The 57,671-nt window shown below is 52.7% G+C and carries 49 protein-coding genes and 1 tRNA gene (2 of these 50 only partly in view); 26 read left to right on the top strand and 24 right to left on the bottom strand.

The features are described from left to right. The 4 genes from ACXAFI_RS18800 to ACXAFI_RS18785 form a co-directional block, all read right to left on the bottom strand. Positions 1 to 46, bottom strand: partial view of an acyl-CoA thioesterase gene (locus ACXAFI_RS18800; RefSeq protein ID WP_475110002.1) — the start only. Its footprint begins 407 nt before the window's first position; 46 of the gene's 453 nt are visible here — the first part of the coding sequence; it begins with the start codon at positions 44 to 46; its stop codon lies beyond the left edge, outside the window. Between the two features lie 120 nt (positions 47 to 166). Next, on the bottom strand, positions 167 to 661 hold the full coding sequence (secB, locus tag ACXAFI_RS18795; RefSeq protein WP_152455675.1) for a protein-export chaperone SecB: 495 nt from the start codon (positions 659 to 661) through the stop codon (positions 167 to 169). 158 nt (positions 662 to 819) lie between these two features. Then, positions 820 to 1,080: a glutaredoxin 3 gene (gene grxC, locus ACXAFI_RS18790; RefSeq protein WP_475110001.1), complete on the bottom strand. Its 261-nt coding sequence runs from the start codon at positions 1,078 to 1,080 to the stop codon at positions 820 to 822. Positions 1,081 to 1,119: 39 nt separating this feature from the next. Then, positions 1,120 to 1,536: a rhodanese-like domain-containing protein gene (locus ACXAFI_RS18785; protein WP_253868751.1), complete on the bottom strand. Its 417-nt coding sequence runs from the start codon at positions 1,534 to 1,536 to the stop codon at positions 1,120 to 1,122. Positions 1,537 to 1,763: 227 nt separating this feature from the next. Here ACXAFI_RS18785 and gpmI point away from each other — a divergent pair, with 227 nt between their 5' ends. The 3 genes from gpmI to ACXAFI_RS18770 all read left to right on the top strand — a co-directional run bounded on the left by gpmI (position 1,764) and on the right by ACXAFI_RS18770 (position 6,013). Then, on the top strand, positions 1,764 to 3,311 hold the full coding sequence (gpmI, locus tag ACXAFI_RS18780; protein WP_475110000.1) for a 2,3-bisphosphoglycerate-independent phosphoglycerate mutase: 1,548 nt from the start codon (positions 1,764 to 1,766) through the stop codon (positions 3,309 to 3,311). After that, a complete protein-coding gene (locus tag ACXAFI_RS18775; RefSeq protein ID WP_152455683.1) occupies positions 3,311 to 4,438 on the top strand; it encodes a murein hydrolase activator EnvC family protein in 1,128 nt (375 codons plus the stop codon). The genes gpmI and ACXAFI_RS18775 overlap by 1 nt, the downstream gene beginning before the upstream one ends. A 213-nt stretch (positions 4,439 to 4,651) precedes the next feature. Then, the gene (locus tag ACXAFI_RS18770; protein ID WP_475109999.1) at positions 4,652 to 6,013 is read left to right on the top strand and encodes a S41 family peptidase; all 1,362 of its coding nucleotides are present in this window, start codon (positions 4,652 to 4,654) and stop codon (positions 6,011 to 6,013) included. Positions 6,014 to 6,137: 124 nt separating this feature from the next. Here ACXAFI_RS18770 and hisF read toward each other — a convergent pair whose 3' ends face one another. Genes hisF through hisB form a run of 4 tightly spaced genes read right to left on the bottom strand, consistent with a single transcriptional unit; the run spans position 6,138 to position 8,920 of the window. Then, positions 6,138 to 6,899 carry an imidazole glycerol phosphate synthase subunit HisF gene (hisF, locus tag ACXAFI_RS18765; protein WP_152455687.1) on the bottom strand — a complete coding sequence of 254 codons (762 nt, stop codon included), beginning with the start codon at positions 6,897 to 6,899 and terminating at the stop codon, positions 6,138 to 6,140. Then, complete coding sequence (gene hisA, locus ACXAFI_RS18760; protein WP_475109998.1) at positions 6,899 to 7,630, bottom strand: 1-(5-phosphoribosyl)-5-[(5-phosphoribosylamino)methylideneamino]imidazole-4-carboxamide isomerase; 732 nt, start codon at positions 7,628 to 7,630, stop codon at positions 6,899 to 6,901. Before hisA ends, hisF begins: the two co-directional genes overlap by 1 nt. 52 nt (positions 7,631 to 7,682) lie before the next feature. Beyond that, positions 7,683 to 8,333 carry an imidazole glycerol phosphate synthase subunit HisH gene (hisH, locus tag ACXAFI_RS18755; protein WP_475109997.1) on the bottom strand — a complete coding sequence of 217 codons (651 nt, stop codon included), beginning with the start codon at positions 8,331 to 8,333 and terminating at the stop codon, positions 7,683 to 7,685. After that, positions 8,333 to 8,920 carry an imidazoleglycerol-phosphate dehydratase HisB gene (gene hisB / locus ACXAFI_RS18750; RefSeq protein ID WP_152455691.1) on the bottom strand — a complete coding sequence of 196 codons (588 nt, stop codon included), beginning with the start codon at positions 8,918 to 8,920 and terminating at the stop codon, positions 8,333 to 8,335. Before hisB ends, hisH begins: the two co-directional genes overlap by 1 nt. Before the next feature lie 116 nt (positions 8,921 to 9,036). Here hisB and ACXAFI_RS18745 point away from each other — a divergent pair, with 116 nt between their 5' ends. The 12 genes from ACXAFI_RS18745 (at position 9,037) to ACXAFI_RS18690 (ending at position 21,948) form a co-directional block, all read left to right on the top strand. Then, entirely contained in the window at positions 9,037 to 9,336 is a 300-nt protein-coding gene (locus ACXAFI_RS18745) for a hypothetical protein (RefSeq protein WP_475109996.1), read from the top strand. 88 nt (positions 9,337 to 9,424) lie between these two features. Next, entirely contained in the window at positions 9,425 to 11,569 is a 2,145-nt protein-coding gene (locus ACXAFI_RS18740) for a TonB-dependent receptor (protein ID WP_475109995.1), read from the top strand. 175 nt (positions 11,570 to 11,744) lie between these two features. Next, positions 11,745 to 13,910 (top strand): AsmA family protein, encoded by a 2,166-nt coding sequence (locus tag ACXAFI_RS18735; RefSeq protein WP_475109994.1) that lies wholly within the window; start codon positions 11,745 to 11,747, stop codon positions 13,908 to 13,910. A gap of 371 nt (positions 13,911 to 14,281) precedes the next feature. Next, positions 14,282 to 14,809 (top strand): hypothetical protein, encoded by a 528-nt coding sequence (locus ACXAFI_RS18730; RefSeq protein ID WP_444920430.1) that lies wholly within the window; start codon positions 14,282 to 14,284, stop codon positions 14,807 to 14,809. A 239-nt stretch (positions 14,810 to 15,048) separates the two neighbouring features. After that, on the top strand, positions 15,049 to 16,134 hold the full coding sequence (gene mutY / locus ACXAFI_RS18725; protein ID WP_475109993.1) for an A/G-specific adenine glycosylase: 1,086 nt from the start codon (positions 15,049 to 15,051) through the stop codon (positions 16,132 to 16,134). Between the two features lie 15 nt (positions 16,135 to 16,149). Then, positions 16,150 to 16,425, top strand: a complete 276-nt coding sequence (locus tag ACXAFI_RS18720; RefSeq protein ID WP_152455703.1) for an oxidative damage protection protein — start codon at positions 16,150 to 16,152, stop codon at positions 16,423 to 16,425. 125 nt (positions 16,426 to 16,550) lie between these two features. Continuing rightward, a tRNA-Phe gene (locus ACXAFI_RS18715) sits at positions 16,551 to 16,626 on the top strand. Positions 16,627 to 17,035: 409 nt separating this feature from the next. Beyond that, positions 17,036 to 17,404, top strand: coding sequence for a hypothetical protein (locus tag ACXAFI_RS18710; protein ID WP_475109992.1), 369 nt, complete (start codon positions 17,036 to 17,038; stop codon positions 17,402 to 17,404). 16 nt (positions 17,405 to 17,420) lie between these two features. After that, positions 17,421 to 18,461: a hypothetical protein gene (locus tag ACXAFI_RS18705; RefSeq protein WP_475109991.1), complete on the top strand. Its 1,041-nt coding sequence runs from the start codon at positions 17,421 to 17,423 to the stop codon at positions 18,459 to 18,461. Between the two features lie 1,195 nt (positions 18,462 to 19,656). Then, positions 19,657 to 20,172, top strand: coding sequence for a hypothetical protein (locus ACXAFI_RS18700; RefSeq protein WP_475109990.1), 516 nt, complete (start codon positions 19,657 to 19,659; stop codon positions 20,170 to 20,172). Positions 20,173 to 20,826: 654 nt separating this feature from the next. Next, positions 20,827 to 21,252: an acyl-CoA thioesterase gene (locus ACXAFI_RS18695; protein WP_475109989.1), complete on the top strand. Its 426-nt coding sequence runs from the start codon at positions 20,827 to 20,829 to the stop codon at positions 21,250 to 21,252. Between the two features lie 261 nt (positions 21,253 to 21,513). Next, a complete protein-coding gene (locus tag ACXAFI_RS18690; RefSeq protein WP_475109988.1) occupies positions 21,514 to 21,948 on the top strand; it encodes a DUF1810 domain-containing protein in 435 nt (144 codons plus the stop codon). A gap of 31 nt (positions 21,949 to 21,979) precedes the next feature. Here the strand turns inward: ACXAFI_RS18690 and ACXAFI_RS18685 are convergent, their stop codons facing one another. Next, complete coding sequence (locus ACXAFI_RS18685) at positions 21,980 to 23,374, bottom strand: dicarboxylate/amino acid:cation symporter (protein WP_475109987.1); 1,395 nt, start codon at positions 23,372 to 23,374, stop codon at positions 21,980 to 21,982. Between the two features lie 280 nt (positions 23,375 to 23,654). Next, a complete protein-coding gene (locus tag ACXAFI_RS18680; RefSeq protein ID WP_475109986.1) occupies positions 23,655 to 24,608 on the bottom strand; it encodes a LysR family transcriptional regulator in 954 nt (317 codons plus the stop codon). A 79-nt stretch (positions 24,609 to 24,687) separates the two neighbouring features. Between ACXAFI_RS18680 and ACXAFI_RS18675 the strand changes: the two genes are divergently transcribed. The 5 genes from ACXAFI_RS18675 to ACXAFI_RS18655 all read left to right on the top strand — a co-directional run bounded on the left by ACXAFI_RS18675 (position 24,688) and on the right by ACXAFI_RS18655 (position 30,382). Continuing rightward, positions 24,688 to 25,614: a CmcJ/NvfI family oxidoreductase gene (locus tag ACXAFI_RS18675; RefSeq protein WP_475109985.1), complete on the top strand. Its 927-nt coding sequence runs from the start codon at positions 24,688 to 24,690 to the stop codon at positions 25,612 to 25,614. Positions 25,615 to 25,641: 27 nt separating this feature from the next. Beyond that, positions 25,642 to 26,970, top strand: a complete 1,329-nt coding sequence (locus ACXAFI_RS18670) for an aldehyde dehydrogenase family protein (RefSeq protein ID WP_475109984.1) — start codon at positions 25,642 to 25,644, stop codon at positions 26,968 to 26,970. 39 nt (positions 26,971 to 27,009) lie between these two features. Then, a complete protein-coding gene (locus ACXAFI_RS18665; RefSeq protein WP_475109983.1) occupies positions 27,010 to 27,828 on the top strand; it encodes a prolyl hydroxylase family protein in 819 nt (272 codons plus the stop codon). Positions 27,829 to 28,061: 233 nt separating this feature from the next. Then, positions 28,062 to 28,694 (top strand): DUF6058 family natural product biosynthesis protein, encoded by a 633-nt coding sequence (locus tag ACXAFI_RS18660; RefSeq protein ID WP_475109982.1) that lies wholly within the window; start codon positions 28,062 to 28,064, stop codon positions 28,692 to 28,694. 185 nt (positions 28,695 to 28,879) lie between these two features. Beyond that, positions 28,880 to 30,382: a hypothetical protein gene (locus ACXAFI_RS18655; RefSeq protein ID WP_475109981.1), complete on the top strand. Its 1,503-nt coding sequence runs from the start codon at positions 28,880 to 28,882 to the stop codon at positions 30,380 to 30,382. 81 nt (positions 30,383 to 30,463) lie between these two features. Here the strand turns inward: ACXAFI_RS18655 and map are convergent, their stop codons facing one another. Beyond that, positions 30,464 to 31,240, bottom strand: coding sequence for a type I methionyl aminopeptidase (gene map / locus ACXAFI_RS18650; RefSeq protein WP_475109980.1), 777 nt, complete (start codon positions 31,238 to 31,240; stop codon positions 30,464 to 30,466). Beyond that, complete coding sequence (locus ACXAFI_RS18645) at positions 31,233 to 31,439, bottom strand: ParD-like family protein (protein ID WP_152455728.1); 207 nt, start codon at positions 31,437 to 31,439, stop codon at positions 31,233 to 31,235. The genes map and ACXAFI_RS18645 overlap by 8 nt, the downstream gene beginning before the upstream one ends. 154 nt (positions 31,440 to 31,593) lie before the next feature. Here ACXAFI_RS18645 and ACXAFI_RS18640 point away from each other — a divergent pair, with 154 nt between their 5' ends. Then, on the top strand, positions 31,594 to 33,297 hold the full coding sequence (locus tag ACXAFI_RS18640; protein ID WP_475109979.1) for a phytoene desaturase family protein: 1,704 nt from the start codon (positions 31,594 to 31,596) through the stop codon (positions 33,295 to 33,297). Between the two features lie 77 nt (positions 33,298 to 33,374). Here ACXAFI_RS18640 and ACXAFI_RS18635 read toward each other — a convergent pair whose 3' ends face one another. The 4 genes from ACXAFI_RS18635 to ACXAFI_RS18620 all read right to left on the bottom strand — a co-directional run bounded on the left by ACXAFI_RS18635 (position 33,375) and on the right by ACXAFI_RS18620 (position 35,866). Next, on the bottom strand, positions 33,375 to 33,968 hold the full coding sequence (locus ACXAFI_RS18635; RefSeq protein WP_152455732.1) for an OmpA family protein: 594 nt from the start codon (positions 33,966 to 33,968) through the stop codon (positions 33,375 to 33,377). A gap of 73 nt (positions 33,969 to 34,041) precedes the next feature. Further along, positions 34,042 to 34,689 carry an HAD family hydrolase gene (locus ACXAFI_RS18630; protein WP_475109978.1) on the bottom strand — a complete coding sequence of 216 codons (648 nt, stop codon included), beginning with the start codon at positions 34,687 to 34,689 and terminating at the stop codon, positions 34,042 to 34,044. A 14-nt stretch (positions 34,690 to 34,703) separates the two neighbouring features. Further along, a complete protein-coding gene (locus tag ACXAFI_RS18625) occupies positions 34,704 to 35,069 on the bottom strand; it encodes a hypothetical protein (protein WP_444920452.1) in 366 nt (121 codons plus the stop codon). A 50-nt stretch (positions 35,070 to 35,119) separates the two neighbouring features. Further along, positions 35,120 to 35,866, bottom strand: a complete 747-nt coding sequence (locus tag ACXAFI_RS18620) for a 16S rRNA (uracil(1498)-N(3))-methyltransferase (RefSeq protein WP_475109977.1) — start codon at positions 35,864 to 35,866, stop codon at positions 35,120 to 35,122. On the opposite strand from ACXAFI_RS18620, the gene ACXAFI_RS18615 reads away from it, so the two are divergent. Beyond that, entirely contained in the window at positions 35,865 to 35,987 is a 123-nt protein-coding gene (locus tag ACXAFI_RS18615; protein WP_475109976.1) for a hypothetical protein, read from the top strand. The genes ACXAFI_RS18620 and ACXAFI_RS18615 overlap by 2 nt on opposite strands. Before the next feature lie 14 nt (positions 35,988 to 36,001). Here the strand turns inward: ACXAFI_RS18615 and ACXAFI_RS18610 are convergent, their stop codons facing one another. Together ACXAFI_RS18610 and ACXAFI_RS18605 are read right to left on the bottom strand one after the other, a co-directional pair. Then, a complete protein-coding gene (locus tag ACXAFI_RS18610; protein WP_475109975.1) occupies positions 36,002 to 39,133 on the bottom strand; it encodes an efflux RND transporter permease subunit in 3,132 nt (1,043 codons plus the stop codon). After that, the gene (locus ACXAFI_RS18605) at positions 39,133 to 40,380 is read right to left on the bottom strand and encodes an efflux RND transporter periplasmic adaptor subunit (RefSeq protein ID WP_475109974.1); all 1,248 of its coding nucleotides are present in this window, start codon (positions 40,378 to 40,380) and stop codon (positions 39,133 to 39,135) included. The genes ACXAFI_RS18610 and ACXAFI_RS18605 overlap by 1 nt, the downstream gene beginning before the upstream one ends. Positions 40,381 to 40,669: 289 nt before the next feature. Here ACXAFI_RS18605 and ACXAFI_RS18600 point away from each other — a divergent pair, with 289 nt between their 5' ends. Continuing rightward, entirely contained in the window at positions 40,670 to 43,024 is a 2,355-nt protein-coding gene (locus ACXAFI_RS18600; protein ID WP_475109973.1) for a Tex family protein, read from the top strand. Positions 43,025 to 43,834: 810 nt separating this feature from the next. Next, positions 43,835 to 46,789: a TonB-dependent receptor domain-containing protein gene (locus tag ACXAFI_RS18595; protein WP_475109972.1), complete on the top strand. Its 2,955-nt coding sequence runs from the start codon at positions 43,835 to 43,837 to the stop codon at positions 46,787 to 46,789. A gap of 670 nt (positions 46,790 to 47,459) precedes the next feature. On the opposite strand, the gene ACXAFI_RS18590 is transcribed toward ACXAFI_RS18595, so the two are convergent. From ACXAFI_RS18590 to ACXAFI_RS18570, 5 genes are all read right to left on the bottom strand, one after another. Next, positions 47,460 to 48,125 (bottom strand): RluA family pseudouridine synthase, encoded by a 666-nt coding sequence (locus tag ACXAFI_RS18590; RefSeq protein WP_444923886.1) that lies wholly within the window; start codon positions 48,123 to 48,125, stop codon positions 47,460 to 47,462. A gap of 69 nt (positions 48,126 to 48,194) precedes the next feature. Next, positions 48,195 to 49,034, bottom strand: coding sequence for a methylenetetrahydrofolate reductase [NAD(P)H] (gene metF / locus ACXAFI_RS18585; protein WP_475109971.1), 840 nt, complete (start codon positions 49,032 to 49,034; stop codon positions 48,195 to 48,197). Between the two features lie 61 nt (positions 49,035 to 49,095). Continuing rightward, positions 49,096 to 50,481: an adenosylhomocysteinase gene (gene ahcY, locus ACXAFI_RS18580; protein ID WP_252083815.1), complete on the bottom strand. Its 1,386-nt coding sequence runs from the start codon at positions 50,479 to 50,481 to the stop codon at positions 49,096 to 49,098. Positions 50,482 to 50,576: 95 nt separating this feature from the next. Further along, positions 50,577 to 51,797 carry a methionine adenosyltransferase gene (metK, locus tag ACXAFI_RS18575; protein ID WP_445356468.1) on the bottom strand — a complete coding sequence of 407 codons (1,221 nt, stop codon included), beginning with the start codon at positions 51,795 to 51,797 and terminating at the stop codon, positions 50,577 to 50,579. A gap of 69 nt (positions 51,798 to 51,866) precedes the next feature. After that, positions 51,867 to 52,823 carry a metalloregulator ArsR/SmtB family transcription factor gene (locus ACXAFI_RS18570; protein ID WP_475109970.1) on the bottom strand — a complete coding sequence of 319 codons (957 nt, stop codon included), beginning with the start codon at positions 52,821 to 52,823 and terminating at the stop codon, positions 51,867 to 51,869. A 255-nt stretch (positions 52,824 to 53,078) separates the two neighbouring features. Here ACXAFI_RS18570 and tkt point away from each other — a divergent pair, with 255 nt between their 5' ends. After that, the gene (gene tkt / locus ACXAFI_RS18565; RefSeq protein WP_475109969.1) at positions 53,079 to 55,079 is read left to right on the top strand and encodes a transketolase; all 2,001 of its coding nucleotides are present in this window, start codon (positions 53,079 to 53,081) and stop codon (positions 55,077 to 55,079) included. Between the two features lie 89 nt (positions 55,080 to 55,168). Next, positions 55,169 to 56,200, top strand: a complete 1,032-nt coding sequence (gene gap / locus ACXAFI_RS18560) for a type I glyceraldehyde-3-phosphate dehydrogenase (RefSeq protein ID WP_475109968.1) — start codon at positions 55,169 to 55,171, stop codon at positions 56,198 to 56,200. 168 nt (positions 56,201 to 56,368) lie between these two features. Here the strand turns inward: gap and ACXAFI_RS18555 are convergent, their stop codons facing one another. Next, a protein-coding gene (locus ACXAFI_RS18555; RefSeq protein ID WP_475109967.1) for a hypothetical protein crosses the window boundary here: on the bottom strand, positions 56,369 to 57,671 show its 3' portion. It continues 704 nt past the right edge of the window; the window shows 1,303 of its 2,007 coding nt (coding positions 705-2,007); the start codon falls outside the window, past its right edge; the stop codon is at positions 56,369 to 56,371.

Below are 57,671 nucleotides of genomic sequence, written 5' to 3'. Positions count from 1 at the left end.
CCACCCTTACCTTGTGGATAAAAGGATTGGGTAAATCCCATTGCATAAGCAGCCCCCGGCTAAGTTTCGAAACCATCGGAATTTATTTCTACTGAGCCCCCAAGGTGCACAAATAACAGATATAAAAAAAGGCCCCTGATGGGACCTTTTTCACAAGCTGGCGGGATTATGCGTCCGCTTTAGCCTGGGCGCCTTCGGCTTGCTGCTGCGCCTGATTCAGGGCTTGGGCAAACAGGGCGTCGAAGTTGACCGGCGGCAGCATCAGAGCCGGGAAGGAACCTTTAACAACGGCATTGTCGATCACTTCGCGAGCATAGGGGAACAGAATCTGCGGGCAGGCAGTATTCAATGCCTGGGCCAGCTGCTGGCCTTCCAGACCCTTGATGCCGAACAGGCCGGCCTGCTTCACTTCCACCAGGAAAGCGGTGTCTTCTTCCAGCTTCACGGTGATGGTGAGCGTCAGCGCCACTTCGTACAGGTCTTCGTCAACCTTGGCGGTCTTGGTGTTCAGCTCCTGGTTTACCTGGGGCTTCCACTGTTTTTTGAAAACCTCGACACCCATGGGGGTTTCGAAGGAGAGGTCCTTCAGGTAGATACGCTGCATCGCGAATTGTACTTGTGGAGCCTCTGCATTTGCCGCGCCGTTTAATTCTTCAGCCATGTTACTGCCTGTTTTTATAAAAAGTTTATTGATGCCTTCCGTGAGAAAGACTCCTTGTATGAGCCTTCAGATGGGGGCCTGCAAATACCGTTTCAAGGCCCGGACCCGATTAATAGCAAATATCCAAAGCCGCGTGAGGCACGCGGCGTCAACCTTTATCAGCCAGCCGCTTTCAGCAATTTATCGAGCTTACCTGCACGCTCATGGGCCATCAGCTCATCACAGCCACCTACGTGGTACTCACCCACCCAGATCTGTGGCACCGTGCGGCGACCGGCTTTTTCCGCCATCTGCGCACGCAGTTCAGGATCGTTATCCACCGCGATCTCGCAATATTCCACACCCTTGTTATCGAGCAGCAACTTAGCGCGAATACAAAAGGGGCAAAAGCGCGTGGTATAGATGACTACTTCCTGCATTACAAAACTCCGCCTGAGGCCGTCAATTGAAAGGTTTAGCTAGCCCTTGCCCTTTACTAGAGGCAGGTTCTGGTTGCTCCACTCACTCATACCGCCCTGCAGGCGGCGCACCTGGAAGCCCTTCTGCTTGAGCAGGCGACCCGCAGGACCGGCGTGCTGCCCCATTTTATCGGCGACAATCACCACCTTATCTTTGAAAGGTTCCAGCTCGGCGATGCGCTCGGCCACTTCCCCGTGGGGAATATGTAAGGCATCGACGATATGCCCAGCGGTAAACTCGCTGCGGTCGCGCACATCCAATACCTTGGCCCCATCGCTGTTGATCAGCCGGGTCACTTCGTGCAGGGAAACCGGCACACCCGCCTTGTAGCGCTCGCTCAGAACCAGCGCATAAAGCAGTGCCACGAGCAGGCCGACCAGCAGCCACTGCTCACTCAAAAAGACGAAAAAATCCACTCCGCCCCCAAAATCCATAGTGGTTATCGTTACGGCGCAGCTGCGCCAAAGCTGGCGGGAGTATACACGATTGTGGCGAATTTCTAACCAGCAAAATCATACCCCGGCGGCACCCACACAGACGCTAATGGACTCACATAGCGCTATTCGACATGGTTAAACGATGGCCGAACGGGTTAAAATCCGCGTCCGCAATCCAAACCACCCGATAGAGGAAACCCGTCGCTATGGCCGCTTCGCAAGCCCCGCACAAACGCCCCTTGGTCCTGCTGATTCTGGACGGCTTCGGCCACAGCGACAATGCCGAGTACAACGCGATTCGCGCCGCAAAGTCTCCGGTGTGGGACAACATCTGGGCGACCCGCCCCAAGACCCTGATTCAGACCTCCGGCATGGCGGTGGGCCTGCCCGAAGGGCAAATGGGCAACTCCGAGGTGGGACACATGACCCTGGGAGCCGGGCGCGTGGTTTACCAGAATTTCACCCGTATCAATAAGGCTATTAAGGACGGCGACTTCTTCCGCAATCCCGCCTACACCGCTGCGGTGGATAAGGCCATTACCAAGAACGGTGCGGTTCATATTATGGGACTGCTGTCCGAGGGCGGAGTACACAGCCACGAAGATCATATCGTCGCCATGGTGACCCTGGCGGCACAGCGCGGAGCCCGCGCCATCTACGTACACGCCTTCCTGGATGGCCGAGACACACCCCCGCGCAGCGCCGAGCCCTCTATCGCGCGCCTGATGCAGGTCTGCGATTCCGTCGGCAATGCCCATATGGCCACTTTGGCTGGCCGCTACTTCGCCATGGACCGCGACCAGCGCTGGGATCGCACCGAATCTGTCTACGATATGCTGACCCTCGGAACCGCAGAGCATAAAGCCACTGACGCCCTGGCGGGATTAGCTGCCGCCTACGAGCGCGGAGAAAACGATGAATTTGTCGCGCCGACAGTGATCGGCGAACCCGCTCCCATCAAAGATGGCGATGCACTGATCTTTATGAACTTCCGCCCGGACCGCGCGCGCCAGCTGACCCGCGCCTTTACCGAAGCGGACTTCAGCGGCTTCGAGCGCAAGGCCCAGCCCAAGCTGGCAGACTTTGTCATGACTACCGAATACGCCGCCGATATCCACGCCAGTTGCGCCTTCCCCCCGGAAAACCTGGTGAATTCCCTCGGTGAATACCTTTCTGCCCAGGGTAAGACCCAGCTGCGCATCGCCGAAACCGAAAAATATGCCCATGTGACTTTCTTCTTCAGCGGCGGCCGCGAAGAGCCCTATCAAGGGGAAACCCGCGAGCTAATCAAATCCCCAGACGTAGCCACCTACGACCTGCAACCGGAAATGAACGCGCCGGAAGTGACCGACAAGCTGGTCGCAGCGATTGAGAGCGGCGAATACGACACCATTATTTGTAACTATGCCAACGGCGACATGGTCGGCCACACCGGTGTCTTCGAAGCCGCGGTAAAAGCCGTGGAAGCCCTGGACCAGTGTGTAGAGCGCGTCGTGGACGCAGCCCTGGCTGCCGGTGGCGAAGTGCTGATCACCGCCGACCACGGCAATGTGGAAGAGATGTTCGATACCAGTTCCGGCCAGGTCAGCACCCAGCACTCCACCCTGCCGGTACCTTTTGTGTACATCGGTGAGCGGAATGTGCAAATGTGTGACGGAGGCAGTCTGGCGGATGTGGCGCCAACCATGTTAGCGTTGATGAATCTGCCACAGCCGGCGGAAATGACCGGCCACAGCTTGGTAAAAATGGACTGATGAAAACGCTCGTACTCTTCCTGATCGCCCTGCTGTCACTGCCCGCCTGGAGTCAGGCGGAAGCGGACCAGCAGGCGCGCCTCACAGAAATCAAGCAACGCATTGAATCCCTGCAACAGGAACTCAATCAGGTGCGCGGCCAGCGCGACCAGCTGCTCAAGGATCTGGAAGAGAACGAGAAAGACATCTCCGGGTTGCACCGGCGCATAGACCAGATCAGACGGGATATGCGCAGCCGCACGGATAAACTGAGAGAACTGCAAGAGGAGCAGAAGCAGCTGCAAGAGGCGCGACGAAGTATGCAGCGGCGGGTCGAACAGGAGATCGCCGCCGCTTACCGACTGGGCCGACAAGAACAGATCAAGCTCCTTCTCAACCAACAAAATCCACAGAACATCGCCCGCCAACTTCGCTACCACGATTACTTCCTCCAAGAACGCAGCCGCGTTATCGACAACTACCTGCAAACCCTCGCCTCGCTGGAAACGGTTTCCACCTCAATCGAGCGCGAGCGCAACAGCCTGCAGGCGGAGCGGGCCCAGCTGCAGGAGCGCCAGGACAAACTGCGCAGCGCGCAGCAGGTGCGCAAGCGCACCCTGGAGAAACTGGCGGCGCGGCTCGCCAATGGCGGTGGCGAACTCAAACAGCTGCAGGGTGACCGCAAACGCCTGCAGACTCTGATTGATGAGGTGGGCCGGGCTATTGCCACACTGGTCAACCCGGACCAACACAAGCCCTTCGCGAAGCAGCGGGGCAGATTGCAGTGGCCTGTTCAGGGCCGCCGCGCCAATGCCTATGGGCAGCGCCGCGCCAATGGGATTACCTGGAAGGGAGTGACTATCCGCGCCAACGAGGGAGAGCCCGTGCGCGCGATACACCGCGGGCGCGTCGTTTTTTCCGATTACCTGCGCGGTCACGGCATGCTGGTGATTCTCGATCACGGCGACGGCTATATGAGCCTCTACGCCCACAACCAATCCCTCACACGGGATATCGGCGAATGGGTGGAGAGCGGCGATACCATCGCACGGGTCGGCAACAGCGGTGGCATCGCGCACAGCGGCCTCTATTTTGAAATACGCCACCGCGGCCAAGCCCAGGACCCCACCGCCTGGTGTCGTGGCTGACCGAACCCCGCCTTTTCCAACTGCTTTTTACCGGTTTTTCTAATCTGGCGCCGTACCCGTGCGCCAGTACTCAGAGCCGCTGTAAGGGAGTTCGGCTTTTCGCGACTAAGCCTCTGGCACAGTAGAATTTGGCGGCGCATTAGAATCCCTGCCAATCTCTGCGGTCTACACTTTCGCAAAGCAGCGAAGAAATAAGGCAGAGGTCACAACAATATGTCCATCTCTAAGGCGCTCACCACATTTCTCGGAGCCGCCGCCCTCACAACCCTGCCATTGATGGGTTTCAGCGAAGGTGGCCAGCAACCCGATACCGCCACCGTAAATAGCGGGCGCCTCCCCCTCGAAGATCTGCGTAGCTTCGCCAAAGTGTTCGAGCAGATTCGCCAGGGTTACGTGGAAGAAGTGGACGACCGCACCCTGCTGGAATACGCCATCAAAGGCATGCTGCAGGGCCTCGATCCCCACTCCTCCTACCTGGACCGCCGCTCCTTCGACGACCTGCAGGCCAACACCACCGGTGAGTTTGCCGGCCTCGGGATTGAGGTGGGCATCGAAGACAACCGCATCACCGTTATCACCCCCATGGATGACACCCCAGCCTCCCGCGCGGGCCTCAAGGCAGGCGATGTGATACTGCGGCTGTCGGGCAAATCAACGAGAGGGGTCGGCCTGGATGAGGCGGTGGAGTGGATGCGTGGGCCCAAGGGCAGCAGCGTCACCCTCACCATCGCCCGTAAAGGCCACAAGGCCCCCTTCGATGTCACCCTCAAGCGAGACACCGTGCGCGTGCGCAGTGTGCGCAGCAAAGTGCTCGACGAAGGCTACGGCTATCTGCGCATCAGCCAGTTTCAGTTGGATACCGGCGCCGATGTGGCGGAAGAGCTGATCAAACTTCAGAAGAAAGGCTCTCTCAAGGGTTTGATTATCGACCTGCGCAACAACCCCGGTGGTGTGCTGCAGTCCTCGGTAGAAGTGGCTGACGCCTTTCTTGAAGAAGGGTTGGTGGTCTACACCGAAGGCCGCAATGAGGCCGCCAATCTGAGCTATTCCGCCGAACCCGGCGACCTGACCGAGGGCGCCCCACTGGTGGTACTAATCAATGCCGGCTCCGCCTCGGCGGCGGAAATTGTCGCCGGCGCCCTGCAGGATCACCGCCGCGCCGTGGTGATGGGGACCGACAGTTTCGGCAAGGGCTCGGTACAGACGGTCATCCCCATCAATAACGAGCGCGCCATCAAGCTCACCACCGCACTCTACTTCACCCCCAATGGCCGCTCCATCCAGGCCCAGGGCATCACGCCAGACATCGTTGTGGAACGCGCCAAGGTCACCCGCCTGAAAGACATGCAGCGCCCCACCGAGGCAGACCTGGCCGGACATTTGAACAATGGTAACGGTGGTGCCGATCGCACCTCGGAAGACCGCGCGCGGGAGCGGGAAGAGGGGGAGCGCGACAACTGGATGGATCGCGACAACCAGATTTTCGAAGCACTCAATGTACTTAAAGGGCTGAATCTCTACGCTCACAGGGACCGGGGTCTGCACGAACGCTTTGCGCGCGCAGATGAACAGTAGTAACGGCGCGCGGCGGGCTCCGGCTCGCCGCCAGCGCAACCACTTGGACTGAGCAACCAGCCCGGCTGAAACGCCTTCGCCTTCCTATCCAGCCTCAATCCATTTCGAGCGTCAGTCCATGGGACTAGAGGCGCATCTCTATTCCCGCTTCCTGCATAAATGTCTTGGCTTCAGCGATGCTGTACTCGCCGAAGTGGAAGATACTGGCCGCCAGCACCGCATCGGCGCCCCCCTGTAAAACCCCTTCGGCCAGGTGCTGCAAGTTGCCGACGCCACCGGAGGCGATCACCGGCACTGGCACCGCCTCGCTTACTGCGCGGGTCAGGGCCAGGTCGAAACCATTTTTGGTGCCATCCCGGTCCATACTGGTGAGCAGTATTTCTCCGGCTCCGTACTCCGCCATCTGTCTCGCCCAGGCTACAGCATCTATGCCGGTGGGCTGACGCCCGCCGTGGGTAAAGATTTCCCAGCGGTTCTCCCCCACCTGCTTGGCGTCAATCGCCACTACGATGCACTGGCTGCCGAAGCGCTCAGCAGCCTCGCGCACAAACTCGGGGTTTTTCACCGCTGCGGAGTTGATCGCGGTCTTGTCGGCACCGGCATTCAACAGGTTGCGAATATCCATCAGGGTGCGTACACCACCGCCCACGGTGAGAGGAATAAACACTTCGTGGGCCATCTTTTCCACGGTGTGCAGTATGGTGTCGCGCTGCTCGTGGGTGGCGGTGATATCCAGGAATGTGACTTCATCCGCACCCGCCTCGTTATAGCGGCGGGCGACTTCTACCGGATCTCCAGCATCGCGGATATCGACAAAATTAACGCCCTTTACCACGCGTCCGGCGTCGACATCGAGGCAGGGAATAATACGTTTCGCCAGTGCCATTACTTGCTCCGTTGATCGCAGAGCTGCTGCGCCGCGCGCAGGTCCAGCTTGTCCTCGTAAATAGCCCGGCCGGTAATCGCACCGTAAATTTCACCGGTTTCCAGCAGCTGCTCGATATCCTCAATGCTGCTGACACCACCGGAGGCGATTATCGGCACTTGTACCGCTCGGGCCAATTCCAGGGTGGCCTCGATATTCACGCCCTGCATCATGCCGTCGCGGGCGATATCGGTGTACACAATGGAGCTGACGCCACAATCTGCAAAACGCTTGGCCAACTCGGTGGCTTTCAGCTCAGACACTTCGGCCCAGCCCTCGGTGGCGACCAGCCCATCTTTGGCGTCGAGTCCAACGATGATATGCCCCTCGAATTCGCGACAGGCCTCCTCGACCAATTTCGGCTGCTTCACCGCGGCGGTGCCGATAATGGCCCATTTCACCCCGGCATCCAGGTATCGTTCGATGGTGTGCAAATCGCGGATGCCGCCGCCGATCTGCACCGGTAAATTGGGAAACTGTTTGGCGATGGCCGTGACCGCTTCACCGTTGACCGGGTTGCCGGCGAAGGCACCATTCAAATCTACCAGGTGCAGGCGCTTGGCCCCCTCATTCACCCAATGCTGGGCGGTCGCCAGTGGGTCGTCGGAGAATACGGTGGCGTCGTCCATTTCGCCCTGGCGCAGGCGCACGCACTGGCCGTCTTTCAAGTCGATAGCGGGAATTACAATCATGCTCTGCCTTTCGTCGGCGGTGGTTATCGAAGTCAGGAATCGTCGGCAGGGCTCAGGCCCGGCCATTCCAACTGACAAAGTTCTTTAAAAGTTGCAGGCCGGTATCGGCGCTCTTCTCCGGGTGGAACTGGGTGGCGAAGATATTCTCCCGTGCCACCGCAGCCGCCAGGGGCACACCGTAATCGGCGCGCCCAGCCAGATCCCCGTTGTCTTCAGCCGGTACATAGTAACTGTGCACAAAGTAGAAACGGCTGCCATCGGCAATGCCGGCCCACAGCGGATGCTCACGGGTTTGCTTTACCTGGTTCCAGCCCATATGCGGCACTTTTAAGCGCTCGCCGGTGGCTGCCAGCGGCAGGTCGTTGCCAAAAAACTTTACCGGCTGCGGAAAGATATCCAGGCAGTCGATGCCGTTGTTCTCCTCGCTGTGGCGCATCATGATCTGCATACCCACGCAAATACCCAACACCGGTGTACCCGCCGCAATAGCGTCCTTCAATAGCGGTGCAAAACCCGCTTCAACAAAGCCCGCCATACAGTCGCGAATAGCGCCCACACCCGGCACTAATAAGCGCTCGGCCCCCTGGGCCTGCTGCGGAGTTTGTGCCAGAACCACCTCGGCTTCCGGCGCCACCTTATCCAGGGCACTGGCAACCGAGTGCAGGTTACCCATACCGTAATCGAGAACTGCGATCCGACCCATCACAACACCCCCTTAGTAGAGGGCATGGTGCCGGCCATACGCGGGTCCAGGGTAAGCGCCATACGCAGGGCGCGGCCGAAGGCCTTGAATACAGTCTCCACCTGATGGTGGGCGTTGTGGCCGCGCAGGCAATCTATGTGCACGGTCACCAGGGCGTGGTTGACGAAGCCCTGGAAGAATTCATAGAACAGCTCGGTATCGAAATTGCCGATGCGTTTCTGGGTAAAGGGCACATCCATCACCAGACCCGGGCGACCGGAGAAATCGATCACCACGCGGGAGAGCGCCTCGTCCAGGGGCACATAGCTGTGGCCGTAACGGGTCATGCCCTTCTTGTCCCCCAGAGCTTGAGTAATGGCCTTGCCGAGGGTAATACCGATATCTTCCACCGTATGGTGGTCGTCAATATGAATATCGCCATCGCAGCGAATATCCATATCGATCATGCCGTGTCGGGCAATTTGATCGAGCATATGCTCGAGAAAAGGAACGCCGGTGGCAAACTGGCCGTGCCCCTGGCCGTCCAGATTGACGCTGACTTGAATCTTGGTTTCCAGTGTGTCGCGGGTGACGCTAGCCTTGCGCATCGAAAGCGTTCCTTTTATGAGCAATAAGACAGAGGGCGCAGATTATAAGATGAATGATGCCTTCTGTGGTTCGCTAGTGTCAGATGAAACTTGATTCGTAACCACAAGCACATATCATGCGCGGTATGGTTACCTTAAAGCGCCGAAAATCCCATTACTGGGCCAGCCTGTTCCTGCTACTCGCATTAGTAGCAGCTCAGCCGCTGTGGGCGGAGCACTTCCATCTCGGTAACAGCCAGGTGGAACTGTGTGACCTGTGCTGCATGTATTCGCCTGCAGCACTCGGCAGCGAGCCACCGCTCGTTCAGGCTGAGCCCCAAAGTCACTACAACCGGCCCTCTGCGCCGGCAGCGCGCGATCGCCAGCCGGAGCGCCAGAGCGCGCGCGCCCCTCCCCTGTCCCTGTCTCTCAGCTAACCCTAAAAAAAACCAACAATTTATTTTGTGGATGCCCGCGCCTGTGCGCGTAAGGCAGCATCCGCCTGTGACAGGACATAAAAAACAAATGACCAAGTTCAATACTCTGGCCCTGGCCATTGCCAGCCTGGCTGCGCCCGCTATTTACGCCGCTGAAAACAACCCGGCACTTGAAGAGGTGAATGTCACCGTTTCGCCGCTGGATAAACCCGCCGATGCCGTGGCAGCACCGGTTTCTATTCTCTCCGGCGACGCACTGCGCAAATCCGCAGCCGCTACCCTGGGCCAGACTTTGCAGGACCAGCCCGGTGTGGCCAATGCCTCTTTCGGCAGTGGCGTGGGTCTGCCGGTTATCCGCGGCCAAAGTGCCAATCGGGTAAAAATCCTCAGTGACAACCTGGATGTATCCGACGCTTCCAACACCAGTGCCGATCATGCCGCCAGCATCGAACCCTTACTGGCCGAGCGCATTGAGATACTGCGCGGCCCCGCCGCCCTGCGTTACGGCAGCGGCGCCGTGGGCGGTGTGGTGAATATTACTGACGGACGCATCCCCACTGCCGTGCCCGAGAAAGTGGAAGGCGCGGTAGAGCTGCGCCACAACAGCGCCGACAACCAGGATGCCTCGGTATTTCGCTTCACCGGCGGCGCCGGGCAGCTGGCCTGGTATGTGGACGGTGTCTACCGGGAAAATGACAATACCGAAATCCCGGGCCTCGCTATCGTTGAGCATGGCGAGCATGAAGAACACCATGAACACGAAGAGCACGCCGGCGAAGAAGGCGAGCACGAGGAGGCGTTCAACACCGATGGCTTCGTGGGCAACACCAATGCCCGCGCCCACAGCTATAGCGGTGGGGTTTCCTGGATCACCGACAGCGGTTTTATCGGCTTCTCCGTAAACCGGCTGGAAAACAATTACGGCATCCCCCTGGGCACCCATGAGCATCACCATGATGAGGAGGAGCATGCGGGTGAAGACCACGACGATCACGATGAACACGACCATGGCGAACACGAGGAGCACGCCGAGGCCAGTGAGATCGATGCGGTACGTATCGACCTGGTGCAAACCCGCTATGACCTGAAAGGTGAGCACCGCTTCGACGGCGATTACTGGGACAAACTGAGCCTGCGCATCGGCTACAACGATTACGAGCATGTGGAGCTGGATGCCGGCAATCCGGGCACCCGCTTCACCAATGAGGCCTGGGAGAGCCGAATCGAAATAACCCACGATGCCGGCAATGGCTGGCGCGGTGCCTATGGCCTGCAATTGACCGACAAAGACTTTGCCGCAGTAGGTGACGAAGCCTTCATCCAACCCTCACGTACCCGCAGCGCCGGGTTCTTTACCATGAAAGAGCGCGAGTGGGGCGACTGGCACCTGGACCTGGGCGCACGTCTGGAGCGAGTAGAAATAGACCCGGAAATCGACAAAGACCGCGATTACAATCTGATCGGCGCCAGCGCGACGCTGCAGTACTTCCTCGCCGAGCACCAGCATATCAGCTTCGGCGCTACCCACTCCGAGCGTGCTCCTGTGGCCGAGGAGCTGTTTGCCGACGGAGCGCACCTGGCGGAATCCCGCTACCTCTTGGGCAACAACCAGCTGGATAAAGAGAACGGCGTTAACCTGGAACTGGGTTATCACCACCACAATGAAGCCGCCAACGGCTGGCACGCGGCGCGTATTGAGGCCAGTGTGTTCTACAACCAGATCGGTGACTATATCTACGCGCAAAACACCGGCGGTGAGGAAGAGGAGCTGCCGGTCTATGCCTATGCCAACCGCGATGCAACTTTCTACGGTGCCGAGGCCTCGGTGACCTTCCCCTTACAGGGAGGCCACTATGTCACCTTGTTTGGCGATATGGTGCGCGCCAGCTTCGATGATGACATCGCCGGCGAAAGCTCCGATGTACCGCGTATGCCGCCGCTGCGTATGGGCCTGGCCCTGGGGGCCGAGTACGACCAGTGGGGCTGGGAATGGCGCACTGTAAAGGCGGCGGACCAGGATCGCGCCGGCGCCTATGAAGAACCCACCGATGGTTACACCCGCATGGACCTGAGCGCCGAGTACAACCTCAAGATCGGCAGCAGCGACGCGGTGCTCTTCGCCAGCGCCCGCAACCTGCTCGACGAAGAAATTCGCAACTCCACCTCCCTGCTGCGCGACTATGCCCCGGCGCCAGGCCGCAGTATCGAAGCCGGCGTGCGGTTTATTTTCTAAGCCACAACTGCTTCAATGGCCCCGCGGCGCACCCAGCTCCGCGGGGCTGCATCTCCTACACTTCCCGGATAGGCTCTCGGTGAACACCTGTGGGAACATCAACCCCCACCGCGGCGTCTGAAGTATTAATACACGCTCGACGTACCTTCTAAAAAACACAGGGACAATCCACTCCATGGCCTGGATCAAGCGCACATTTATCGCTCTATTGGTCGTTTTCCTGCTACTCGCCGGCGCTGTCGCCTGGCTGCTGGCCGGCCTCGACATCAATCAATACAAGCCGCAACTGGAAAAACTCGCTGCCAAACAGGGCATTTCCCTGCAACTCCAGGGCGATATCGGTTGGCAGCTGTGGCCCAAATTGGGGCTGCAACTAGATGATGTCACCATGGCGCCATTGCAGCTGCCGAAAGAGACCCTGGTGCGCGCCGACAAAATCGCCGTGGGTGTGGCCCTCAAGCCACTGCTGCAGCGCCGCGTGGAAGCCGAGGAAATCGTGCTGGTGGCACCGCAGATCGAACTCACGGTGGACAAAGAGGGGCGCGGTAACTGGGAGTTGATCAGTGAGGCACTGGAAGCGCAGAAAAAACAGCCGCCCAAGCTTGAGATCCCCAAGGAAACAGAGACACCGGCCGAGCAACAGGTTGAGCTCAGCCTGAACAAGTTGCGCATTGAAAAGGGCTTGCTCTCCTACAGTGACGCCCGCACAGGCAAAGTCTATAAAGTGGAAAACCTAAACATCAGCGCCGACAACCTGGTACCCGGCGGCGAACCGGGTCAGCTCAGCGCCGATGCCAGTGTGACGGGCAGCGACTTACGCTACCCACTGAAACTTAAAATGGACAGCACCCTGGCCCTGGACGAAGGCCTCAACGGCCTGCGCCTGCAGCCATTGCAGCTGGTGCTCACTTCCGATAACAACGCGCAGGCCACCATGCACCTGCGCGGCTATGTGCGCCGCGACAACGGCAACCAACCCTGGCGCGTGCAGATGAACCTAAACGCCAGCGTCGACCCTCTGCGCCCCTGGCTGGAACTGACCGGCAGTGAAGTCGTGACTCGCGACAGCGCCGCACTGCAAAAGCTGAATATCGAAGCCAGCATCGAAGGCACCGAACAAAAACTCAACCTGACACCACTGCAATTACAGCTCGACGGCACCACCTTTAACGGTAACGCCCAAGTGCGCAATGCAGAGATGCCGGGGCTCGACCTGAGCCTGCGCGGCGGCGCCTTCAACCTGGATAACTATCTGCCACCGGCAGAAGAGAAGAGCGAGAAGACTGGCGAGCAAACAAGCGGGGAGGCAGCAACGAAGGCCCCCTCTACCGAAGCCACCGCACAGAGTGAGGAGTCTACCCAGACCCCAACTTCCGCGGAGACCCTAAGCGCCCAGCAGACGGAAAAGAAACCCAAGCCCAAAGCCGGTGAGCAGCTGCCCGCCGAACCCCTACCTCTCAGCGACCTGCGTGGCTTTAACGCCAATATCAGCCTGGCGCTGGACCAGCTACAGGCTGCGGGCCTGCAACTGGACAGCCCGGAAATCCAACTCACCGTAGATAACGGCCTCTACCAGCTGCAAAAACTCAGTGCCGACCTCTACGGCGGCCAGCTCAATAGCAACGGCCAGTTCAACGCTCGCGCCCAGACCGCAGAGGGCCAGGTGCGCGGTGGCCTGGTCGGTGTGGATATCGGCAAGGTACAGGAAGCGCTGTTCCCCAGTGAAAAAGTGCAAATAGCCGGTGAAGCCAGCGTCAACTGGGATGGGCAGGCCAAAGGCAAGACCTCCACGGACCTGCAACAAAACCTGCGCGCCGCCGTCAATGTCTCCAGCAAGGAGCTATCCATAGCGCCGTTCAATCTGGAAAAGAGCATGTGCCAGCTGTTCAGCTACGCAGAGAATACTCCGTTGCCGGAGAGAAACTGGCCCGCCCAGACCAATCTGCAAGATGTGCGCGCCACCATCGCGGTGAAGGGTGACGAAGTAAAAGTGACCGAAATTCTCGCCGGCATCGAGAATATCGCCATGACTGGCGATGGCGAGGTGGACCTGAAAAAACAGGACTTCGACTTCGCCCTCGGCCTCGCTTTAGTGGGCGAGAGCACCTCCGCCGATGGCTGCACCGTCAAGAACAAACGTTGGCGTAACCGCCCGCTGCCGCTGCGCTGCAAAGCCGACTTCGACGATGTGGGCCCAACAACCTGTAAACCCGACAGCCGCCGCCTCGATGACTTAGTGCGCGAGGAACTGAAATACAAAGCCAAGAAAAAATATGGCGATAAAGTGGAAGAAAAAGTCGACGAGCTGAAAGACAAACTGAAAAATCTTTTCGGCCGTTAATGTAAGCCGCACCGGGTTCCGCCCGGTGCGCAACTCCTCCCCCAATCACCCACGCTATTCAGTTGCGCAATCCTTCCCGTAACTCCAAAGCAGTTGTAAAAATACCGCCCTAAGTACAAAGAACGAAAAACAACCAGGCAAAGAAAATTCGAATAAGTCACTTATAAGGCGGTGTTATTGCGAGTGACTTAGAGCAGTTCTTAGCCCATGCCTGGGGGTGGCCATCCAGTGCGCCGAGTTCACCCAAGCTATTTTTTACATCGGTCGAGGTTTTTCTCATCGCACGACAACTTCCTTATTACCTACACTTTCTTTTCCCAAAATTCGTTCAAACTCTATGGGGTTAATTGGTCAAATAATAGGAATAACAAATGCCATTACTGGAACGGAATCGAGACAATCAATCCAAGCAGGTGATCACCAAGCTGGTGACTAGCGCTGCGAAAAACACACCTGCAGAGGAGGCCTGGGGTAACCACCATGTGAACTGCTATGCCTGGGCCGCAAACTGCGAGGAGCCCCACAAGGGCAAGCCTGATCCCGGCTCCTACTCCGGTTATGACGCGGGCTTGGACAATGACCGCCTGATTGAGGGCGCCAAGCGCGATGGTATGGCTTATGTAGCCAACGCCCCAGCAAACGATCCCCCGCCTTTCACCAAAGGTTATTACTGTGTTGCCCTGTATAAGTCCACAACCGATCACCACTGGTACAGGCGGGACCCGGAAACCGGCTACTGGACTCACAAACCCGGCGCCCACCGGGTGAAAAACTACGGGCCCGGTTTTGTGATTCTGCCCAAGCAGCTGGAGACCGCAAACCATAACTATGGCATGGCTGCCACCAATTATCGCTTTGTCGGCTATTTCTATGTCCCGGAAGAGGGCATACAGGTCTGATCGCTAAGCGGAGATCGTCACGGTGCTGCTCAGACTGAGCTAGACCTGAACTAGATAAGATGGGTGGCAAGGCCTGCGCTCACCGAAAAAATATGGCGATTAGGCTGAAGAAAAGGTCGACGAATTGAGAGAAACCATGAAAAATCTCTTCCGTCGCTAAGACCCAGGCAAAGTGCACCGAGGTTAACTCGTGCACGGCCCCAAGGTTTCCATCACAAACTCCAGCCCGCAGTATCTCCATGACCCCAAAGCAGTTCCAAAACGCCGCTCTCAAATGGTTCGACAAACACGGGCGCAAGGACCTGCCCTGGCAGCAGAATATCAATCCCTATCGCGTGTGGGTTTCCGAGATCATGCTGCAGCAGACCCAGGTCAGCACGGTGATCCCCTACTTTGAGCGCTTTATGCAGAGCTTTCCCACCCTGGAAAGCCTCGCCACCGCGCCGTTGGATAAGGTGCTGGCTCACTGGAGTGGCCTCGGTTATTACGCCCGCGCGCGCAATCTGCACAAATGTGCGCAGACGGTGTTGCAGGAACACGATGGGGAATTTCCACGGGATGTAGAAGCGCTCATCGAGCTGAGCGGCATCGGCCGCTCCACCGCCGGCGCCATTGCCAGTATCAGCATGGGACTCAGGGCGCCGATTCTGGATGGCAACGTAAAACGGGTACTGGCGCGCTTCCACGCCGTGGAAGGCTGGCCGGGGCAGAGCGCCGTGGCCAATCAATTGTGGGAGCTGGCCGAGACCTACACCCCGGACAAACGCATTAACGATTACACCCAGGTGATGATGGATCTGGGTGCCACCCTGTGCACCCGCAGCAAACCCCGCTGTGAAGAGTGCCCGTTAAAGAAATCCTGTATGGCCCACGCCCAAGGCAATCCGCAGGATTACCCCGGCAAAAAACCGCGCAAAGAAAAACCAGTGCGCAGCGCCACCTTGTTACTGCTGGAATACCAGGGCGAAATTTATCTAGAGCAGCGCCCCGCCAGCGGTATCTGGGGTGGCCTCTGGTGTCCTCCCCAGGCAGAAGATGCCAAGGCCTGGCTCAAACAACAGCGCTGGCGCGCCAGTGAAATACACACGCTACCGCTGCTGCGACACACCTTTACCCACTTCCACCTGGATATTACCCCGCTGAGGGTACAGCTCGACAAAGTCTCCACCCAGGTGGCGGAGAGCGGCGCCGGCTGGTATAAACTGCGACAACTAAACCGCGCCCGCGCGGCCCAGGAGCTGGGGCTACCCGCCCCAATCGTAAAGCTGGCAAAACAACTATTGGCGCTGCAGGCACCCCTGCTCGCCCCAACTACGGCCGACTAGAACCAGGAGGAGTCCATGTCCAGAACCGTATTCTGCCGCAAGTACCAAGAGGAATTGGAAGGCCTGGACGCACCGCCCTTCCCCGGCCCCAAGGGCGTCGATATCTTCGAGCATGTTTCCAAAAAAGCCTGGCAGGAGTGGATGTCGCACCAGACCATGCTGATCAATGAAAAGCACCTCAACATGATGGAACCTTCCAGCCGCGCCTACCTGAGCGAGCAGATGATGAAGTTCCTGAGCGGTGAAGAGTACGACGCAGCCGACGGCTACGTACCCCCGGAACAGCAGTAAACGGGCTCCGCAAAGCTTCCCCGCAAAAGAAAAAAAACTTTTTACAATCAAGGGGTTGACTCAGCCCCGCGATAAGGCTTTAATACGCGCCTCGCGACGCAGGGGAAGCCCAGCAAGATCGCAAAGCCCGGATAGCTCAGTCGGTAGAGCAGGGGATTGAAAATCCCCGTGTCGGTGGTTCGATTCCGCCTCCGGGCACCATTTTTAAACCCGCGCAAGCACTCGCTTTCGCGGGTTTTTTAATTCTACCGCCCTTAAAGTTTTGACGGTAAATTCCCCCCAAAGTGTCAACGCAAAATCACGTTGACTCTTTGCTACTCCGCAAGCCTTCCGGCTGTGCAATATCCTCTCACTTCTCTTCGCAACTCTTCAGAGTGTGAAATCCAACTCTTAACCAAACCCCGCACCAGCTCAGGCCCTCACCGCCAATCTCATTTCATCAACTAAAAGAACACCAAAAATCGGCAGGCTTGGAGAGGAGTGACCGGCGGCCATTTTTCCTGCACAATTATTGATCACGCAAAAACAGAGGGAACTGATGATGCGAATTTTAAAGAGTTTTTGAGGGTTGGCACCTGCTTGGTAGCTTTATCTGGAATGCCAGGATGCAATGAAAGGAAATGAAAGCTATCCAACAGCAGACAACTTAATAGAAATAGAGCCGGCTCGACTCAAGATTATAGAAACCAAGAACAACAATAACGGCATACTGATTGTCATTGGCGAGTCACCAAGCCGCTGTTGCGACATTAGAGTAGCTGACGCAAGATTGGATCAAAGCGTTGCAACTAACTCAATAGAAGGCCATAGAATAAAAACTGAATGTCTGTGGGATGGCCAAGTTTATAAACAATCCAGAAGACACCACACAACTGTCATATTACTCATTGAGAGCACTATTATCGATCTTCAGCTGTTATCCCACACTCCAAATGAATACTTAGCTTTTACATTAACAAACCAAAAAATACCATATTAACAACAAGCAAATAAATATGCTGAAGAAATACCACGACCTCTTAATTAGGATGTTAACCCCCTCTAAAGTAAAGGAGGATGGTTCATTATGGGATTACCCCTTATTCACACTCTCACTAGTTTGTGGAGTTACAGTATTATTTCTCTCTGTAGTTTTTATTTCTGTATTACTGGCTTACCAGACATACGGAGCAAATCCGCAGTATGAATTTTGTATACAAGTAAGCTGTATAAACAATCTCTTTCTATATTTCTCCCCAGCAATAAAGTTATGTGCAGGGGTATTTGCAACACTTGGCGTAATCGCACTAATATTTCGAAGTGAGCAAACTGCCAAACAGATCTATCAAAACAACAGAACATGGCAAAACGAAGAAAAAAAGACTTCATTTTCTTTATTTATGGAACACGACAAAGCATACCATGAGAAAATAGAGCGACTAGAAAAAGAATTTTTAATATCCTTTGAGGATAAATCAAGGCTTTATAAAGACTGCTTCCCTAAAAACAGCATTGAAGACTTCAATGCCTCCATGCCAGAAAAAAATGGGCTCATATTATCCGCAATAGAAAAAATTAACGAAATTCACAACGCTCACAAGGAACACAGACAACAACTATATTTCACTGAAAAGAATGTAGAACAACAACATGAAAGATTGCGAGCCGCCTTCCTTCTATTAAGAATAAATTACAAGTATATTCACCCAGGCCAACCAAGCTATGAACAGATCGACTTCAACCATGCCCTAAAGGCAATAAGCGTAACAATAAATACGCTGGTAAAAATATCGTATAGCTCGAACTATGTTTTTGAACATAATTTACTACTAGAAAAACTCTACTCAAAAGCAATAAGTGATCTTAAAGGCTCATCGCTCAAAAAATTCAGGAAACCAGGAGAGATTATAATTTTTAAATTTGGTCATTCTCCAGGAACAGGCCTTGTGATAAGCGAAGATCCCAGAGGAATGCAAATTGGATCGATTCGCCCTGAAGAACTACCATTTGATCGTCATAAGGAAATAGGCTTTAAGCCTATGGTGGTTGATGCCTGAGAAAAACCTGTTCCTTACCTAGTCGCTCAGTATGCTTCTCTTACCAATCCAAATTGCGCTCAATTCCGCAAATCTGCGTAAGCATTAGTTTTAACTCCTTTCACAGATCCACGCCCACGGCAACAGACAAGCTTCCAACATATTTTTTATATGTTCAAGGTGCTAATAGCGTACATCGACCTATATGGCAGCCTTAAAGAGAAATATTGATCTATATTGTTCCTCCATAAAAGAAATAATTTCTAGCAGCTGGGGGCCGCCAATACCAGCCTGGGCAAGTTAGTTTTTGTGCTGTTCTTCAGTATCTGAGCAAGGTTCCACGAGACACTCGCCCCACTCAATCGAGTATTCGGTAAATTTCCCTGTCACAATATTCAAAACCTGTAACCAAGAATAAAAATCTGCTTACTTAGACTTCGCAATCTCTTCCACCAGCTCCATTGCCGTTACTTCTGTAGGTTCTGAACCTCTGAAACTCTTTGCTCTACCACTCATAAGGTGGACTCTCAGAAAAAAGCCGTATCTGCTTATATTCTTTTCCATAAACAACATTCTTTAACACAATAAAAAACTTAGGCCCTTATTGGCTTAAGTTGAGACCCTAAACTATCCGCGCTGCTTTTGTTGCCGTTGATTGCCGCATCCTGGTCAGGTTTTTTCCATTGCGAAGTGCGTGTGTAGTGAATGTACCGGCCAGGGCCTACACTACACCGATTAAATCTTCTAATACCTTCTGCACACTTAAAGATTTACTGCTTAACCAGACTTTGCCGCCATCTTTTACTTTGATAGCTTGGCGGACCTTGGCCACTGATTCGTGAACTTTCCCTATTTGCTCTTTTAGGTCCCGGTCTGCTTAGCGATTGGGGTCGCTTGAGCCTGTCAGATTTGAATTTTCCGGCGCCGTAAAATTGAAGCAGCCGCCTAACAACAGGCGTAAAGATCTATAAACCTCAAAAAAACCTCCACTAGAATACTTGTAAAAGTAACTTAACCGCCAAAGCCCCAACCTAAAAATAAGAAAGCTCTCTCTAAAACTAGTAATTATCTCTCTAAAATAATTAGATAACCGCCCTGCAAGATTCCACGAAAAATTCACAACTAACATTTCAATGTAGAAACCACTCATTCTCATTTGGTTTTGTCGTTATTGATTTACAGATATTGTGTGATCTAATATGAAAGGGAGTTCACAATGAGAATTGTTACAGCAAATTTTCTGGCACCCATAGTAGTTACCGGATTAGCCATTGGCTTTACTCCATCCGCGCTATCCCAAACCACAGATAGCGCAACCAGTTTAATAACCCTCCAATTTGATACAACTATCTCAATAGAAAATGTTGACCCAATCACAATTTCTAATCCCGCACCGGGAACTGACGCAATAGCCGATGACAGGTTTTGTGTTGCAGGAAATGGATTTTCACTTTATGGAATAACCTTTCAAAATGATGGAACTGACCCTACTTATAGTTTAATTGGCTCTGACGGAACTTCAATTAGTTACGATGTAGTCTACCAGAATGATGGCGCAGTTCCTGAACCGGCTATAGCCGGACAAACCATCACCAACAATACCCTTCAAGCGTCCAACTGCGCGGATGATAATGCTACTTTTGTTATTATTATCCCCGAAAATCAATGGGAGCCCAATCAGGCATCGGCTCCCTTTTCTGGAACACTACGAATTACCGTCGAAGCCGAATAAACCAGCAAAAATAATTTAGAAAATCAATCATGACGCACAGGATATTAACTCCTGTGCATCATGTATGTGCGCCCCCCCACTAAAATAATATTTAAAAACTCTCACCAGCCTCAAAAGCTACTATTTTCAAAGCAGACATAAATTTCAATTCTTAAATTAAAAAACCTTTCAGCCTTATAAAAAAGATACAAAACTATAAAGATTACATGTCGACCACATACAACAGCCATTTATAATTTACCACGCGACTATTAAACGCCTGCGAAAAAGAAGTCACTTTCTTTGACTTCACATTCTCTCCTGGATATTCCATGGAATGCTAACGCGCTTGGCGGTGTACGTTGTCACAGCGAGACTGTATTTCGGCGGCCTCAATAATACGGCGCGGTGAGTTCTCGCGAACATCCCCATGGGTTTCCCGGCTCCAGTTTCGGAAGCGGCACACCCAGTAACTATTTGATGCCAACTATTGATTGCTGGCATCTACTACTAGTCAACCGCCGTAACGTAGAAGTAGGCAGGAAACGCAAAAGTAATATTGACGTTTTCTTGCAGCCATTCATTTACTTTAGAATTTAAAATATAAACCTACTCACAGCCCCGGCAGCCCATTACAATTAACAGCTTTACTGTCATGATTTAAGTGTAATGATAATGAATGAAGCCCCCCGCAATCTTCTACATCAGGAAACCTTAGCTGTACGCTGGGGTGATATGGACGCCTTTGGCCATATCAACAACGCCACCTACTTCACCTACTTTGAGCAGTGTCGCTGTAGCTGGCTAGCCTCTATATCTAGCTCAGGTGCTCTCAGTAGCAATCAAGGAGATGGCCCTGTACTACTCAATGCTTCGGCCAATTTTCATTTACCTTTGGTATTTCCAGCCAACATTACTGTTAGTATGTATGGCGGCACTCCCGGGCGTAGTAGCTTTAATAGCTATTACGAGATCAGAGATGCGGATAACACCGATAAACTCTACACCACCGGTGAAGCAAAGATTGTTTGGGTAGATCAACAGGCTGGAAAATCTATGCCAGTACCTGATGACATACGGACTTTATTGCCCACCGCTTAAATTGGATTTCTTCCATCAAAAAAGACGGCTAACCCCGTCTTTCAAATAACTAACCCTGAAAAATTTTACCGCCAAACAAGGCTTAATAGTCAAGGGTTTGATCACCGCGACTACACATGTCTAAAAAGTATCTGCTTAGAGGGTAAGTACTACCTCTTTACTACTCCAAACAGTACATGGCTCCTGTAACCTAGCCCATAGATATTCATGCTACGCTTTTCTTTCTGTAAAACATCAATGACCTTTTACGGACAAATGTTTATGGGTGATTATTTTGACCTGGAACGTTTCTGCCAGGCACAGAACGACTCTTATGCACAGGCCCTGCAGGAGTTGCGACAGGGGCACAAACGCAGCCATTGGATTTGGTATATTTTTCCGCAGCTCAAGGGACTGGGACACAGCGCTACGTCACAACGATATGGGGTGACAAGCCTGGAGGAGGCGAAGGCTTACCTGAAGCATCCACAGCTTGGGCCGCGATTGCGGGAGTGTTGTCAGGAGTTATTAAACCTGCAGGATCTCAGCGCCCTGGAAATATTCGGTAGCCTTGATGCGATCAAGGTCAGATCCTGTATGACCCTGTTCGCTCAGGCCGCAGGCGGCACTGATAATCTATTTATGCAGGTTTTAGAGAAATACTATGAGGGCAAACAGGACCCCCGCACCCTGGAGATCCTGCAAAGCTCTGATTAGTCTCTATCTCCCAAACCTTCCGAAAAGACACTCAAGCGGTTTGGGTTTCAGGTTCCTCCAGGCTGTCGCTGCCCAGTAATTTATCCATCACCAGACAGGCGGTGAGATCGCCCGTGACGTTAACGGCGGTCCTGCACATATCGAGTATGCGGTCCACACCGAGAATCAATGCAATCCCCTCTGGCGGGACACCTATTCCGGCCAGGATACTGGCGAGAATCACAATCCCCACACCCGGTGTACTTGGGGAACCGATTGAGGCGCCCACCGTAGTTACGGTAAGCCCCACCAGCTGTGCCGTACTGAGGTCAATGCCATAAACCTGGGTGAGAAAAATCGCCGCGATCACCTGATAGAGCGCGGTGCCATCCATATTCACCGTAGCGCCAAGGGGCACAATAAATTTGGCTATAGAAGGTTTCACTCCGAGGGAAGTCTCGGCAGTGCGCATTGAAAGCGGCATTACGGCCGCGGAGCTGGAAGTGGAAAAGGCCAGTAGCTGAACGCCGCTGATGCGCTGCAGGAAGCTCAAAGGCCGCATTGGCGTGGCCAGTGCGACAATCAACAGATAGAACAGCAGTAGGATTAGTAGCCCCAGAATAACCGTGCCTACATAGACAGACATCCCCACTATCGCCGTTAGACCCACGCGAATGGCGATATCCGCCAATAATCCGAATACCGCCAGCGGCGCGAACAGCATGGCCCAACCGACTATTTTCAAGGCGATTTCCTGCACTATGCCGAAGGCATAGACTGCAGTTTCACGCTGCTTTTGCGGCAGCAACATCACTGCCACTCCGGTGAAAATCGCGTAGACCACCAGCTGCAGCATATTGCGCATGGCGATACTCTGATTCAGATTGGCCGGAATCAGTTCGGCGATTCGCTCCGGTAGCGGCTTGGATTCCAGCATCTGTGGCGGTGGGCTGCCGGGTAATTCAGTAGCCGCTGTGAGCAGGGCCTCATCGATATAGTTACCCGGTTGAATAAATTGGGCCAGGACTATACCGATAATCACCGCTACTGTGGTGGTGGCAATAAAATAGGGGGCTATACGCAGGCCAACCCGCTTGAGCTGGGATACATTTCCACTGCCACAGAGCCCGAGGATAATGGAGGAGACCACCAGTGGAATCACCACCATTTGAATCATATTCAGGAATAGGGCACCGGGCAGCTTGAACCAGCTGGCCAATATTACGCTGAGATTCTCATCGACCAGCCCAGCCCCTTCCGGCGACAGCAACAGGCCAATACCGAGCCCCAGCACCATAGCCAACAGGATTTGCATCCACAGGCGCGTGCGCATCAACAGGCCCAGGGATTCCACCATCCTGAACAGGTAAACATTGGAACCATAATTCATGTGTGAATAACCAAATCCGAATTCATTAATACAGCCATTCCATAGGAAAGCCGCCATTATTCCGCAAGCCTACAGCAAAACCCTTTAGTCAGATCAAGTGTGGGCCAGCAAATCCTGTACCAAGGTAGGCGAACATTGGGCCCAAACAATCATTGGCAAGACCTGTTGCAGAAAGATTACGTCTTGGTCCCTGCATTAGAGAGCGCTGTACAGAGCTGTTCGATTTGTTACAAGATCGAGAAAACACCGCTCTAAACCAACACCGACCCGATGCACTCAAAACTGCCAATGATGATTTCTTTAATCCAGGAAGCAATAAAAACGCCTTTCCGAGTTTTTATTGATGAGTGGACGCTGGAGCAAACTGCTGCGCCAATAAATCCCTGATCCATTTGTGCAGCGGGTCCTGCCCACTGCGGCTATGCCAGGCGGCGATCACATCGAAACCGGGGGGCTGGTCAGCAATCGGCAGGGTACTCAGGCGCTCATCGGGCAACAGGCGCGAGGGCAAGAAAGCCACGGTATTGGTGGAGGCAATACATTCGGCTGCGGCGGCAAAAGAAGGAACCGACAATACCACATTGCGCTGCAGGCCAAACTCCTCGAACCAGGTATCCGCCATACCACGCAGTGCTCCGCGGGAGGGAGACACCACCAATTGCGGTAGCGCCGCCAACTGTGCCAATGCCAGGGTCTTCCCTTTTAACTGGCCGTGTATTTTTGCATGACGGCAGCACACGCAAACATAGCGCTCTCGATACAGCAGCATTGTCGGGCAGTTATCCGGCACAAAACCGGGGGTACTGAAGACCAAATCTACCTCGCCGGTTTGCAGCTGCTGCGCCATGCGGTCGATTTCCAGCTTGAGCACAACCACTTTGAGACCCGGGGCCTGTTCGCGCAGTTTTTTCAGTAGCCCCGGCAATACCACTCGCTGTTCAAAGTCGGTGGCGCTGATAGTAAAAATACCGGTGTACTCGGCCGGCAGAAATTCGTGCCCACGCAACAGTGAGGCGATATCGTTTAATACGCTATCGATCCTCGGTGCCAACCGTTCTGCCAGGGGAGTGGCTACCACTCCGTTGCTGGTCCGAATAAATAAGCGGTCGCCAAAGATCTCCCGCAGTCGCTTCAGCTGCTCACTCACCGTCTGCTGAGTCACACCGAGCTGGTCCGCCACCCGGGATAAATTTAATTCCCGCAGAATTGCCTGCAGCAGCCGCAGTTGCTTTAGTTCCAGCCGGTCCAAGCGATCGGCCCTGTTACCCCTAGTCAAACCTGTATCACTCACAATCGTTACTTGGTTTTCATTGTATCTGCTCCAGCCTAGCATTGCCGATATATAGACCCCCATGTGTGAGGAACCCACTATGCTAGGCGCGACTCTGCACCCATCGACACCGGGCTCAATGCGGGCACGTATCAACTACGCGGACCCCAGCGCGGAGCTGGTTTACGACCAGCGCCATACAGGCCCCGGCCCCGCTAGCCTGATTGATCAGGTAATTCCCCACCAAGTGACAGTTCATGACGGCAGGCAGCTGCAGGCTGCGGGGGAGACCTTCCATTTGGACGAGCAGGGGTTTGAGCTGGTAGAGCCCAGCCTAGATATCGACCTGCACCAGCTGGACGACACTTTAAAAGCGCTGGATAGCGGCAAGCCTTTAGCTAATAGCACAGTGCTTTCGCCAGAATCCCGAGACACCTTGATCCGTACTCAGTGGTATCCGGCGATTGAGCGATGGCTGGCTGCTTATCTCGGCGCGGACCAGGTTGTGACCTTCGATCACACGCTGCGCGCTCAGACTAAAGCAGACGCCATCGCTGAGCAGAGCCGCAGTCGCCGCGCCCCGGTAAAAATCGCGCACAACGATTACACGCCCTGGTCTGCCCAGCGCCAGCTCAAGCAGACGCTACCGGAATACGGCTTAAATCCGGACGATTTTCCCCGGTTTAAGTTTGTGAACTTGTGGCTGCCGCTGCTGCATCGGGTTGAAGAGTCCCCCCTGGCTATGGCGGATCTGCGCAGCGTGGAAGCAGCGGATTTCCACAAAATGCGCCTGATTTATCCAGAGCGGGAGGGGCAGATTTCTGTCATCAGCGCCAACCCTCAACACCGCTGGGTTTGGTTTAGTGATATGCGCCCCGGCGAAGGGTTGCTATTGCGGGTTTTTGATAGCGAACACAGCGATGTGATTACCGGCAGCCCCCATAGCGCCTTCGACTTACCGGAAAGCGAAAATGCTCCCCGGCGTACCAGCCTGGAAATTCGCACTATCGCGTTGTTTAAACATTAATTAAATTGAAATATCGATCAAAACCCCATGAATAAAGCCCTGAACTCAATAGATCCTTTAAATAACGAAGTCGTCGGCAGTGTCGAAATTTGTTATGAAGACGATTTAAAAAAATTGCTGCAACAGGCCAAGCAGGCACAGATTGAGTGGGGCAAAAAATCCCTTCAGCAGCGTGTACAGCTTGTACAACAAGCCTATAAGCAGCTTGAACCCATACAGGCGAAATTGGCAAAACTGGTTAGCCGTGAGATGGGCAAAGATGCGCGGCGGGCCAGCTACGAGGCGGGTGGCGCCATTCACAGTGGCCCCTGGTTGGCCGCAGATTCCGGTGAGGCCCTGCGCAGCCAGCGCCAGGGTAACAGTGAAATTCAATATCGTCCGTTAGGCGTGGTCGCGGTTATTTCCCCTTGGAATTATCCCCTGGCGATGGCCAATAACCTGATCGTACCGGCACTGATTGCCGGTAACAGCGTAATTTTAAAACCCTCCGAAGAAACCCCTCTGGTTGCGGACCTATTGGTAAAAACCCTGAACCAGTCGCTGCCCAGCGGGGTATTACAAATTGCCCATGGAGATGGAAAAACCGGAGAAGCCCTGGTCAAAGCGGATATCAATATGGTCGCTTTTACCGGCTCCCGTGCAACCGGCCAGGCCATCATGGCCAATGCCGCTCCCAAGCTAAAGCGCCTGATCATGGAGTTGGGCGGCAATGATCCCATGCTGGTTTTGGCCAGCGCCGATATTCACCGCGCCGCACAATTCGCCGTAGCCTCCAGTTTTGAAAATGCCGGACAAATGTGCACTTCAACCGAGCGTGTATATGTAGACGAGCGTATCGCGGACCAGTTTGAACAAGCGGTAGTTGCCATTGCAAAAAATTATCGCACCGGTGGTTGGTCAGAAGGGGATGTCGATATAGGTCCACTGGTCAATCCCCGTCAGCATCAAAAAGTGGTTCGGCATATTCATGACGCCATAGAGAAGGGCGCAACGCTTTTGCTAGGCGAAAAATCCCCCGAACTTCCTTTTATTCCTCCCACAGTCATCAGTGGTATCAAACCGGGTATGCAACTTGAGGACGAAGAAACTTTTGGCCCGGTAGTCGCAATAGACCGCTTCAGCACTATTGAAGAGGGGATTTACAGGGCCAACGACTCTGTATACGGCTTGGGCGCCGTGGTTTTTGGCCAAGCGGATGCCCAGGAAGTCGCAAATCAACTGCAGGCAGGCATGATCGGTATTAACCAGGGTGCCGGTGGAACACCGTGGGTAGGCGCCAAACAGAGTGGTTTTGGCTACCACGGTGGGGCTGAGGGGCACCGACAATTTGCCCAGCTTACCCTTATTAATCATTAATTAAAAAATCCGAGTGCAGATATTTTGGACAAAATCATTATGCCAAGCTCTCCAGACATTGCGATGAATCCAGCAACCGAGGCCAACAGCAACCTTGAGCAGGATTTCTTTATTATCGCCAGGGAACCCGGTGCGGAGCATCCTGCTCTGCCTACCTGGGCCGCACGACTGGAAAACCCAGCCTCACTCAAAGATAGCGCCCCATCTTTGGTTCAGCGCAGAGAGATTGCCGAGGTGCCCGGTGCTTTTCAATTACTCAATGTATTTTCCAGTGAGGAATGCCAGCGTCTCATCGATATCACTGAAAATATCGGTTATCTGCCAGATGCCGCTGTTTCTTTGCCCAGGGAGGTACGCCATAACGACAGCCTTACCTGGGTGGTAGATGAAACTACCGAACGGCTAATTTGGCAGCGGTGCAGCGCTTTTATGCAGGACCCCAATGGCTACTTTGAAGGGCGGGAGCCAGTGGGACTCAATCAGCGCTTTCGCTTTTATCGTTATGGCGAAGGTGATTACTTTCAATTTCACACTGATGGAGCCTGGCCGGGCAGCCGAATTATAGATGGCCAGTTGGTGGCTAATGGTTTTCCAGACCGTTTTAGCGAAATGACTTTTCTAGTGTTACTCAGTGAAGATTTTGATGGCGGTGCCACACGTTTTCGTGTCAATGCAGATAACCCCCACCAACAGCCCAGCCGACACTCCATGATGGATATTGATGTAAGAACCCCCGCTGGATCTGTACTGTGTTTTCCCCATGGTATGCACCCCCTGCACAGGATTCACAGCTCAACGCCAATTACTCGTGGAATAAAATATATTATTCGTACAGATATATTATTTCTTCAGGATTGATTAAAGAGGTTATCAATTTTCGATTTTATAAAAATCTGCAAAGAACATTCAGCCGCAGGGAAGCGGCTCGGACTAAAATAACAATAAATCGCTACTAAGATCTTCCCTAAATTCGCTGCATATAATCTATATGCCCGACTTATATACTACGCCCTCCATCGAAGTGTTGCCGTAAGTTTTATGTCAAGCTGCACTCCCAATCTGATCGCAACGGCACATAAGGGTGTGTACTTATGGAATTGATAGAATATTTACAGAGTCACTTTTATAGCAAAGAGGAACTGCTATCGCTAAGCGGTTTAAGGCAAGAAGAGTTAACAAACTACCAGAATGCCCTTGTTATGCCTAAAGCTTCCTACACATTAACATTGGATCTTCAATGCCATTCATTCTTCGGCATCCATAATGAATCCCATAACCAGGAGTTCTACGCCAAAGGTTATGTATCCTGGTCAAAGGACCTTCGGCAACAAAATAATACGAAAAATATTTTTGATCTATTTAAGATAAGATACACCGATACAATCTATCAGTTAAAGTCTATTGGCCATAACTGTTCCGATATAAGAATGAACAAGGGGCTTGCCACACATATTGAAAGCGAGTGGAAACACTTTATCGATGGAACTTATGGGTTATGCACCAAAAGCGGACTCCCCGAGGATATAGCCCGTAAAGAACTGGCCTCCCTAGTGATCAAGGAGCTAGCGAAAGAGAAAAACCTCAGCAGAACAGGCCTACAAAAATTACAGAGGGCTATTGACCTGCTAGAGAGCGCCAGCAGCCTTTTCGCACCTCATGAGCGCCACAAGAGTTCGAGGAAAATACTGATCAATGACATTCGTCAGCAATATAACTTAAAATAAATATGCTTAGTGAGCCTATCTCACAGATCTGCACAAACACTGTCACACCAGGCCAAATATAGGTTGTAGGTTAAAGCAAATCCTTATGACTATTTGGTCTTGCATATACTAAACATATATGCCCCTATAAAATCCCGCCCCTTTAATTGGCTCAAGCCTCTCCGCACTTATATTAGAGATATTCCATGAAAAGCAGAGTTTACTGCCTTATATCCTTTCTATTGCTATCCGTCTTGACGGTATCAGCCTACGCTAGAGATTGGCGGGAATATAAAAGCACTAACTTTACCGTCTACTCCGATGTTTCACCGAAAAAATCTGAGGCCTTATTGCGCGAGCTGGAAAAATTTCGCCGTGCCTCACTTATGGTAACAGGCATGGAAGATCGCCCAGAAAATTCTAGACTTAGGGTATATCACTTTAATAGCTCTAAAGAGTTTGAAAAATTCTCCGGAAAAAGAAGTATCGGAGGCTTTTATACCAACACTATTAATGGCCCCTTAATTTTCTCTCAGGAAAACAAACGTGGCATATTTAGTGGCCAAGCAATCATGTTTCATGAATATGTTCACCATCTTATGCGTGAGCGCGGTTCCATGCGTTACCCTAGGTGGTATTCAGAGGGATTCGCAGAATTACTAGCTAGCGCGACTATTGACAAGGATTCCATCACCATCGGCAACGTTCCTGAGTGGAGAGCTTACTCTCTGGGAGAAGGTCCTTTGAAAGCAAGGGAAATTCTTCAGCCGGATTACAGTAGAAAAGGTTGGAAACATGCTAACCAGTATTACGCCAGTGCGTGGTTATTATTACACTATTTATTTTTCAGCGAAGATGCCAGAGAAAATTCATACCATGAAAAAACCAAAAATTACCTAACGGACATCAATAATGGAGGAGATCCACTAGATCTCTTTACACAACATTATGATATCCGAGAGGAAGATTTGGATATCGCATTAACTCGTTACCTAAAAGAACGACGTCGGTCGGGATACAAGGTTAATCTAACCCAAAATGCCTTTAAAATCGAAAACCGCAAACTGAACCATAATGAAAAATCCCTATTACTGGCGGAGCGAGCGGTTGATCTAGAAAGATACGATCAGGCGTTAAGCTATCTGAATAAAGTAAAAAAAGATGCTGCCAAGTTACCTGGAGTTATCGCCCTTAAAGCGAATCTATTGATGCACAATCAGCAGGAGGCTGCGGCACAGGCTTTACTTCAGGAATTATCAGAAATATCTGATTTAAATCATACAGCGGCAACGAATCTATCTGTATACCATTTATATAGCTTACAGAATACGCTTAAATCCCGACAATGGGATGAAGGGAGCTATACCAAAACAGTGCATTATGCAGATATGGCTATAGCGCTGAATCCGGCTTCCCTACCGGCTTACCAGTACAAATGGATGGCTCAGCAGTACAAAGGCGAAAGTGTTGCCGCACTGAAAACCATGATGGCGGCCTATCAGAAGAATCCAAATAGTATTGAAATAAATAGCGCTATTGGCTTTCACCTCGCAAAACTTAAAAAGCCAAAACTCGCAAAGCCGTTTCTGGAAAGAACTCTGGCCTGGTCTCACAATCACAAGGTTCGATCACGCGCTAAAAAATTACTCGATTGGGTCGCAAAAGAAACTTCCACAGGCAGTGAAACAAGTTCAGGAAATGCATCCTGAGACCGAGCGCTAGATCAAGTCTATAAGCACGTAGAGACTTGCTCTCTACGTGCTATGAAAGTGAAGAAATTAGCCTCTCCCCTAACTCTTCTTTTCCTCTTCCCGCAAAGTCAGTACTTCATACCCATCCGCCGTAACCAGCACTGTGTGCTCCCATTGCGCGGAGAGCCTGCCATCTTTGGTCACCACGGTCCAACCGTCTTTTTTGAGTTTGGTTTTGCGATTGCCTTGATTGATCATGGGTTCAATCGTAAATGTCATTCCTTCGCGTAAAACAGCTCCGCTGCCCGCTCGACCAAAGTGCATTACCTGGGGTTCTTCATGCATTTCACGGCCAATACCGTGGCCACAGTATTCACGCACCACACTGAACCCGCGCTTTTCAACATACTGTTGGATCGTATGGCCCACATCACCAAAAGTCGCGCCAGGTTTTACGGCGTGAATACCGGCCCACATGGCATCGTAACAACACTGCACCAGTTTTTTGGCAATGGGCGTTACGCTGCCAATCATATACATCTTGCTGGAGTCGGCGATATAACCAGACTTTTCCAGGGTAATATCCACGTTGACGATATCGCCATCGCGCAACGCCTGTCCCTCGCGAGGCATGCCGTGGCAAACCACCTCATTGATCGAAGTATTAAGAGAGTAGGGATAGTCGTATTGCCCCTTGCTGGCCGGGCGCGCCTGCAACTCCCGGGTAATAAACGTTTCCACCCGGTCGTTAATTTCCATGGTGGTAATACCCGGCTTCACAATACCATCGAGCATAGCGAACACGCGGCTCAATAATTCACCGGAGTTACGCATCAACGCCTGTTCCCTGGCGGTCTTGATTTTTATGTTATTCACGAGTGAGCTCTTCCAGAGTAAATGATTCGGTGCGTAGTAGCTTCTTGCACAACTGGCTGTAACTGAGCTCTGGATTCAGCTCGGCCAACATGCCGATCTTTATCCAGTACTCAGCCTGGGCGTTAATAGAACGTGCCAGCGTGGTACTCGCTTTACGGATTTCATCGTGTAATTCATCCGAGATCTTAACGATACCCATTTTATACACCGTATATATAATTTATATACAAAGTGTATATCTCTTTATACTAGATAGGCAAGGTGGTATGAAAGGTTGAAATTATGCAACTTGTTGCATAGTCAATATTTGAGCGATATGGTTGAGAGATAAAAATAAAAGTGATGAGGCCACCATGTCCGAAACTACTGAAAAGAAACGCAGCGCCCCCAAGCCCAGCCGCCTGCGTATTGGCCAGCGTTACCGTGCCAGTCGCTTGAACGGCCCCTACGATGCCCTGGTAATCGGCTCTGGAATCGGCGGCCTGACTACCGCCGCCATGCTGAGTGCCACCGGTAAGAAGGTACTGGTCCTGGAGCAGCACTACACCGCCGGCGGCTATACCCATGCCTACGATCGCAATGGCTACGAGTGGGATGTCGGCGTGCACTACATTGGCGATGTGGGCGAACATCCCACCATGACAGGCAGGATTTTCGACTTTATCACCGGTGGTAAGTTGCATTGGGCGCCGATGGACGACACCTACGATCGCATTTGTATCGGCGAGGAGCAGTTTGATCTGCGCGCCGGTCGCCAGGCGTTTATTGATGAATTGGTCAAACATTTCCCCGCCGAACGGGAGAATATTGAACGTTACCTGGCCCGTCTCAACGAGGTGGCCAAGTCCATGCAGCGCATGGCAATGGAGAAACTGTTTCCCAGCTGGTGCGGCCCCTTTATGCGCCTGTGGCGCAAGCTGCGCGATCCTTCCTGGTTGAATAAGACCACCCGAGAAGTGCTGGGCGAGATCACCGGCAATGAAAAACTGATTTCGGTACTCACCGGCCAGTGGGGCGACAATGGCATGGCGCCGGCGCAGAGCAGTTTTATTATTCACGCCCTGATCGCCAAGCATTATTTGTATGGCGGCTACTACCCGGTAGGCGGTGCCAGTAAGATTTCCGAAACCATTATTCCGCAGATTCAGGCTAGTGGCGGCGATGTTTTTACCTATGCCAAGGTGGAAACCATTCTGTTAGATGGCAATAAGGTTCGCGGCCTGCGCATGAGCGATGGCACCGAAATCGAGGCGCCCGTGGTGATTTCCGGAGCCGGTGTGTTTAATACCTTCGAGAGACTGCTGCCCCAGAGTGCCAGTGAGCGCCTCGGCTACCTGCACGACCTGAAAACCGTCACTCCCTCCATGTCTCACCTGTGCCTGTACATCGGCCTGGAAAAAACCGCCGAAGAACTACAGCTGCCGAAAACCAATTACTGGCTCTATACCAGTGAGAACTACGAGGAGGATATGCAGGCCTTCCTGCAGGATAGCGACAAAGATATTCCGCTAGCCTATATCTCTTTCCCCTCGGCCAAGGACCCCACCTTTACCCAGCGCTATCCTGGGCGCGCCACTATCGAAATCGTTGCCCCGGCCAATTACGATTGGTTCGCCCAATGGAGTGACAAACCCTGGGGCAAGCGCGGTGATGACTACGAGACCCTAAAAGAGGCCTTCAGCCAGCGTTTATTGGAGCACTTGTACAAGCATTTCCCCCATCTACGCGGGCAAATCGATTACTACGAGTTATCCACACCGCTATCGACGGATTATTTCTGCTTCTATCCACGCGGTGAAATCTATGGCCTCGACCACGATCCCAAGCGTTTTGAGCAGCGTTGGCTGAGACCCAAGACGCGACTCAATGGGCTCTATCTCACCGGCCAGGATGTAATGAGCTGTGGCGTGGCTGGGGCGATGATCTCGGGGGTATTAACCGCCCAGAGCATTCTCGGCTTGCGCCAGGGCGGGAAGTTGATGCGCCAGGTTATTAGTGGCCAGCCTTTCCAGGCTCCGGCAAGCGGCGGTGAGGAGTTGGGCAAAGCATCCACCTGATAAGCCGACAAAAAAGATTTTTCGACAACCGCAATAATAAAAAACCCGGCATTTATCGCCGGGTTTTTTATTTGAATTTATGGGCTCGGAGATGTCTTCAATCGAGGCAATCTACTGGGCATTCGATCAAAATTAAGCACCCGGATAACCAGGCGCCGGTTTTCCCTTTGTCCAGCCTTGCTCTCGTTATCAGCGATAGGATCTGTATCGCCATAACCCTGGGCGCGCATGCGCTCGCCATCGATACCGCGCTCTATCAAAAAATTGCGCACCCAGTCAGCACGCCACTGAGAAAGATGCAGATTTTTCTTTGGGTCACCGTCATTATCTGTGTGCCCCTCAATCGTAATACGCATCTCGGGGAAATCGCGCATGATCACCAGCAGTGCTTCCAGGTCGGCGATGCTATCCATGCGCGGTGCGAAACCACCGGGGTCAAACTCTAAACGCAACCGGAAAGTATCCCCTCCTTTGCGGGAATTTCCGCGCAGGAAGCGCACCAAATCATCGGCAAAAGGAGCCGCCTGTCGTGCCTGCTTCTCACTCTCACCGGACTGCACCACAGACTGGGGCTCAAGGGCGTATTTCCTGTTGGGATCGGGGTTGGGGCAGCCGGCAAGTAGCAATACCAGCAGGGCGAGATAGCAGACGAATAAAGGCTTGCCCGCCATAGACAAAACTTCCGGTTTGCAGACGTCAAATTCAGTGTAGAACAAGCTGCCGGAGGGAGGAGATGTCTAGCCGTTAGAGGAAGTTCAACACCGCCATCATATCGCTAACTACCCTGGCACCGCGCTGCTCCAGCTGTGGCGCTCTCTGACTATGGGTGCTGTAGCCAACCACGCGCATGCCGGCGGCTACCGCGGCTTCCACACCGGCGTTGGAGTCCTCCACGACCAGACAGCGCTCCGGCTTCACCCCCATGCTAGTGGCCGCATGCAGGAACAGCTCCGGCCAGGGTTTGCCCCGGGAGACATCCTCAGCACTGTAGATCCTGCCGTCGAAGTATTCGTAGAGACCGGTTTTATTCAGGGTCAACTGCATTTTCTGATGCGAGCCCGATGAGGCCACACAGCTGCGCATGCCGATCTGCTGTAAGTGATCGAGCAAGCCCTCAATGCCGGCTATGGGCTCCAGCTCCGCGTGGAATGCCTCACGGATACGGCGCTCGGTATTACCAAAATAATGGTCCGGCAGGGGGCCGCCGAAACGCTTCTCGATTTCCAGCAGGCAATCCCTGGCGGGCCGGCCGCTGAATTGCTCATCCAGCTCCTCCGCAGTGGTGGCCATACCCAACTTATTCATTTCTTCAGCGAGGATGCGACAGACGATGCTCTCGCTATCTACCAGCACACCGTCGCAATCAAAAATGATCAAATCTGTGGAAGACATGGGACCCCATAAAATCAGCGTGCGGAGAGCAGCATAATACCGATGATCAACCCGAGTATGCCGCTGATACGCAGGAAGTTTTCATTGCCCTGGGAGATTTTGATGGCCAGCGCTTTGCCGCGCTCAAAACCAATCTGCAGCATATAGGCGCCACTCAGCAGCACCAATACACCCAGGGCGTTGAAGAGGATATACCAGTTGCGAGTGTCGGCGACCAAAAGCAGAAAAAGACCGACAAGAATGCGCAGCCAGGCGGAAAAGAAATAGCCTGTTTCGCTGAGTCTCTCGCTGATGGTTTGCGCCAACTTGGGCTTGGCAATAACTGCCAGTGACAACAAGACAATGGCAATACCCAATAACCCTACAATCACTCGAATCATAGTTTCCCTTCCTGGTTTTCATCCTATCCAATTTTGAATTACGCCGGCTCCTACAGGTCACCCCATTGGAACTGCAGTATTGACAGTGCAGCGATAGGTGCGGTTTCGGTGCGCATAACCCTCGGCCCCAAGCGCAGTGGCATAAAGCCGTGGCCCAAGGCCAGATCAATCTCCGCCTGGGACAATCCACCCTCTGGCCCCACCATCAACAGGGCCGAATCCGGCTTGCCATTGTCCGCTTCCCAGCGGCGCAGATCCAGCTCGGTGCGGTGGTGTAATACCAGTTTGGTTTGCGGCGCGCCCTGCTGGGTTGAGGTTTGTAAATACTGAGGGAGTTTTACCGGTTCGGCAATTTCCGGCAACAGATTGCGCTCACACTGCTCACAAGCGCTGATAGCAATCTGGCGCCAGTGGCCGAGTTTTTTTTGCAGGCGCTCGCCAGATAGTTTGACCTCGCAGCGCTCGCTGAACAAAGGCTGTATAGCCGCCACCCCCAGCTCGGTGGCCTTCTGTATCACCCAATCGAATCGGTCGCCGCGGGAAATGCCAATAGCCAGGGTTAACGCCAGAGGCGACTGGCGATTGTCTTCGCGAAATGCACCAACACCCACCTGCGCGCGCTTACCCGTAGCCAGCAATTCCGCACTGTACTCACCACCCAGACCATCAAACAGAGTCATCGGGTGGCCGGCGCCGAGGCGCAGGACTTTTACCAGATGTCGGGAGGCGCCCTCATCCAACTCGATTTGAGAAACACCGGCCAGGGCCTGCTGGGAGTAAATACGCGGGATGCGCATGAGTGAAGATCCTGTAAAACACTATAAAAAAGCCGACTGGAATGTCGGCATTTTGCAGGCGGGTAGTTTAGGCATTAATGCGCAGGCCAGGCAATGGTGGAAAACCCCCGCCATTGCCTGAAACGCAAATTGCTATCAGGCCGTTTCCAGAGACACCGGGGTGTCAATTTGGCCCTGGCGCTTGCCTTTCGGACGCAGCACTTCGATCACCTTGTATAGGTTTGGCACCAGCACAAGAGTCACTGCGGTGGCAAACAGGACGCCGAAGGCGAGGCTGATCACCATGGGGATCAGGAACTGCGCCTGGATAGAGCGCTCGAACATGATCGGCACCAACCCGATAAAGGTGGTGATAGAGGTAAGGATAATCGGGCGGAAACGATCGCGACCCGCCTGCACCACCGCATCCATAACAGCTACGCCCTGGGCGCGAAGCTGATTGATGCGATCCATCAATACCAGGTTATCGTTCACCACAACCCCTGCTGCGGCGAGGAAGCCGAGCATGGACATAATGCTGATATCGTGGCCCATCAACAGGTGGCCCACTACCGCGCCAAAGAAGCCAAACGGCACTGCGGTGAGGATCAACAGCGGCTGCGAGTAGGAGCGGAAGGCGATGGCCAGCAGCGCGTAAATAGCGAACAGAGACAGTACGAAGAACGCCAGGATCGCACCGTTGAACTCTTCCTCCTCCTGCATTTCACCGGCGGTTCTCAGGGAGAAACCGGGGAACTGGCGCTCCAGCTCAGGCACCAGGGTCTCGCGCATATCCTTGAGAATTTCCTGCGCAGTGGAGGTGTTCGGCGTTAGCTCGGCAAACACGCGCACGGTACGCTCGCGGTTGTTGCGGCGGATGGTGGTGTAACCGGGCACATAGACCGCTTCGGCTACCGCAGAGAAAGGCACCTCGCCTTGCGCCGTGCGAATACGCACACGATCCATCTGCTCTTCGCTGGCGCGCTCTTCCTGCGGGTAGCGCACCATCACCCTAACGTCCTCGCGACCGCGGGGAATACGCTGTACTTCTTCACCATAGAAACCCTGGCGCACCTGCCTGGCCACATCCGCCAGGTTGATACCCATGGTGGTGGCGTGGGGCTTCAGCTGGATTTCGATATCGCGACGCGCACTGGTGAGATTGTCACGCACATCGTAAACACCGGCGTAGCTGTTCATCTTCTTCTTCACTGCATCGGCGGCAGCGCGCAATTCATCCATATCCCCCGAAGCGGTGCTCAGGTTCAGACTCATACCGTTGCCGCCATCGTTGATGGTGGCATCAATCTTGAGGTCTTCAACACTGGCCGGCATTTCACCGATCAGCTCGCGCCAGCGCAGCGACAGGGTTTTGGAAGTCACATCGCGCATCTCTCCGTCGGTGAGCTGCAAGATCACAAAGATGTTGCCGCGCCAGTTGAACACCATGGAGTTCATCACGAAGGGCTCGCCGTCGTTGAGCTTCAGCATCTCCTCATCGGTAGCGAGCTTATCTGCGGCCTCCAGCACCTGATTCATCACGCGCTCGGCCTCATGGAAAGGCTCGCCATCGGCCATGCTGGCACGCAATTCCAACAGATCCGACGGTACCTGTGGCGAGAAGGAAGAACCCACATAACCACTGGTAAAGACACTGATAGAGAGTACCAGCGCCATGAAAAAGACCATCACCGTGGTGCGGCTGTTGCCAAGGGACTTCTTCAGCAGCGGCAAGTAGTACTTGTCACCGGCGGTCTTCATAGCCCCGGCGAAGTGGCCACGCAGCTTCTGCAGCTTGATGCCCAGGGCGGATTTGGCGGGTTGCTCCGGTTTCATACCCACCAGGTGCGCCGGCAGAATCAACAGAGATTCCACCAGGGAGAACACCAGACACAAGAGCACCACCACCGGCAGTGCCAGCATCATCTGCGCGGTATAACCGGGCAGGAACAGCATGGGGATAAAGAACACCATGGTGGAGGTCACGGCGAAGATCACCGGCGCGGAGACCTGCTTCACGCCCTCTTCCGCGGCGGCCAGACCGGTCACACCGCGATCGTGGGCCGCATGCACCGCTTCCCCCACAATAATCGCATCGTCCACCACAATGCCGAGAATCAGCAGGAAAGCGAACAGCGACAACATATTCAGGCTGACCCCGGTAATCGGCAGTAACCAGAAGGCACCGAGGAAGGCCACAATAATGCCCACCGTTACCCACATCGCCAGCGCCGGGCGCAGGAACAGCATCAGCATGATAAAGACCATGGCGAAGCCGCTTAAGGCGTTGGTGGTCAACAGGTTCATGCGGCCTTCAAAAGCCTTGGAGAAGTCGAACCAGACGTCGAACTCCATACCCGGCGGCAACTGGGTGCGCGCCTCCGCCATAAACGCCTTGATACGCTCGGCGGTGGCCACCACATCCAGCGGCTCCCCCTGAACCACTCGCAGGTTCATAGCCGGATTGCCGTTAAAGAGAATGACGTTGTTGTACTCTTCAAAGCCATCGCGCACGGTGGCCACATCACGCAGCAGCAGTACAGAGCCATCGGCACGGCTGACTACCGGAATACGCTCGAAGTCCTCGGCGGTATAGGCCTGACCGCGGGTCTGCACCTGGATATCACCGCGATCCGAACGCACCATACCCGCGGGCAGATCGAGGGAGGAGCGGCGCACCGCGTTGGCTACATCATTGAAGCTCAGGTTGTAGCGGCGCAGGTCCAGTTCGGAAACCTCGATGGATAGCTCATCTGGGCGCTCGCCCCAGATATCCACACGGCGCACACCGGGAATCAGGGTGAGTTTGTCGCGCAGGTCCAGCGCGGTCTCCTTGAGCTGGCGCTCGGAAACCGGACCGCCAATGGCGATCATCATCAGCTGGGTATCCCACTCCTGCAGGCGAATCACCGGGCGCTCGATACCCTCGGGGAAGGTGTTAATACTATCCACCTGCACCTTGATATCGTTGAGCAGACGCAGCTCGTCGTAACCATCCACCGCTTGAATTTCGATGGAGGAGTGGCTGCGGCGGGAGGCGGAGTTCACCTCCTTGATGCCCTTCACCTCAGAGATAGCCTCCTCCACACGCACGGTCACCTGCTGCTCGACTTCCGCCGGACCGGCACCGGGATAGGAGATTTCCACCTCGACAATACCGGGCTGAATCGCCGGAAATACCTCGCGATCAATCCCACTGATTCCGAAGAAACCGCCGATGATGATCATAATCATCAGCAGATTTGCGGCCTTACTGTTGCGCGCAAACCAGGAAATAATGCCGTTCATCAGTGGCCTCCGTGGGCAGCACTATTTGTTGCTGCGGTCTCGCCGGTGGTGTTTGAATCGGCTTCAGCATCGCTCTTAACACTATCAATCAGACCGGCTGGCTTCTCGTTGAGTGGATTAGCAGTAAGTGCCATACCCTCGCGGGAGTAGCCCAGGCTGGACACCACGACGCGGTCACCAATGGCGATGTCGCCGCGCAACCACACCTGGTCACCAATGCTCTGCAACAGCTCCACAGTTTTGAACACCAGCTTGCTCTCTTCATCCAACACCAGCAGGTGGTCGCCCTCGTGCAGGGCCTGGCGCGGCAAAACCACAATGCCGTCCAGAGTGCGACCGGCAATATCGGCCTCCACAAACAAGCCGTTCATCAAGGGAACATCGCCTTCATAAGGGTTCTGTACCTGAGCCACGGCATAAATAAAGCGGCTATTGGTATCGATGCTGGCCTCGGTGCGCACCAGCTGGGCACGCCACTCGCGCTCAAGCCCAGCCACCATTGCCCGCAGGCGTACCTCGGGGCCATGTTCAAAGGATTTACCCAGAGGCAGATCGAGCAGTGCCAGCTGTTGATCGGTCAGAGGCAGGCGCACTTCGGCGATGCCGGTGCTGTGGATTTTTGCCAGGGGCGTGCCGGGGGTAATGTATTGACCCAGATCGACATAGGTCTCCACTACGCGTCCAGCAAACGGCGTTTTCACTGCAGTTCGCGCCAGGTCCAGCTTGGCCTGGTCGCGATCCGCGCGCGCGGCGGCCACTGCGGCTTCGGCGGCCTGTAAGTGCGGCTTGCGCAGGAACAGTGCGTTAGCGGCTTCACTGCCCAAGTCGCGCCACTCGCGCTTGGCCTGCTTGGCTCTGCCCTGCTCTTGTGCCAAGGCGGACTTGGCATCGGCCAGCTGCGATTCGGCGCGGGTCACTTTGTGGGTGTAGTCCGCCTGTTCAAGCTGCAGCAGCGATTCCCCTTCGGCAAAAAAACCACCGGGCACAAAAGCCTCACCCACACTTTCAATCACACCGCCGACACGAGCCACCACTTCGATTTCATGGCGGGCGTGCACTGTGCCCTGGCTCGGTACCAACAGGGTCTGGCGCCCCGGTTCCGCATATAGGACATCCGCCACCGGCGGTACCACCGCTTCCGGTGGTTTTTCTTCCGGCTTCGGCTTCAATAACACCACCGTAGTAATGGCGGCCACCCCAATAGCCAAAACGGTAAATAAAAGCTTGTTCTTGCTCGACACTTTCACAGGCACCCTCTACCCCATTCTGTGACCGGAACTGGTCAAATTTTAATTAGCGCGCATTCTACTGGAGTTCGACGCAGATAAGAGTCGATTTGGATGCAGGTCGCCGCAGGAGTTTGTGCCTTATCGCAAACCTTCCTCGCCGGGCTCGGGTAACGCATAATGCCCGCCCCAATTTACCGTTGCAGGAGAGACAGCGGGCCGCGCAAAGCCAAGGAAACCGAAGGGCTATTTCCCGGTCAAACGCCGCTCCTTAAGGTACGAACCCCCGGAAAACGGATATAGACATCACATGCTGGATATCAACGCTCGCATCGCCGAAGAACTCAACGTACGTCCCCAACAGGTTACCGCCGCAGTATCCCTGCTGGATGAAGGCTCCACGGTGCCTTTTATTGCCCGCTACCGGAAAGAAGTCACGGGTGCTCTGGACGACACCCAATTACGTACCCTGGAGGAGCGCCTGCGCTACCTGCGTGAGCTGGAAGAGCGCCGCGCAGCCATCCTCAAGAGTATTGATGAACAAGGCAAACTCACCGCGGAATTGGCGCAACAAATCAATGGCGCTGACACCAAAAACCGCCTCGAAGATCTCTACCTGCCCTACAAACCCAAACGGCGCACCAAGGGGCAGATCGCTATCGAAGCGGGGCTCGAACCCCTCGCCGACGCCCTGATTAACAACCCGTCCTTAGACCCCGCCGCAGAAGCACAGCAATACCTCAACACCGATCACGAAGACGCCTCCTTACAGGTAAAAGACATCAAGGCCGCCCTCGACGGAGCCAAATTTATCCTGATGGAACGCTTCGCAGAAGATGCCGAGCTGCTGGGTAAACTGCGGGATTACCTCAAGCGCGATGGCCAGGTGAAATCTAAGCTGCTCGACGGCAAAGAGGAAGAGGGAGCCAAATTCCGCGACTATTTCGAATACGCCGAGGACTGGTCCAAGGTGCCATCCCACCGCGCCCTGGCGATTTTCCGCGGCCGCAACGAGGGCATCCTCGCCATCAGTGTTGGATTGCCCGAAGAGGAGGGCACTCCAGCCACCGCCGGCCACCCCTGCGAAACCATGATCGCCAGGCATTTTGATATTACCGACGAAGGCCGCCCGGCGGACAAATGGCTCGGCGAGGTGGTGCGCTGGACTTGGCGCATCAAGCTGCTTACCGCGTTGGAAACTGACCTGTTGGGTGAGCTGCGCGAAAAAGCGGAAGAGGAAGCCATCAAGGTCTTCTCCCGCAATCTCAAAGATCTGCTGTTAGCCGCACCTGCCGGACACAAAGCCACTATCGGCCTGGACCCGGGCCTGCGTACCGGTGTGAAAGTTGCGGTGGTGGATGCCACCGGCAAGATACTGGACCACACCGCCATCTTCCCCAATCCGCCACAAAACCGTCATCAGGAATCTGCCGCGGTTATTGCCGCCCTGTGCAATAAATACAATGTCGGCTTGATCGCCATCGGCAACGGCACAGCCAGTCGCGAGACCGATAAATTTGTTGGTGAAACCATCAAACAATATAAGCTCAGCGCACAGAAAGTGGTGGTGAATGAGGCCGGAGCCTCTGTGTACTCCGCCTCCGAATTCGCCGCGCGGGAATTTCCCGATCTGGATGTCACCATCCGCGGAGCCATCTCTATCGCCCGTCGCCTGCAAGACCCGCTGGCTGAGCTGGTGAAGATCGAACCCAAATCCATTGGTGTTGGCCAGTACCAGCATGACGTTTCACAGACTCAGCTGGCACGCTCTCTCGACGCCGTGGTGGAAGACTGTGTAAATGGTGTTGGTGCCGAATTGAATTCCGCCTCGGCGCCGCTGTTGGCCAAAGTTTCCGGTCTGACCGCCTCCATCGCCAGCAATATCGTCAGCTACCGCGATCAGCACGGCGCCTTTAAAAACCGCAAACAACTGATGGAAGTACCGCGCCTGGGGCCCAAAGCCTTTGAGCAGGCCGCCGGCTTCCTGCGTATTAATAACGGCGAAAACCCGCTGGATAAATCCGGCGTACACCCCGAATCCTATATCGTGGTGAAACGCATCGCCGAGAAAAACGGCCGCGAGATCAACAGCCTGATCGGCGACTCCGCCTTCCTGCGCCGCCTCAATCCGGCGGATTACACCGATGAGAAATTCGGTGTACCCACCGTTACCGATATCATCGCCGAACTGGAAAAACCCGGCCGCGACCCGCGCCCGGAATTCCGCACTGCGCGCTTCGAAGAGGGCGTTGAGGAAATCAAAGACCTGCGCCCCGCCATGGTGTTGGAAGGCACGGTTACCAACGTCACCAACTTCGGTGCGTTTGTAGATATCGGCGTGCACCAGGACGGACTGGTCCATATCTCCGCGCTTTCAGAAAAGTTCGTCAAAGACCCCCACGAAGTGGTTAAAGCCGGCGATATCGTCAAAGTCAAAGTGATGGAAGTGGATGTCGCGCGCAAGCGCATCGGCCTTTCCATGCGCCTCTCCGACGAACCCGGCGAACAGGGCAGCGGTGGTATCAACAAAGGCGACCAGCGCGAAAACCGCCAGGCCCAACGCTATAACAAGCAACAGGGCAATCGGCAGCAAAAGGGCGGCCAAGGAAATAGCCGTGGCAGCATGGGCGATCTGTTAATGGCGGCGATGAAGAATAAAAAATAATACTGTGAGTCAATAAAAAAGGGCGATCACTAGATCGTCCTTTTTGATGTTAATTCACTTTAGAAGCTTCAGCATATTTTCAATCTATTCGAGTAGAAAGACACATAGGTCAAGTCTAATTCCAAATATGGATCAATCCACCTTTTCAATGCCTAGTACGAAACCAAACTCCTCCGATGATAGTATCCGATTCAATTGACTAAGAAACGCCTATCGATGAACTTTTCTTAAGTGTTAAGAACTTTAAAAATACTCAAATCATTTAGGTCTTTTATCTTAGAAACCATGCAAAAATTTATTGAGATTACCTATGGAGTGGGTAAATGACCCTTCATCGAATAATCTTCTAAGAGTTAGATACCCCGTTAACGAATTTAAACTCACATCAATAATAGTAAAAAAAGTGACTATTCAGATAGAGAATCACAGTATATATCCCTGTTCATATACCTCTTGAAGACCTCTATCGGTACAAACCCTTAAGATACTACTTACGAGTAATGCTGGTTGATTTTCATGGCCTACCTAAGATTGCCTCTAACACTTGATATTTCGCTTGGAAAGATGGCGAAATTAAGACTAATGCTTGATTTTGATTGTTTTTTGATCTAATCAAGCCTGCACTTCATAGCAGATAATTCATATTGACATCTAAAGGCAAAACTATATCTTTTGAAAATTTGAGGGAACTCGAATGTAATTCGTCTAAACATTGGGCGGATGAAAATAAAAACTATGCTCAAGGCCAAAAATACTTCGAGCCAATATGAACAGCTATCGCTCCTTCTGTAGGATCTAAAAGGAAAAGCAATGAATAGTAATTTTAAAAAGACTTTACTCGCAATCGCAGTAGGTATGCCGGCTATTATAGCCAATGCCCAAGATGGCCAATCTGACGAGGGGCAGGAAGCAGGGAAGATTGAAGAGGTTATTGTAACTGGCTCTCGTATTCCAAGAGCTGGCTTTGACACTATGCAACCAGCGTCTACTATTGGGCAGGAACTTTTTGAGACAAATGGTTATACCAATGTGTCAGATGCCTTGAATAGCTTGCCCATGATGGCGGCATCTGGTACTAGTTTGGCAGAATCAGATGCGAATAATGTTGGCCAAAGCTTCGCAGATTTTTATGGCCTGGGATCTCAAAGGACTCTTACTCTTGTTAATGGCCGAAGAGTTGTATCTGCGAATGCCCCAACAGCATTTGGCGCAACTGGTGGATTACAAGTCGACTTGAACTCTCTTCCAACCGCATTAATTGATCGCGTTGAAGTGATTTCTGTTGGTGGCGCTCCAATTTATGGATCCGACGCTATAGCAGGAACAATTAATGTCATTCTTAAGGATGATTTTGAGGGAGTGGAAACCGAATTTTCCAGTGGTTTTGCTGATCGCGAAAATGATGCAGGCGATCATATGGCATCCATTACTTTCGGTCAAAATCTGTTTGACGGTCGTGGAAATATCGTGGCTAGCTACGAATATAATAAGACCGATGCGGTGTTAATGAATGATCGTAAATTTACAGGCGATTATTATTACTTTTTTGAGAACCCTGAGAGCGAAGGCCCTGAAGACGGCATTCCAGATAGAATTTTTGATAAGGGACGTGCCATACCGATAATCACTAAAGAAGGTATTCCTACTCCTGCTGCAGGATTCCCACTTTTTGCTGTAGATAGCAATATTATAAAGGATTCTAATGGCAATCCTCTTGGATTTAACAAAGATGGACAGCTAGCACCACTTAACCTAGGTACTCCTTCAGGCAGTATTGTCAATTTTATAGGTGGCGATGGCCTCTTACTACAAGATTATGATTCTATTAGGGCGCCCATAGAAAGACACCTATTTAATACATTGGGTCACTTTGATATTACAGACAATATTAAAGCTTTCGCAGAAATTAATTACTTTACTTCTGAGTCAAGCGATCCAAACGCCCAACCTTTCTATCAATCTGCACAGTTTGGTGGCGATTCTTCGGCACTCCCTATTTCTATCGATAATCCTTATTTAAGCGCTGCAGACCGCGAAACTCTAATCAATAACGGTATTGTTGAAGATGGAGTTTTCTATTTGCATAAAGGAATGAACGACCTTGCTCAAAGTGGATATACCGGTGGCGAAAATGAGATGTTTCGTTATGTAATTGGCTTAGAGGGTGACTTCTCCTTTGCCGGGAGAGACTGGAATTGGGATATCAGTTACAATAAAGGAAAAACTGACTCAGTTACTGAGAGGACTCAGTTAGTTCAGGCAAATTATGAAAAGGCTTTAGATGTAACCACAGATGAAAGTGGCAATATCGTATGTGTTTCTTCAGATTCTGACTGCGTCCCCCTTAATGTACTAGGTGTCGTCACCGATCAGGCTGCTATTGATTACGTCACCACAATAGGGCGCACTTACGGAGAGCTTGAGCAGGAAATTATAAGTGCCAACATAGGTGGCGAAATTATCGACCTGCCTGCGGGGCCTCTTTCCATGGCTTTCGGATATGAAATTCGCGATGAGTACTCTGAATTTCGCCCGGATGATTTCATGCGCCAGGGCCTTGGTCGCTCCGCTGCCCTATCTCCCCTCTCTGGAGGATTCGATACTAAAGAGTTCTATACAGAATTCTTAGTACCAGTGATCCCATCAGATCTAATCGCAGGCCTCTCTGGTATGGAACTAGAAGGAGCCTGGAGAACTGTAGATCACTCTCAGGCAGGAAGTGATAATACTTGGTCCATTGGCTCCAGAATTATGCTTGACCTCCCTGTATTAGGATCACTGACCTTGCGAGGAAATATCACGGAATCAATTAGGGCTCCTTCCGTAATTGAAGCCCTCCTTCCTATATCTGAAACTTTCCGTGACGCAGACGATCCATGTGATGAGCGCTATGTGGGCCGAGGAGAAAACCCAGCCCAACGTCTTGCCAACTGTAGAGCGGAGGCCACTGCAGCAGGATTTGATTATGATTCAAATAGCTGGCAATCAGAAATTGTGAACGGAACAAAGACCGGCAAAACCGGTGGCAATCCAGATTTGCTAAATGAAAGAGCTGAGGCTTCTTCTTTCGGATTTGTATGGGCACCGGAATTTGCAGAAGGTCTTGAGCTGACTGTAGATTGGATCAATATTGATATTGAGAATGCTATTGAAGACCTCTCATTAACAATATTAATGGAGGCCTGTTACGACGGCGAACAAGGTAATCCAGCTTGTGAAGCTTTTGTACGCGATGATAACTTCCAAGTTGTTGACTTCACCACAGGCTTCAAAAATGCGGGATTCTATAATTTCCGAGGTGTTCAGTCTGATCTTTCATATAAATTTGATTTGAACACCTGGAATGTACCCGGTAATTTTGACCTTGGGCTAATGGCTTATCACATTAAGGAACAACAATACTCTGTTACGGGGACAGATCTCAAGGTGGATGCTGGCGAAATCGGCTTTTCAGATTGGCAGGGTCAAATTAACTTGACCTACACTCTGGATAGCCTGACTGCAAACTGGCAAACACAGTATATTGGAAAGGCTAATGTTAATAACGATGATACAGCAGAATCTCGTGATATCAGGGTTGTACCTGAGTACTGGCTAAATAATGCATATTTAGGTTATCAAATTAACGATAATCTACAGGCTAGTTTGTCTGTGCGAAATGTCTTTAATGAGAAGCCACCAAAAGCTGTAAATTCCTTTGAGGCAATTGGTGTTTACGATGTACTAGGACGCTACATAACTGCTGGAGTCAACTATAAATTCTAAGTAGTTAAGAAAAAGGTTGAGCTCTTATGAGCTCAACCTTTGACATCTCATTTTAGATTTATCTAAAGGTCATCTAACAAATCATTGGTCTTGACAAATTACATTAAGCAAAGGTAGCCCCTATTAAAATGGTATAGATTTATTATCTAACACCCAATCATCGATAGCTCCTATCTAAGAAAATTCCACCCACACTTTTATTGTCAAAGATTCCCTCTATCCTATATTATTATTTTTTCTATTATTAAAATGAAAATTGGACGGATCATCTCTAAACCTGATCTAACCATTTCTTTCCTTGGTGATTTTTACTACGTTACGCTAATTATATTATTTTTTAAAAGTACCCATAAATTGGGTATGCCACACATAAAAACAGAGACTAAGTTTTCCCCAAGGGTCCACCTAATAAACCCACCCAACAGAACAGCGGTGGTATCAACAAAGGCGACCAGCGTGAAAACCGCCAGGCCCAGCGCTATAACAAGCAGCAGGGCAATCGGCAACAGAAGGGCGGCCAAGGGAATAGCCGTGGCAGCATGGGCGATCTGTTAATGGCGGCAATGAAGAATAAAAAATAATACGGCGGACCAACAAAAAGGGCGATCTGGTGATCGCCCTTTTTTATTTAATGAAAAATCAAAGCCGGTTGTAAAACTAGCATTAACGATTATTCAGCTGAGAATGCCTCTGGTAATTCACTGGTAACACTCAGGCGCTCTTGCGTCTCCGGATGCACAAATTCCAAAGCACTCGCATGCAATAATAATCTCGGGGCCGCAGCTAAGGCTTCTGAATGTGCATAGAATGGATCACCCAATATCGGGTGTCCCATCGCCTGCATATGCACCCGCAGCTGATGGGAACGGCCTGTAACCGGCAAGAGGCGCAGTAAGCTGCTGTCTGCTGTACTAGATATTTTTTCCCAACGCGTGAGAGAGGGCTTACCCACCTCATGATCCACTTTTTGTTTTGGCCTGTTTGGCCAGTCACAAATCAGAGGCAGGTTCACCTCACCTGAGTCTGCAGTGGGTACCCCCCACACTCTAGCAAGATAGGTTTTATCGACCTTGCGATTTTGGAAGAGTGTGCTGAGTTTGCGGTGAACTTCAGGACTCCGCGCCATTACCAACAGGCCCGAAGTATCCATATCCAGGCGGTGCACTATCAGTGCTTCCGGGTAGTTTTTTTGTACCCTGCTTGCCAGACTATCTTTATGGGCCGGATCTCTACCTGGCACACTGAGGAGACCGCTGGGTTTATTTAAAATTAGAAGGGAGGAATCCTGATAAATGACCGATAAAAAAGGCTCGGTTGGTGGGCAATATTTACGCATTATTTAACTCTTACAACCTGCTAAATACTAATGCCCACACCCGGTGGCACTATAAAATATCAAGGAGGACTAGCGAGCCTCAAGGCCCAAGCCCTTTAAAATACTCTCTGAGGCACCAATCTGATTCATCGTATAAAAATGCAATCCCGGTGCGCCCCCCTCCAATAAGGTTTCACACAGGTCGGTAACTACTTCGAGACCCAGCTTACGGATATCATCCGGGTCGCGATAACTTTCCATACGTTTTTTCAGCCAGCGCGGAATCTCTGCACCGCAGTTACGCGAAAAACGCACTAAATTATCGAAGTTAATAATTGGCATAATCCCCGGATAGATCGGTGCATCGATACCGGCTTTCTCACACTGATCTATGAAATAAAAATATGAATCCGGGTTATAGAAGTATTGAGTCAGGGCGCTATTCGCTCCCGCCTCAAACTTTCCTTTTAAATAGCGTATATCATCATCATAACTGTTGGACTCCGGATGAATTTCCGGATAGGCGGCAACTTCCAGGTGGAAATGATCGCCAGTATGGCGCCGAATAAAAGCCACCAACTCATTCGCGTAGACCAGTTGCGCCACCGCACCCATTCCAGAGGGCATATCCCCACGCAGGGCCACAATACGATTTACACCGGCCTCTTTATATATATCTAATAATCCGAGAATGATCTCTTCATTGTCTCCACCAAATGACAGGTGCGGCGCGATGGAAATACCATCTTTGCGCATATTGGTAACAATATTGGCGGTAGTTTCACGCGTGGTACCACCGGCACCATAGGTGACTGAAAAGAATTCGGGATTAAACGCCTGTAAAGCCTCGCGGGTTTTATACAGCTTGACGCGGCCTTCGGGGGTTTTGGGTGGGAAAAATTCGAAACTGATGCGAATGGGATTTTTCATTATATTTTCCAGGCCCTCCGAAATTCAGATGCCGGCACAGCCGGCATCTTTTATGAGGGTATTAATATTTATAGCTTTCGGGCTTATATGGACCGTCGACAGAAACACCAATGTATTTGGCCTGCTCCTCGGTCATACGGGTAATTACTCCATCAAAACCTTCCACCATATAGCGCGCGACTTCCTCGTCGAGGTGCTTGGGCAGTACCTTGACGTAGAGTGCAGACACTTTTTGATCGGAGGCCAGGTCGGCAAACTTCTCTTCAAACAGGTGAATTTGCGCGAGAACCTGGTTGGCAAATGACCCATCCATAATACGGCTGGGGTGACCAGTGGCGTTGCCCAGGTTTACCAAACGGCCTTCGGACAACAACAGCAGGTGATCATTGGTTTCGCTATTGCGCACTATTTTATGCACCTGGGGCTTCACTTCTTGCCATTCCCAGTTCTCACGCATAAAGGCGGTATCGATTTCATTATCGAAGTGGCCAATATTGGAAACTACAGCGCCGCTCTTCAGTGCCGCCAGCATATGCTTATCACAGACATTGGCATTGCCGGTGGTGGTGACAATCAGGTCAGTATTGGCCAGCAGCTCTTTATTAATGCCTTCGGCGGTGCCGGTGTTAATACCATTAATGTAGGGAGAAACCAGCTCGAAACCATCCATACAGGCCTGCATGGCACAGATGGGATCCACTTCAGAAACCTTTACGATCATACCTTCCTGGCGCAGCGAAGCGGCGGAGCCTTTACCCACATCACCGTAACCGATAACCAGCGCTTTCTTACCCGCCAGCAGGTGATCAGTGGCGCGCTTGATTGCATCGTTCAGGCTGTGACGACAACCGTATTTGTTGTCATTTTTGCTCTTGGTTACGGCGTCGTTGACGTTGATCGCCGGAACTCTAAGGGTGCCTTCACGCAACATGTCCTGCAGGCGATGTACGCCGGTGGTGGTTTCTTCACTAATACCGTGGCAATTGTTCAGGACGGCGGGGTATTTACGGTGCAGCAGTTCGGTGAGGTCACCACCGTCGTCGAGAATCATATTCGGCTGCCAGCCGGCAACATCGGCACCCACGGTACGCTCTAAACACCACTCGTACTCTTCCTCCGTTTCACCCTTCCAGGCAAACACAGGAATTCCGCGTGCGGCGATAGCGGCGGCAGCGTGGTCCTGAGTGGAGAAAATATTACAGGAAGACCAACGTACTTCAGCACCCAGGGCAACCAGGGTTTCAATCAGTACTGCGGTCTGAATGGTCATATGGATACAGCCCATAATACGCGCACCGGCGAGAGGCTGCTCCGCGCGGTATTTCTCCCGCAGGGTCATCAGCGCCGGCATTTCACCTTCGGCAATTTCGATTTCACGACGGCCCCACTCGGCCAGTGAAATATCCGCGATCTTAAAATCTTTAAATTCAGTGCTCATTTGATTCATTCTTTTGAGTTCCAGTAATGTTCTTTTCACTCACTGAGGCGCCGCAGCGCCTCCTGATAGTGACTCACGATATGGAGCCGCGTTTATCCAGTAGATTACAGACCCGCCTGCGCACGCAGCGCATCGACTTTGTCAGTCTTCTCCCAGGGGAAGGCGGTGAAAGTTTCACTGCGCGCTTGGCCGTTGCCATCCACCCAGTTATAGGTGTGGGTAAAGGGATCGCGACCAAAGTGGCCGTAGGCTGCAGTCAGCTGATACATGGGGTGCAGCAGATCGAGGGATTTTGAAATGGCATAGGGGCGCAGATCGAAATTCTCGCGCACCAGCTCCACCAGTTTCTCTTCGGGAACCACGCCAGTGCCAAAGGTATTGATGGCAACCGAGGTAGGCTCGGCAACGCCGATGGCATAGGACACCTGAATTTCACAGCGCTTGGCCAGGCCTGCGGCGACAATATTCTTGGCCACATAGCGACCGGCATAGGCCGCAGAGCGGTCCACTTTGGACGGGTCCTTACCGGAGAAGGCACCGCCGCCATGGCGCGCGGAACCGCCGTAGGTATCCACAATAATTTTGCGCCCGGTCAGGCCACAGTCACCGACGGGGCCGCCAATCACAAAATTACCGGTGGGGTTAATATGGAATTTGGTGTCCTTGTGTAGCCACTCTGTCGGCAGGGTGTGGTGTACGATCAACTCCATCACCGCATCGCGCAGGTCGGCTTGGCTCACATCGGGATTGTGCTGGGTGGAGAGCACCACCGCATCGATAGCGCAGGGACGGCCCTGGTCGTCGTAGCGGAAAGTAAGCTGGCTCTTGGCATCCGGGCGCAACCAGGGCAGCAGGCCGGACTTACGCGCCTCGGCCTGACGCTCCACCAAACGGTGGGAATAATAGATAGGCGCCGGCATAAAAGTCGGTGTTTCATTGGTGGCGTAGCCAAACATCAGGCCCTGGTCGCCAGCACCCTGGTCTTCCGGCTTGGCGCGATCGACACCCTGGGCAATATCCAGGGATTGCTTGCCGATAACGTTGATCACACCACAGGTTTCCCCGTCGTAACCCACATCGGAGGAGGTGTAGCCGATATCGGTAATCACCTTGCGCACCAATTCCTCCAAGTCAACCCAGGCGGAGGTGGAGATTTCCCCGGCAATAACCGCGATACCGGTCTTTACCAGAGTTTCACAGGCAACGCGCGCCTGCTTGTCACGAGCCAACAGAGCATCCAATACCGCGTCGGAAATCTGGTCGGCGATTTTATCCGGGTGCCCTTCAGACACGGATTCCGAGGTAAACAGTTTGTATTCACTCATGTGAGAGTCTCCATGTGTTCCGCCGCGGGCGGTTAGCAAAATTCTGGGCCTGACAATCGACTGCAGTTGTCAGGGTTTTACAAATTCTCTGATCTGAATCTGAAAGCCATTGCGCAGCGCACTGTAGACACTGCGGCCGTCCCTTAAACCGGCAGTTTGTGCCCACTGGCTCAGCTGTTCGGGGGCAAATCCCAGCCATAGATCCCCGCAAGCTTCCCGCGCCCAGTCCTGACCGTGCTCCTGCAGCTCTGCCACCAGTAACTGGCCACCACTTTTCAGCGCGCCTTGTAAGTCCTGGAAAATCTGTGCGGGATCGGGGGTGTGGTGCAATACCATATTCACCACAATGCTGTCCGCACTGGCTGGGCGTGCCGCTGCAGCACGGGTGTCACCACAGACAAATTCGATATTGGCCAGGCCCTGCTCATCGGCGAATGCCTGGGCGCGCTCCAACATAGCCGAGGACAGATCCAGCGCAGTGACTGTGGCAAAACGCAGGGATAACTCCTGTAGGAACTCCCCCTCGCCGGGCCCCACCTCCAGGGCATGGCGGCCAGAGTTGAGCAGCTGTGCCACCTGCGGGCCATACACGCTGTAACTGGCGATCAACTCCTGCTGCTCGCGAAAGCGATTGCCGTAGTCCGCAAAGAAGCGACGCGAGGCTTCGGCGCGCTCCTCCGAGATACGCGCCACCGATTGAGCCCGCGCGTCTGATAGCGGCAACTGGTCCAGGTTGGCGAATAGCTGAGCGAGCAGCGGTGTGCTGCCTGTGCGCCGGTAAAAGAGGTTGTTACCCTCGCGGCGCTTGCTCACCAACCCCGCTTGGCCAAGCACCTTGAGGTGGTGACTCAGGGCCGGTTGGCGCAGATCAAAAATTCGGCAGAGTTCCAGCACGCTGTAGGAGTCCTGGCTAAGCAGGCGCAGAATCTCCAGGCGCAGGGGATCCCCCGCAGCTTTTAGGGTCGCCGCCAGTTGGGGAATTTCCGCGCCGGTGCCGGATTGAGAAATGGGCTGGATTTCAGACATGCGGACGAGTCTATCAGGCACACCACTCTATATCAAAGAACTTTGATATAGCTTCATAAAATTATTTTGATGTAGGTGCTTATGGCCACCATCTGCACATAAACCTGGGCAATTGTTGCTTCACTTAATAGCAATTTCCCTCCGCAAGCCTTTGCGTGAGACACACCTTTACGGGAAAATACGCCCCCATTTTGTCGCTGCGGGAAGCGCCTGTAGAGCACCCCGCGGCCATCCGAAAATCAGAGAGTTCTTCCTATGTCTTCTACTCCCTCTCGCACAGACAAGGCCAATGCTATTCGCGCCCTGTCTATGGACGCCGTCCAGAAAGCCAACAGCGGCCACCCCGGTGCGCCTATGGGTATGGCGGATATCGCCGAAGTGCTGTGGAATGACTACCTGAAGCACAATCCAGCCAACCCCGAGTGGGCCGACCGCGACCGCTTTGTGCTCTCCAACGGCCACGGCTCCATGCTGCTGTACTCGCTGCTGCACCTGTCCGGTTACGACCTGCCGATCGAAGAGCTGAAAAATTTCCGCCAGATGCATTCCAAAACCCCGGGCCACCCGGAGTACGGTTATGCGCCGGGCGTAGAAACCACTACCGGCCCTCTCGGCCAGGGTATTACCAATGCCGTTGGTATGGCATTGGCTGAAAAAGTATTGGCGGCACAGTTCAACCGTCCGGGTTACGAGCTGGTCGACCACCACACCTATGTATTTATGGGTGACGGCTGTTTGATGGAAGGTGTTTCCCACGAGGCCTGCTCCCTGGCCGGCACCCTGGGCCTGGGCAAACTGATCGCCTTCTATGACGACAACGGCATTTCCATCGACGGAGAAGTGGAAGGCTGGTTTACCGACGACACGCCCAAGCGCTTTGAATCCTATGGCTGGCACGTAATCCCCAATGTGGATGGCCACGACGCCACCGCCATTAAAGCCGCCATCGAAGAGGCCCGCGCCAACAGCGATAAGCCAACCATTATTTGTTGTAAAACCGTGATCGGCTTCGGCTCCCCCAACAAGCAGGGCCGCGAGGAATGCCATGGCGCACCTCTGGGTGACGATGAAATCTCCCTGGTACGCGAAACCCTCGGCTGGGCCCACGCCCCCTTCGAAATCCCCGCGGAGATCTATGCCGACTGGGACGCCAAACCCAAAGGTGAAGCCCAGGAAGACGAGTGGAAAGACATTTTCGCCGACTACCGGGAAGAGTTCCCCGAGCTGGCCGCCGAATTTGAGCGCCGTATGAGTGGCGAACTGCCCGCAGACTTCCTCGCAAAAGCTGATGACTACATCCAACAGTGCCAGGATGATGCGCAGAAAATCGCCTCGCGCAAGGCGAGCCAGAATGCACTGAACGCCTACGGTCCGCTGCTGCCTGAATTCCTCGGTGGTTCCGCCGATCTGGCCGGCTCCAACCTCACCATCTGGTCCGGCTCCAAGGGCGTCAGCGCCGAAGACGCCTCTGGTAACTACGTCTACTACGGCGTGCGTGAATTCGGCATGAGCGCCATGATGAACGGCATCGCCCTACACGGCGGTTTCGTCCCCTACGGCGCCACTTTTCTGATGTTTATGGAATACGCCCGCAACGCCGTGCGCATGGCCGCACTGATGAAGCAGCGCGTAATTTTTGTCTACACCCATGACTCCATCGGCCTCGGTGAAGACGGACCAACCCACCAGCCGGTTGAGCAGCTGAGCGCTTTACGTTCTACCCCCAATCTGCACACCTGGCGCCCTTGCGATGCCACCGAATCCGCAGTGAGCTGGAAAATGGCTATCGCACGTAAAAATGGCCCCAGCACCCTGGTGTTCAGCCGTCAGGGCCTGGCGCCGCAACCGCGCAATGCCGCACAGCTGGCCCAAGTAGAGAAGGGCGGTTATGTACTGTCCGACTGTGACGGTACCCCGGAAGCGATCATTATCGCCACCGGCTCCGAGGTGGAACTGGCCATGGCCGCCCAAGAGAAGCTCGTGGGCAAGAAGGTGCGTGTGGTTTCCATGCCCTGCGCCGAAGCCTTTATGGAGCAGGACGAGTCCTACCGAGAATCGGTACTGCCCTCCGCCGTGCGCGCACGCGTGGCCGTAGAGGCCAGTCACCAGGATTACTGGTATAAGTTCGTCGGCTTTGACGGCGCCATTATTGGTATGAGCAGCTTCGGTGAGTCCGCCCCCGGCGGCGAGCTGATGCGCCACTTCGGTTTCACCGTGGAAAATGTGGTGGAAACCGTCGAGAAAGTGCTGAACTAAGTTCAGCACTTTAGCCGGGCGCCCCTTGCACACAATATCGCGAGGGGCGTCTCGGCTACGCCTTCAATTCCTACCCGGCATGAACCGCTATGACCACCCGACTCGCCATTAATGGCTATGGCCGTATCGGCCGCTCCGTTCTGCGTGCTCTGTATGAATCCGGCGCCCGCGATACCCTACAGATTGTCGCCATCAACGAGCTGGCAGACTGCGCTACCATCGGCCACCTCACCAAGTACGATTCGGTGCATGGGCGCTTCGCCGGTGATGTCTCAGTGGAAAATGACACGTTAACGGTTAATGGCGATTCCATAGCAGTCACACATTTCGAGCGGTTGGAAGACCTAAATTGGCACGAAGAGAATGTCGATATCGTGCTTGAATGCACCGGTAGTTTTAAAGAGCGGCGCTGTGCCGAACTGCACCTGGCCGCAGGGGCAAAGAAAGTTTTATTCTCCCAGCCCGCCAGCCGCGATGTGGATGCCACCATTGTTTATGGAGTTAACGATCACACCCTGAACGGCAGTGAAACTATTATTTCTGCCGCCTCCTGCACCACCAATTGCAGCGTGCCGGTAATCGCAGCGCTCGACAAAGCGTTCGGCATAGAAGCGGGCGTGCTCACCACCATCCACTCCGCCATGAACGATCAACCGGTAAGCGATGCCTATCACCACACCGATTTAAGAAAAACACGCTCCGCCGTTACTTCAATTATTCCCGTTGACACCGCACTCGCCCGCGGCATCGAGCGCATACTGCCGCATTTATTTGGAAAGTTCGAAGCCCAGGCCATGCGCGTACCCACGGTCAATGTCTCCGCTATTGATCTATCTGTGCAATTACAAAGAGACGTAAGCCAAAGTGAAATCAACGCTTTACTAAAATCCACAGCCGCGACAGAGTTCAAAGGTGTACTTGGCTTCACCGAAGAACCCCTCGCCTCCTGCGACTTTAATCACGACCCACGCTCGGGAATTATTGATGCCAGCCAGACACGGATTGCCGGCGGCAGATTAGTGAAGATATTGATTTGGTTTGATAATGAATGGGGGTTTGCTAATCGGATGCTGGATCTAGTTAAACGGCTCTCTTACTTGGAGCGCAACAGCGCCACCTAACCAGAAGATGATTTTTTTATGGTAACAGGAAGAACTTTTTCACTTATAAAATGAAACACTCAGAAAGCTTCAATAACTTCCTAAAAATAGCGACGCTTGACGCACCGCTATTAAATATTTAAAACTCTCCTTAACCCGCCTCATAAATCTTTATCTTCATTTTTAAAATTATTTTCCAGGTAAAGAGACAGGTCTTTCAAATACTTTTTTCAACCGAGCATTATAAGAAACTGCATTTCCTAATTGATGACCTTCAAGTCCCACATAGTCCAAATTAGAATCATCAAACATTTTTATGTGTTGACGAAAATAGTATCCATTAGGTTCAGAAACCTGGTACAGCTCCCACTCTCTTTCCTGATAAAGCTTGCAATTCTCACTATCGGAGGGTTCCCAAGAACTTGGCACACAGTACCCTCCTTCGGTTGATCGATATCTCCTAATAAATAAATTACCACCCTTGCCTATTTCCCAAAGTGCAGGCCACTCGGCGAACTCGCCATCATCAAGCTTACCATTTTTATTTGAATCAGCTGTGCTTACTATTGACATTTCACCATCTACAAATAATTCAAAATAATAACTATTTAAATCATCAAACAAATCCGCAGGATGAGCGTATATTCCAGGAATATTTTTTTCAGACCAACTTAAATCTTTCTGCAGTAAAATCGTAGATCTGCGAGAAGTTATTATCCCTCCTGCAGATTCCTCATACACAAAAGTATCAGCTACCTCACCATCATCTAATTTTAGCAATGAATATGTTAACTGAGTACTATCAGGCAAACTTACAATCAGATGATTAGAATCATCAAGTTTCCAATCTCCGACAACATCTACCTCTAGAACTTCACCATTACCAGAAATAGATGGAATTTTAATATTTGCGACTCCCCCGTCATCAAAATTCCCAGTAAAGCTCATATTCAATGAACTAACGCTAAATTGTTGATGATTTCCAATAGGATTTATTATTTCACCGATACGTTCAGGGATAGGCGTACTATAATAACGTCCCAACTCTAATATATCACGTGGATTCAATAACCCAGATGGACGAATAGCTGTGGTTGAAACATATTTAGTTTTTATGCCATCAGGCAGTTCACCTGAAGGGTAATGTAGTGTATCAACCACCTCAAACACTAATACACCTTGATATTCTGAATCCAGCACCCAGAATAATCGAGTAAATTTTCTACTTAGCTCTCCTTGGACATAATTTCCATCAATGGTTGCCCCAGGGTAGTCGATAATAATAGCTCGACCCTCGAGATTAATTCCCTCAGGAGTTTGCAACCAATCCAATTCAATCGAATCTTTGAGATAATAAAAATCACCGGTTCCATCCTTATTTAATTTAATTCTGGCTCCGAGAGAAGGGAGATAATAGTCATCAACGATATCATTTAAGCTATTTGTGGAGTAGCTTAGAAGGCCCGGTGTCTGGGCCAAATCTTTTTGTACG

This window comes from Microbulbifer sp. ABH2_005 (assembly GCF_056160005.1).
The sequence above is the reverse complement of the archived record's forward strand: the minus strand, read 5'-3'. Positions and strand labels throughout refer to the sequence as shown.

Bases quoted from the DNA above. Each gene is read 5' to 3' on its own strand.
- secB (WP_152455675.1), bottom strand. From the start codon at position 661: ATGGCTGAAGAATTAAACGGCGCGGCAAATGCAGAGGCTCCACAAGTA.
- grxC (WP_475110001.1), bottom strand. From the start codon at position 1,080: ATGCAGGAAGTAGTCATCTATACCACGCGCTTTTGCCCCTTTTGTATT.
- gpmI (WP_475110000.1), top strand. From the start codon at position 1,764: ATGGCCGCTTCGCAAGCCCCGCACAAACGCCCCTTGGTCCTGCTGATT.
- ACXAFI_RS18775 (WP_152455683.1), top strand. From the start codon at position 3,311: ATGAAAACGCTCGTACTCTTCCTGATCGCCCTGCTGTCACTGCCCGCC.
- ACXAFI_RS18770 (WP_475109999.1), top strand. From the start codon at position 4,652: ATGTCCATCTCTAAGGCGCTCACCACATTTCTCGGAGCCGCCGCCCTC.
- hisF (WP_152455687.1), bottom strand. From the start codon at position 6,899: ATGGCACTGGCGAAACGTATTATTCCCTGCCTCGATGTCGACGCCGGA.
- hisA (WP_475109998.1), bottom strand. From the start codon at position 7,630: ATGATTGTAATTCCCGCTATCGACTTGAAAGACGGCCAGTGCGTGCGC.
- hisH (WP_475109997.1), bottom strand. From the start codon at position 8,333: ATGGGTCGGATCGCAGTTCTCGATTACGGTATGGGTAACCTGCACTCG.
- hisB (WP_152455691.1), bottom strand. From the start codon at position 8,920: ATGCGCAAGGCTAGCGTCACCCGCGACACACTGGAAACCAAGATTCAA.
- ACXAFI_RS18745 (WP_475109996.1), top strand. From the start codon at position 9,037: ATGCGCGGTATGGTTACCTTAAAGCGCCGAAAATCCCATTACTGGGCC.
- ACXAFI_RS18740 (WP_475109995.1), top strand. From the start codon at position 9,425: ATGACCAAGTTCAATACTCTGGCCCTGGCCATTGCCAGCCTGGCTGCG.
- ACXAFI_RS18735 (WP_475109994.1), top strand. From the start codon at position 11,745: ATGGCCTGGATCAAGCGCACATTTATCGCTCTATTGGTCGTTTTCCTG.
- ACXAFI_RS18730 (WP_444920430.1), top strand. From the start codon at position 14,282: ATGCCATTACTGGAACGGAATCGAGACAATCAATCCAAGCAGGTGATC.
- mutY (WP_475109993.1), top strand. From the start codon at position 15,049: ATGACCCCAAAGCAGTTCCAAAACGCCGCTCTCAAATGGTTCGACAAA.
- ACXAFI_RS18720 (WP_152455703.1), top strand. From the start codon at position 16,150: ATGTCCAGAACCGTATTCTGCCGCAAGTACCAAGAGGAATTGGAAGGC.
- ACXAFI_RS18710 (WP_475109992.1), top strand. From the start codon at position 17,036: ATGAAAGGAAATGAAAGCTATCCAACAGCAGACAACTTAATAGAAATA.
- ACXAFI_RS18705 (WP_475109991.1), top strand. From the start codon at position 17,421: ATGCTGAAGAAATACCACGACCTCTTAATTAGGATGTTAACCCCCTCT.
- ACXAFI_RS18700 (WP_475109990.1), top strand. From the start codon at position 19,657: ATGAGAATTGTTACAGCAAATTTTCTGGCACCCATAGTAGTTACCGGA.
- ACXAFI_RS18695 (WP_475109989.1), top strand. From the start codon at position 20,827: ATGAATGAAGCCCCCCGCAATCTTCTACATCAGGAAACCTTAGCTGTA.
- ACXAFI_RS18690 (WP_475109988.1), top strand. From the start codon at position 21,514: ATGGGTGATTATTTTGACCTGGAACGTTTCTGCCAGGCACAGAACGAC.
- ACXAFI_RS18685 (WP_475109987.1), bottom strand. From the start codon at position 23,374: ATGGCGGCTTTCCTATGGAATGGCTGTATTAATGAATTCGGATTTGGT.
- ACXAFI_RS18675 (WP_475109985.1), top strand. From the start codon at position 24,688: ATGCTAGGCGCGACTCTGCACCCATCGACACCGGGCTCAATGCGGGCA.
- ACXAFI_RS18670 (WP_475109984.1), top strand. From the start codon at position 25,642: ATGAATAAAGCCCTGAACTCAATAGATCCTTTAAATAACGAAGTCGTC.
- ACXAFI_RS18665 (WP_475109983.1), top strand. From the start codon at position 27,010: ATGCCAAGCTCTCCAGACATTGCGATGAATCCAGCAACCGAGGCCAAC.
- ACXAFI_RS18660 (WP_475109982.1), top strand. From the start codon at position 28,062: ATGGAATTGATAGAATATTTACAGAGTCACTTTTATAGCAAAGAGGAA.
- ACXAFI_RS18655 (WP_475109981.1), top strand. From the start codon at position 28,880: ATGAAAAGCAGAGTTTACTGCCTTATATCCTTTCTATTGCTATCCGTC.
- ACXAFI_RS18645 (WP_152455728.1), bottom strand. From the start codon at position 31,439: ATGGGTATCGTTAAGATCTCGGATGAATTACACGATGAAATCCGTAAA.
- ACXAFI_RS18640 (WP_475109979.1), top strand. From the start codon at position 31,594: ATGTCCGAAACTACTGAAAAGAAACGCAGCGCCCCCAAGCCCAGCCGC.
- ACXAFI_RS18635 (WP_152455732.1), bottom strand. From the start codon at position 33,968: ATGGCGGGCAAGCCTTTATTCGTCTGCTATCTCGCCCTGCTGGTATTG.
- ACXAFI_RS18630 (WP_475109978.1), bottom strand. From the start codon at position 34,689: ATGTCTTCCACAGATTTGATCATTTTTGATTGCGACGGTGTGCTGGTA.
- ACXAFI_RS18625 (WP_444920452.1), bottom strand. From the start codon at position 35,069: ATGATTCGAGTGATTGTAGGGTTATTGGGTATTGCCATTGTCTTGTTG.
- ACXAFI_RS18615 (WP_475109976.1), top strand. From the start codon at position 35,865: ATGAGTGAAGATCCTGTAAAACACTATAAAAAAGCCGACTGGAATGTC.
- ACXAFI_RS18620 (WP_475109977.1), bottom strand. From the start codon at position 35,866: ATGCGCATCCCGCGTATTTACTCCCAGCAGGCCCTGGCCGGTGTTTCT.
- ACXAFI_RS18610 (WP_475109975.1), bottom strand. From the start codon at position 39,133: ATGAACGGCATTATTTCCTGGTTTGCGCGCAACAGTAAGGCCGCAAAT.
- ACXAFI_RS18600 (WP_475109973.1), top strand. From the start codon at position 40,670: ATGCTGGATATCAACGCTCGCATCGCCGAAGAACTCAACGTACGTCCC.
- ACXAFI_RS18595 (WP_475109972.1), top strand. From the start codon at position 43,835: ATGAATAGTAATTTTAAAAAGACTTTACTCGCAATCGCAGTAGGTATG.
- ACXAFI_RS18590 (WP_444923886.1), bottom strand. From the start codon at position 48,125: ATGCGTAAATATTGCCCACCAACCGAGCCTTTTTTATCGGTCATTTAT.
- metF (WP_475109971.1), bottom strand. From the start codon at position 49,034: ATGAAAAATCCCATTCGCATCAGTTTCGAATTTTTCCCACCCAAAACC.
- ahcY (WP_252083815.1), bottom strand. From the start codon at position 50,481: ATGAATCAAATGAGCACTGAATTTAAAGATTTTAAGATCGCGGATATT.
- metK (WP_445356468.1), bottom strand. From the start codon at position 51,797: ATGAGTGAATACAAACTGTTTACCTCGGAATCCGTGTCTGAAGGGCAC.
- ACXAFI_RS18570 (WP_475109970.1), bottom strand. From the start codon at position 52,823: ATGTCTGAAATCCAGCCCATTTCTCAATCCGGCACCGGCGCGGAAATT.
- tkt (WP_475109969.1), top strand. From the start codon at position 53,079: ATGTCTTCTACTCCCTCTCGCACAGACAAGGCCAATGCTATTCGCGCC.
- gap (WP_475109968.1), top strand. From the start codon at position 55,169: ATGACCACCCGACTCGCCATTAATGGCTATGGCCGTATCGGCCGCTCC.